The 55,435-nt window shown below is 67.8% G+C and carries 53 protein-coding genes (1 of these 53 cut by a window edge); 20 read left to right on the top strand and 33 right to left on the bottom strand.

Features of this window, described 5'->3' with window-relative positions:
- Positions 1 to 361, top strand: partial view of a drug/metabolite exporter YedA gene (gene yedA / locus AC5P7A_RS10650; protein WP_049441840.1) — the end only. The gene continues 545 nt to the left of window position 1, outside the view; 361 of the gene's 906 nt are visible here — the last part of the coding sequence; its start codon lies beyond the left edge, outside the window; it ends in the stop codon at positions 359 to 361.
- Positions 358 to 1,254 carry an EamA family transporter RarD gene (gene rarD / locus AC5P7A_RS10645; protein WP_049441842.1) on the top strand — a complete coding sequence of 299 codons (897 nt, stop codon included), beginning with the start codon at positions 358 to 360 and terminating at the stop codon, positions 1,252 to 1,254. The genes yedA and rarD overlap by 4 nt, the downstream gene beginning before the upstream one ends.
- 207 nt (positions 1,255 to 1,461) lie before the next feature.
- Here the strand turns inward: rarD and AC5P7A_RS10640 are convergent, their stop codons facing one another.
- A complete protein-coding gene (locus tag AC5P7A_RS10640; RefSeq protein ID WP_495220124.1) occupies positions 1,462 to 4,287 on the bottom strand; it encodes a TonB-dependent receptor in 2,826 nt (941 codons plus the stop codon).
- Between the two features lie 358 nt (positions 4,288 to 4,645).
- Here AC5P7A_RS10640 and AC5P7A_RS10635 point away from each other — a divergent pair, with 358 nt between their 5' ends.
- A complete protein-coding gene (locus AC5P7A_RS10635; RefSeq protein ID WP_019661820.1) occupies positions 4,646 to 4,924 on the top strand; it encodes a YrhB domain-containing protein in 279 nt (92 codons plus the stop codon).
- A gap of 96 nt (positions 4,925 to 5,020) precedes the next feature.
- On the opposite strand, the gene AC5P7A_RS10630 is transcribed toward AC5P7A_RS10635, so the two are convergent.
- The 4 genes from AC5P7A_RS10630 to AC5P7A_RS10615 form a co-directional block, all read right to left on the bottom strand.
- Complete coding sequence (locus tag AC5P7A_RS10630; RefSeq protein WP_032956233.1) at positions 5,021 to 6,343, bottom strand: ABC transporter permease; 1,323 nt, start codon at positions 6,341 to 6,343, stop codon at positions 5,021 to 5,023.
- Between the two features lie 13 nt (positions 6,344 to 6,356).
- Positions 6,357 to 7,514, bottom strand: coding sequence for an ABC transporter permease (locus AC5P7A_RS10625; RefSeq protein ID WP_014035671.1), 1,158 nt, complete (start codon positions 7,512 to 7,514; stop codon positions 6,357 to 6,359).
- Between the two features lie 14 nt (positions 7,515 to 7,528).
- Positions 7,529 to 8,218, bottom strand: coding sequence for an ABC transporter ATP-binding protein (locus AC5P7A_RS10620; protein ID WP_004137569.1), 690 nt, complete (start codon positions 8,216 to 8,218; stop codon positions 7,529 to 7,531).
- Positions 8,219 to 8,320: 102 nt separating this feature from the next.
- Positions 8,321 to 9,568, bottom strand: coding sequence for an efflux RND transporter periplasmic adaptor subunit (locus tag AC5P7A_RS10615; RefSeq protein WP_495220123.1), 1,248 nt, complete (start codon positions 9,566 to 9,568; stop codon positions 8,321 to 8,323).
- Positions 9,569 to 9,779: 211 nt separating this feature from the next.
- Between AC5P7A_RS10615 and AC5P7A_RS10610 the strand changes: the two genes are divergently transcribed.
- Genes AC5P7A_RS10610 through AC5P7A_RS10600 form a run of 3 tightly spaced genes read left to right on the top strand, consistent with a single transcriptional unit; the run spans position 9,780 to position 11,727 of the window.
- On the top strand, positions 9,780 to 9,908 hold the full coding sequence (locus AC5P7A_RS10610; protein WP_257473236.1) for a hypothetical protein: 129 nt from the start codon (positions 9,780 to 9,782) through the stop codon (positions 9,906 to 9,908).
- On the top strand, positions 9,905 to 11,128 hold the full coding sequence (locus AC5P7A_RS10605; protein ID WP_032956229.1) for a sensor histidine kinase: 1,224 nt from the start codon (positions 9,905 to 9,907) through the stop codon (positions 11,126 to 11,128). Before AC5P7A_RS10610 ends, AC5P7A_RS10605 begins: the two co-directional genes overlap by 4 nt.
- Positions 11,125 to 11,727 (top strand): response regulator transcription factor, encoded by a 603-nt coding sequence (locus AC5P7A_RS10600; protein ID WP_014645643.1) that lies wholly within the window; start codon positions 11,125 to 11,127, stop codon positions 11,725 to 11,727. The genes AC5P7A_RS10605 and AC5P7A_RS10600 overlap by 4 nt, the downstream gene beginning before the upstream one ends.
- Before the next feature lie 556 nt (positions 11,728 to 12,283).
- Here the strand turns inward: AC5P7A_RS10600 and AC5P7A_RS10595 are convergent.
- From AC5P7A_RS10595 to AC5P7A_RS10550, 10 genes are all read right to left on the bottom strand, one after another.
- A complete protein-coding gene (locus AC5P7A_RS10595; protein ID WP_049441850.1) occupies positions 12,284 to 12,820 on the bottom strand; it encodes a cytochrome b in 537 nt (178 codons plus the stop codon).
- On the bottom strand, positions 12,817 to 13,920 hold the full coding sequence (locus AC5P7A_RS10590) for a catalase family peroxidase (protein ID WP_032961465.1): 1,104 nt from the start codon (positions 13,918 to 13,920) through the stop codon (positions 12,817 to 12,819). The genes AC5P7A_RS10595 and AC5P7A_RS10590 overlap by 4 nt, the downstream gene beginning before the upstream one ends.
- 136 nt (positions 13,921 to 14,056) lie before the next feature.
- The gene (locus AC5P7A_RS10585; protein WP_049408696.1) at positions 14,057 to 15,424 is read right to left on the bottom strand and encodes a leucyl aminopeptidase family protein; all 1,368 of its coding nucleotides are present in this window, start codon (positions 15,422 to 15,424) and stop codon (positions 14,057 to 14,059) included.
- A gap of 3 nt (positions 15,425 to 15,427) precedes the next feature.
- Positions 15,428 to 16,147, bottom strand: coding sequence for an HAD family hydrolase (locus AC5P7A_RS10580; protein WP_049441851.1), 720 nt, complete (start codon positions 16,145 to 16,147; stop codon positions 15,428 to 15,430).
- Between the two features lie 74 nt (positions 16,148 to 16,221).
- On the bottom strand, positions 16,222 to 16,689 hold the full coding sequence (locus tag AC5P7A_RS10575; RefSeq protein ID WP_032961458.1) for a hypothetical protein: 468 nt from the start codon (positions 16,687 to 16,689) through the stop codon (positions 16,222 to 16,224).
- A gap of 91 nt (positions 16,690 to 16,780) precedes the next feature.
- Positions 16,781 to 17,890 carry an AI-2E family transporter gene (locus AC5P7A_RS10570; RefSeq protein WP_032961455.1) on the bottom strand — a complete coding sequence of 370 codons (1,110 nt, stop codon included), beginning with the start codon at positions 17,888 to 17,890 and terminating at the stop codon, positions 16,781 to 16,783.
- A 67-nt stretch (positions 17,891 to 17,957) separates the two neighbouring features.
- A complete protein-coding gene (locus tag AC5P7A_RS10565) occupies positions 17,958 to 18,413 on the bottom strand; it encodes a hypothetical protein (protein ID WP_014645650.1) in 456 nt (151 codons plus the stop codon).
- Complete coding sequence (locus AC5P7A_RS10560) at positions 18,410 to 18,880, bottom strand: phage holin family protein (RefSeq protein WP_014645651.1); 471 nt, start codon at positions 18,878 to 18,880, stop codon at positions 18,410 to 18,412. The genes AC5P7A_RS10565 and AC5P7A_RS10560 overlap by 4 nt, the downstream gene beginning before the upstream one ends.
- An 8-nt stretch (positions 18,881 to 18,888) precedes the next feature.
- A complete protein-coding gene (locus tag AC5P7A_RS10555) occupies positions 18,889 to 19,254 on the bottom strand; it encodes a hypothetical protein (RefSeq protein WP_004153835.1) in 366 nt (121 codons plus the stop codon).
- Positions 19,255 to 19,355: 101 nt separating this feature from the next.
- Positions 19,356 to 20,789: a Do family serine endopeptidase gene (locus tag AC5P7A_RS10550; protein ID WP_014645652.1), complete on the bottom strand. Its 1,434-nt coding sequence runs from the start codon at positions 20,787 to 20,789 to the stop codon at positions 19,356 to 19,358.
- 490 nt (positions 20,790 to 21,279) lie between these two features.
- On the opposite strand from AC5P7A_RS10550, the gene AC5P7A_RS10545 reads away from it, so the two are divergent.
- Both AC5P7A_RS10545 and AC5P7A_RS10540 read left to right on the top strand, forming a co-directional pair.
- Positions 21,280 to 22,161: a histone gene (locus tag AC5P7A_RS10545; RefSeq protein WP_495220122.1), complete on the top strand. Its 882-nt coding sequence runs from the start codon at positions 21,280 to 21,282 to the stop codon at positions 22,159 to 22,161.
- Between the two features lie 107 nt (positions 22,162 to 22,268).
- The gene (locus AC5P7A_RS10540; RefSeq protein WP_014645654.1) at positions 22,269 to 22,955 is read left to right on the top strand and encodes a hypothetical protein; all 687 of its coding nucleotides are present in this window, start codon (positions 22,269 to 22,271) and stop codon (positions 22,953 to 22,955) included.
- Positions 22,956 to 22,970: 15 nt separating this feature from the next.
- Here the strand turns inward: AC5P7A_RS10540 and AC5P7A_RS10535 are convergent, their stop codons facing one another.
- On the bottom strand, positions 22,971 to 23,330 hold the full coding sequence (locus AC5P7A_RS10535; RefSeq protein ID WP_014645655.1) for a DUF1428 domain-containing protein: 360 nt from the start codon (positions 23,328 to 23,330) through the stop codon (positions 22,971 to 22,973).
- A 276-nt stretch (positions 23,331 to 23,606) separates the two neighbouring features.
- On the opposite strand from AC5P7A_RS10535, the gene AC5P7A_RS10530 reads away from it, so the two are divergent.
- Both AC5P7A_RS10530 and AC5P7A_RS10525 read left to right on the top strand, forming a co-directional pair.
- Entirely contained in the window at positions 23,607 to 24,179 is a 573-nt protein-coding gene (locus AC5P7A_RS10530) for an OmpO family porin (RefSeq protein WP_014645657.1), read from the top strand.
- Positions 24,180 to 24,377: 198 nt separating this feature from the next.
- Complete coding sequence (locus tag AC5P7A_RS10525; protein ID WP_032961444.1) at positions 24,378 to 25,061, top strand: response regulator transcription factor; 684 nt, start codon at positions 24,378 to 24,380, stop codon at positions 25,059 to 25,061.
- 6 nt (positions 25,062 to 25,067) lie between these two features.
- Here the strand turns inward: AC5P7A_RS10525 and AC5P7A_RS10520 are convergent, their stop codons facing one another.
- Positions 25,068 to 25,457, bottom strand: coding sequence for a DUF6165 family protein (locus AC5P7A_RS10520; RefSeq protein WP_010486915.1), 390 nt, complete (start codon positions 25,455 to 25,457; stop codon positions 25,068 to 25,070).
- Between the two features lie 178 nt (positions 25,458 to 25,635).
- On the opposite strand from AC5P7A_RS10520, the gene AC5P7A_RS10515 reads away from it, so the two are divergent.
- Entirely contained in the window at positions 25,636 to 26,334 is a 699-nt protein-coding gene (locus AC5P7A_RS10515) for a TorF family putative porin (RefSeq protein ID WP_495220121.1), read from the top strand.
- On the opposite strand, the gene AC5P7A_RS10510 is transcribed toward AC5P7A_RS10515, so the two are convergent.
- Positions 26,331 to 27,479 (bottom strand): MFS transporter, encoded by a 1,149-nt coding sequence (locus tag AC5P7A_RS10510; RefSeq protein WP_329768298.1) that lies wholly within the window; start codon positions 27,477 to 27,479, stop codon positions 26,331 to 26,333. The genes AC5P7A_RS10515 and AC5P7A_RS10510 overlap by 4 nt on opposite strands.
- 143 nt (positions 27,480 to 27,622) lie before the next feature.
- Here AC5P7A_RS10510 and AC5P7A_RS10505 point away from each other — a divergent pair, with 143 nt between their 5' ends.
- Complete coding sequence (locus AC5P7A_RS10505; RefSeq protein WP_032961439.1) at positions 27,623 to 28,510, top strand: LysR family transcriptional regulator; 888 nt, start codon at positions 27,623 to 27,625, stop codon at positions 28,508 to 28,510.
- Here the strand turns inward: AC5P7A_RS10505 and AC5P7A_RS10500 are convergent.
- Positions 28,479 to 28,946, bottom strand: coding sequence for a YehS family protein (locus AC5P7A_RS10500; RefSeq protein ID WP_014645662.1), 468 nt, complete (start codon positions 28,944 to 28,946; stop codon positions 28,479 to 28,481). The two genes, AC5P7A_RS10505 and AC5P7A_RS10500, sit on opposite strands and share 32 nt — an antisense overlap.
- A gap of 123 nt (positions 28,947 to 29,069) precedes the next feature.
- Between AC5P7A_RS10500 and AC5P7A_RS10495 the strand changes: the two genes are divergently transcribed.
- Positions 29,070 to 29,822 (top strand): SDR family NAD(P)-dependent oxidoreductase, encoded by a 753-nt coding sequence (locus AC5P7A_RS10495; protein ID WP_014035694.1) that lies wholly within the window; start codon positions 29,070 to 29,072, stop codon positions 29,820 to 29,822.
- A 90-nt stretch (positions 29,823 to 29,912) separates the two neighbouring features.
- Here AC5P7A_RS10495 and AC5P7A_RS10490 read toward each other — a convergent pair whose 3' ends face one another.
- From AC5P7A_RS10490 to AC5P7A_RS10475, 4 genes are all read right to left on the bottom strand, one after another.
- Positions 29,913 to 30,809, bottom strand: coding sequence for an SPOR domain-containing protein (locus AC5P7A_RS10490; protein WP_495220120.1), 897 nt, complete (start codon positions 30,807 to 30,809; stop codon positions 29,913 to 29,915).
- Between the two features lie 21 nt (positions 30,810 to 30,830).
- Positions 30,831 to 32,519, bottom strand: coding sequence for an arginine--tRNA ligase (argS, locus tag AC5P7A_RS10485; protein ID WP_032961431.1), 1,689 nt, complete (start codon positions 32,517 to 32,519; stop codon positions 30,831 to 30,833).
- A gap of 112 nt (positions 32,520 to 32,631) precedes the next feature.
- Positions 32,632 to 33,336 carry a RadC family protein gene (gene radC, locus AC5P7A_RS10480; RefSeq protein WP_014035697.1) on the bottom strand — a complete coding sequence of 235 codons (705 nt, stop codon included), beginning with the start codon at positions 33,334 to 33,336 and terminating at the stop codon, positions 32,632 to 32,634.
- A 70-nt stretch (positions 33,337 to 33,406) separates the two neighbouring features.
- Positions 33,407 to 34,033: a response regulator gene (locus AC5P7A_RS10475; RefSeq protein WP_049408686.1), complete on the bottom strand. Its 627-nt coding sequence runs from the start codon at positions 34,031 to 34,033 to the stop codon at positions 33,407 to 33,409.
- A gap of 226 nt (positions 34,034 to 34,259) precedes the next feature.
- Between AC5P7A_RS10475 and coaBC the strand changes: the two genes are divergently transcribed.
- From coaBC to AC5P7A_RS10460, 3 genes are read left to right on the top strand one after another with little or no spacing between them, the layout of a single operon-like run.
- A complete protein-coding gene (coaBC, locus tag AC5P7A_RS10470) occupies positions 34,260 to 35,522 on the top strand; it encodes a bifunctional phosphopantothenoylcysteine decarboxylase/phosphopantothenate--cysteine ligase CoaBC (protein WP_495220119.1) in 1,263 nt (420 codons plus the stop codon).
- Positions 35,519 to 35,992 carry a dUTP diphosphatase gene (dut, locus tag AC5P7A_RS10465; protein WP_014035700.1) on the top strand — a complete coding sequence of 158 codons (474 nt, stop codon included), beginning with the start codon at positions 35,519 to 35,521 and terminating at the stop codon, positions 35,990 to 35,992. The genes coaBC and dut overlap by 4 nt, the downstream gene beginning before the upstream one ends.
- A gap of 12 nt (positions 35,993 to 36,004) precedes the next feature.
- Positions 36,005 to 38,353: a phosphomannomutase/phosphoglucomutase gene (locus AC5P7A_RS10460; RefSeq protein WP_075076361.1), complete on the top strand. Its 2,349-nt coding sequence runs from the start codon at positions 36,005 to 36,007 to the stop codon at positions 38,351 to 38,353.
- A 395-nt stretch (positions 38,354 to 38,748) separates the two neighbouring features.
- Here the strand turns inward: AC5P7A_RS10460 and AC5P7A_RS10455 are convergent, their stop codons facing one another.
- The 8 genes from AC5P7A_RS10455 to pyrE form a co-directional block, all read right to left on the bottom strand.
- Positions 38,749 to 39,462, bottom strand: a complete 714-nt coding sequence (locus AC5P7A_RS10455) for a response regulator transcription factor (RefSeq protein ID WP_032961423.1) — start codon at positions 39,460 to 39,462, stop codon at positions 38,749 to 38,751.
- Positions 39,443 to 42,103 carry an ATP-binding protein gene (locus AC5P7A_RS10450; RefSeq protein ID WP_495220118.1) on the bottom strand — a complete coding sequence of 887 codons (2,661 nt, stop codon included), beginning with the start codon at positions 42,101 to 42,103 and terminating at the stop codon, positions 39,443 to 39,445. The genes AC5P7A_RS10455 and AC5P7A_RS10450 overlap by 20 nt, the downstream gene beginning before the upstream one ends.
- Positions 42,104 to 42,154: 51 nt before the next feature.
- Entirely contained in the window at positions 42,155 to 42,805 is a 651-nt protein-coding gene (gene kdpC, locus AC5P7A_RS10445; RefSeq protein WP_053495930.1) for a potassium-transporting ATPase subunit KdpC, read from the bottom strand.
- Positions 42,802 to 44,859, bottom strand: a complete 2,058-nt coding sequence (kdpB, locus tag AC5P7A_RS10440; RefSeq protein WP_049441858.1) for a potassium-transporting ATPase subunit KdpB — start codon at positions 44,857 to 44,859, stop codon at positions 42,802 to 42,804. The genes kdpC and kdpB overlap by 4 nt, the downstream gene beginning before the upstream one ends.
- Before the next feature lie 10 nt (positions 44,860 to 44,869).
- Positions 44,870 to 46,579, bottom strand: coding sequence for a potassium-transporting ATPase subunit KdpA (gene kdpA, locus AC5P7A_RS10435; protein ID WP_495220117.1), 1,710 nt, complete (start codon positions 46,577 to 46,579; stop codon positions 44,870 to 44,872).
- Between the two features lie 11 nt (positions 46,580 to 46,590).
- The gene (locus AC5P7A_RS10430) at positions 46,591 to 46,683 is read right to left on the bottom strand and encodes a potassium-transporting ATPase subunit F (RefSeq protein ID WP_005407770.1); all 93 of its coding nucleotides are present in this window, start codon (positions 46,681 to 46,683) and stop codon (positions 46,591 to 46,593) included.
- Positions 46,684 to 46,904: 221 nt separating this feature from the next.
- Positions 46,905 to 47,567, bottom strand: a complete 663-nt coding sequence (locus AC5P7A_RS10425) for a hypothetical protein (RefSeq protein ID WP_014645674.1) — start codon at positions 47,565 to 47,567, stop codon at positions 46,905 to 46,907.
- An 18-nt stretch (positions 47,568 to 47,585) separates the two neighbouring features.
- Positions 47,586 to 48,245 carry an orotate phosphoribosyltransferase gene (gene pyrE / locus AC5P7A_RS10420; RefSeq protein WP_032961411.1) on the bottom strand — a complete coding sequence of 220 codons (660 nt, stop codon included), beginning with the start codon at positions 48,243 to 48,245 and terminating at the stop codon, positions 47,586 to 47,588.
- A 162-nt stretch (positions 48,246 to 48,407) separates the two neighbouring features.
- Between pyrE and AC5P7A_RS10415 the strand changes: the two genes are divergently transcribed.
- The 3 genes from AC5P7A_RS10415 (at position 48,408) to AC5P7A_RS10405 (ending at position 50,818) form a co-directional block, all read left to right on the top strand.
- The gene (locus AC5P7A_RS10415) at positions 48,408 to 49,208 is read left to right on the top strand and encodes an exodeoxyribonuclease III (protein WP_495220116.1); all 801 of its coding nucleotides are present in this window, start codon (positions 48,408 to 48,410) and stop codon (positions 49,206 to 49,208) included.
- Positions 49,205 to 50,509 (top strand): AmpG family muropeptide MFS transporter, encoded by a 1,305-nt coding sequence (locus AC5P7A_RS10410; protein ID WP_014645677.1) that lies wholly within the window; start codon positions 49,205 to 49,207, stop codon positions 50,507 to 50,509. The genes AC5P7A_RS10415 and AC5P7A_RS10410 overlap by 4 nt, the downstream gene beginning before the upstream one ends.
- 78 nt (positions 50,510 to 50,587) lie before the next feature.
- Positions 50,588 to 50,818, top strand: a complete 231-nt coding sequence (locus AC5P7A_RS10405) for a hypothetical protein (protein WP_014645678.1) — start codon at positions 50,588 to 50,590, stop codon at positions 50,816 to 50,818.
- A 106-nt stretch (positions 50,819 to 50,924) separates the two neighbouring features.
- On the opposite strand, the gene AC5P7A_RS10400 is transcribed toward AC5P7A_RS10405, so the two are convergent.
- Both AC5P7A_RS10400 and AC5P7A_RS10395 read right to left on the bottom strand, forming a co-directional pair.
- Entirely contained in the window at positions 50,925 to 52,052 is a 1,128-nt protein-coding gene (locus AC5P7A_RS10400) for an anhydro-N-acetylmuramic acid kinase (protein WP_080281908.1), read from the bottom strand.
- A 66-nt stretch (positions 52,053 to 52,118) separates the two neighbouring features.
- The gene (locus AC5P7A_RS10395) at positions 52,119 to 53,591 is read right to left on the bottom strand and encodes a M23 family metallopeptidase (RefSeq protein ID WP_032961400.1); all 1,473 of its coding nucleotides are present in this window, start codon (positions 53,589 to 53,591) and stop codon (positions 52,119 to 52,121) included.
- Between the two features lie 167 nt (positions 53,592 to 53,758).
- Here AC5P7A_RS10395 and tyrS point away from each other — a divergent pair, with 167 nt between their 5' ends.
- Positions 53,759 to 54,970: a tyrosine--tRNA ligase gene (gene tyrS, locus AC5P7A_RS10390; RefSeq protein WP_049441862.1), complete on the top strand. Its 1,212-nt coding sequence runs from the start codon at positions 53,759 to 53,761 to the stop codon at positions 54,968 to 54,970.
- The last annotated feature ends 465 nt before the right edge of the window (positions 54,971 to 55,435 follow it).

Raw genomic sequence — 55,435 nt, 5'->3', positions numbered from 1 at the left:
GGACCTGCCGGGCCCGTTCATGACCGCGGCCGGGCAGATGATCTGCGGTGGCGTGCTGCTGGTGCTGATCGGCCTGGCGGTCGGCGAGCGCCCGAGCACGCTGCCCGATACCGGTGGCCTGCTGGCGATGGCGTACCTGTGCGTGTTCGGCTCCATCGTCGCGTTCACTGCCTACGTGTGGCTGCTGCAGAACGTGCGCCCGGCGCTGGCCGGCAGCTATGCGTACGTCAATCCGGTGATCGCGGTGCTGCTCGGCGCGCTGCTCAACGGTGAGCGTTTCGGCTGGCGCGACCTGCTGGCGATGGCGGTGATTCTCCTGGGTGTGGTGGTACTGACGATGGCAAGGACGCGAAAGAGATGAGCATGGACGAGAAAGAACAACGCCGGGGCCTGCTGGTCACCGCGTCCACCTTCGTGATCTGGGGCCTGGTGCCGGTGTACTGGCACCTGCTCAACGAGGTGCCTTCGTTCCAGATCATCGCCCACCGCATCATCTGGAGCACCGCGCTGGTGCTGGGCTGGCTGCTGATCAGCTCGCGCCTGGGCTGGTGGCAGAAGATCGCCGCGCAGCCGCGCGCGCTGCCGATCCTGCTGGTGTCGAGCCTGACCATCGCCTTCAACTGGGGCCTGTACATCTGGGCGGTCAACGCCGGTCATGTCATCGAGACCAGCCTGGGCTACTTCATCAACCCGCTGGTGAACGTGCTGCTGGGCGTGCTGGTGCTGAAGGAACGCCTGCGCCGCCTGCAATGGGTGGCGGTGGCGATGGCGGCGGTGGGCGTGGCCTGGCTGACCATCGACGCCGGCACACCGCCGTGGATCGCGCTCGGCCTGGCTTGTTCGTTCGGCCTGTATGGGCTGTTGCGCAAGCTGGTCTCGGTCGACCCGGTGGCCGGCCTGGGCGTGGAAAGCATGTACCTGTTCCTGCCGGCGCTGGCCTTCGCGATCTGGGCGGAAAACGGCCATGGCGGTGCGTTCTTCCATGGCTGGGGCTGGCGCAACGACCTGCTGCTGATCTTCGGTGGCGCAGTCACCGCCGTACCGCTGATCGGCTTTGCCTACGGCGTGAAGCGCATTCCGCTGTCGCTGGTCGGCATCCTGCAGTACATCGCACCGAGCCTGCAGCTGCTGCTGGGCGTGTTCTTCTTCCACGAAGCGTTCGATACCGCCAAGGCGATCGGTTTTGCCGCGATCTGGGCCGGCCTGATCCTGTTCGTCGGCGACAACATCCGCACGATGCGCGCCAAGCGCTAGCGCCGGCGGGGCTGCGGGGTCGGATCCCTCCGCAACGCGGAGGGCTCTGACCCTGTTCTATCCGTCGCGTGGGGTCAGAGCCCTTCGCAGGGCGAAGGGATCCGACCCGCTTCCACCCAAAAAAGAACGGCGCCCCGAGGGGCGCCGTTCTGCTTCCGTCCACGGCCAGGAGAGAGGGATGGCCGTGGCGGGAACGCGGTTGCAGGCTTAGAAGCGCTGCTGGTACTTCATGTACATGAAGCGGCCGATGTCGAAGCCACCGTAGTAGGTGAAGCTGCTGTTCGGCTGGCTGTACATGATCGGACCCTGGTGGTTGAACACGTTGTTCACGCCCAGCGACACGGTGCCATCCCACGGCAGGCTGTAACGCACCTGCAGGTCGTGGAAGGTGTTGGAGCCCACCTTGTTGGTCGGCGACGCGCTGGTGTACGACGAGTTGAAGCCCGGCAGGTTGCACTCATCCATGTACGAGCACTTCTCCTTCATGCTGGAGTAGTAGCGCGCGGTCCAGCCGATGCCGAGGTCGCCATACTGCCAATCCAGGTTGAAGGTGGAGCGCACGCGGAAGTCGCCGGCCCAACCGGTACGCTGTTCCACCGGGGTGGTCGCGGCGCTGTCGTTGCGCTGCTCCAGGTAGTCGGTGTACGTGGTGTTCCAGTTGACGGCGAACTTGCCGAACGCGGTTTCCGGCAGGCGGTAGCGCACGTTGATGTCATAGCCGGCGGTTTCGCGGTAGCCCGCGTTGACCAGCGAGCGGTCCAGCGAGTTGACCTGGCCGTTGCTGCCACGGGTGAAGCGGCCGCAGGCGGCATCCGAACCCTGCACGTAGCACTGTTCCAGGATGTTGGTGGCCGACTCACCGACGATGGCGTTGTCGATGCGGATCTTCCACCAGTCCAGGCTGACGTCCAGGCCCTGCACGAAGTCCGGGCTGTAGACCAGGCCGACGGTCCAGGTCTTGGCGGTTTCCGGCTTCAGGCCCGGGTTGGAACCCGAGCTGAAATCGGTGGTGGCCTGCTGGCCGGGCTTGGTGGCCACGCTGCCATCGCTGTTGAGCTGGCGGAAGTTGGCCGGCACCTTCAGCGCCTGGCAGCGGGCAGCGACGGTCGGGCTGGTGGCGGCGGTACCGAAGGAGGTATCGCACGGATCGGTGAACGAGTCGCGGCTGCTGACGGTGCCGCCGTACAGGTCATCCACGGTCGGCGCACGGAAGCCGGTGCCGTAGGTGGCGCGCACCAGCAGGCTGTCGATCGGCTTCCACTTCAGGCCGAACTTGCTGTTGGTGGTCGAACCGAAGTTGTTGTAGTCCGAGTAGCGGCCGGCCATGTCCAGCGACAGTTCGCGGGCGAACGGCAGGTCGGCCAGCAGCGGCACCTGCAGCTCCAGGTAGACCTCGTTGAGCGAGTAGTTGCCGCGGGTCGGCTGGCCGCTGGTGCCGGCGATCTCGCCCTTCTGCACCATCGTGTCCGGAGTGTAGCTGGCTTCTTCGCTGCGGTGCTCGAAGCCCATCGCGGCCAGGATGTCGCCGGCCGGCAGGGTGAACAGCGAGCCGGAGATGTTGCCGCTGGCGACCTTGGTGGTGCTCTGCATCTTGTCGACGAAGCGGGTGAACAGGTAGTCCTGCACGTCCTGGTTGCTCAGCGAGCCGGGTCCGGTGTAACCCATCGGGGCGGCCGGGTTCCACGGCACGCAGCCGGCGATCACCGCGCCCGGCGCACCGCAGCGGGCCACGTTGCCGTCCATGAAGGACGGGCCGACGGCCAGGTTGACGTGCGGCTGGTACATGCTGCCGGTACCGATGCGCTCGCCTTCGTTGCGGTTGTACATGTAGTTGACGTTCCAGTCCCAGTACCGCGAACCGGTTTCGAAGCTGCCTTCCAGACCAATGCTGGCGCGCTTGGTTTCCAGGTTGTTCTCGGTGCCGCGCGGCAGTTCCTCGGTACGGTGCGCGAACAGCGCATCCTGGCCCCACAGGTTGAACGCGCTGTCCTTGGACAGGGCGGCACGGCTGCCATTGCGGGCCTGTGCGGCGCTGACCGAGTACGGGTAACCGGCCAGGTGCTTGGTCGACTCGCGCTTGCTGTACAACGCGTCGGCGACGATGCGCAGGTTGTCGGTGATCGAGAAGCCACCGTTGGCGAACACCGAGGTGCGTTCCAGGCCTGTCAGCAGGCTCATGTTCGACTTGGTGTTGGCACCATCAGCCGGGTCCGGCGCATGGAAGTTGCCGGCCTTGCCCGGGTCGCCGCCCGGGCCTACCGTCAGGTTCTTGCCACCGACGGTGACGTAGCCCCACGGGGTGTTGCCATTGAGGCCATCGTTGGGGTGGCGCGGGCCGTTGGTGTAACGGCTGAACTCGCGGTCCTTGCCCAGCACCTCATCTTCCTTGGTGCGCTCGGCGCCCACGCTGAACCAGCCGCGCTCGAAGGTCTTGCCGAAGGTCGCGCTGTAGGCGCGCTTCTGGCCGTCACCCTGGCCGTACTGGCCGACATAGACGCTGGCTTCGCCACCATCGAAATTCTTGCGGGTGATGATGTTGACCACGCCGGCGATGGCATCGGAGCCGTACAGCGCGGAGGCGCCGTCGGTCAGCACTTCCACGCGCTCGACGATGGACGACGGGATCGAGGCCAGGTCGGAGTAACCGCCGGCGCTGACGCCCATGCGGCGGCCGTCGATCAGCACCAGGCTGCGTTCCGGGCCCAGGTTGCGCAGGCTGACGTACATGCCGCCGAAGTCGCGCGAGGAGGTCAGCGACGAGGCGCGGCTCATGCTCGGCGCACCGGCGGCAGGAATGTCCTGCAGGATGTCAGCGACGTTGACGTAGCCCTTCTTCTCGATCTCGGCGCGGTTGAGCGCGACCACCGGCTGTGCGGTTTCGACACTGGCCTGGCGGATGCGCGAGCCGGTGATTTCGATGCGGTCGAGGTTGGTCGGGGTATCGCCGGCGCTCTGTGCGAAGGCGGGGGTGGCGCAGCTGGCGGCCAGCGCGATGACGATCGCGTTGCGCAGCGGATTGGTTTTCAGGGACATCCGTGAAATCTCGTGTTTCAGTAAAAACAAGCGCCCGTTCTATGGGCGCGTGGGGTGCTGCAAACCAACGTGGGGGGCGCGATTCTAGAATGTTTCCATTCGTAACTGTTTGTCTCGGCGCCGCTGGAAGTGCGCGAAAATGAATCGCAACCAACAATCCACAGATGCGCTGTGCGCAGCGTCACGCGCGCTGCGTTTGCGATGGGCAGAGGCATCGATAGCGGCACGAAGCTGGCACGCTTGAGTGGTTGCGACAACGCGTCGCAGTACGCGCTTGTATGCAGGCGCGCAGGCGTTGTGATGCACCTGCCCGCATGAAATGCTCTTCGCCTTGTCATCGAAGGCAGGAGACGAAGGAATGATCCAGCTTGAAGAAGCACGCCGTCGCGTGGAGGCTGCACTTGCCAGCGACGATGAGCCGGTTGCCATCACGCATGAGCACGAAGTGGTCGAAGGCTGGCTGTTCTGCTTCCAGTCGCTGCGCTACCTGCAATCCGGCGAAATCTCGGATGCATTGGCCGGCAATGGGCCGATCTTCGTCGACCGGCACACAGGCGAGCAGCACGCGCTGGGCACGGCGTATCCGCCCGAGGAGGTCCTTCGCCAGCATCTGGCCGCGCGCGGCCCCGCCGTCTGATGCTGCGGCGGCGGATTTCTGAGTTGGGCAACGTGAAAGGGACGGAGCCTTCGCTCCGTCCCCTTGCGTGATGCGCAGTCCACCGCTGCGCGATGCTCAGGTTTCGCGCAGCGCCGTGGTGATCGGCAAACGTGCCGCGCGCAGTGCCGGGAACAGGCCGCCGACCAGGCCGATGCCCAGTGCCCATTTCAGGCCGGTCCACAGCAGTTCCGGCGACACATGGAACTTGAACACCACTGCGCTGAAGTTGCTGCCGATGGTGGACACGCTGTAGCCGTTGAACAGCAGCCACGCCACCGCACAGCCGAGCAGGCCACCGAGCAGCGCCAGCAGCATCGTCTCCAGCATCACTGCCGTCACCACCGGCAGGCCGCGGAAGCCGATCGCACGCATGGTGGCGATTTCGCGGGCGCGCGTGGCGACGGCCGCATACATGGTGTTGAGCGCGCCAAACACCGCACCGACCGCCATGATCGTGCCGATCACCTTGCCAAGGATGTCGATCAACTTGGTCAGCCCGCCGCCCTGCTTGCTGTAGTACACGCGGGTGGTTTCCACGTCCAGTTTCAGGCGCGGGTCGGCGGCGACGGCGGCCTTGAACTGATCGAAGCCTGCCTTGCCCTCGGTGCGCACGCTGATCGACTGCCAGGCGCTGCGCTGGTAGGTGGTGGCCAGCGTATCGGCGTCGGTCCACAGTTCCGAATCATGCGCATCGCCGGTGGCGAACACACCCACTACGGTCCAGGTCTGGTTGCCCAGGGTCAGTGTCCTGCCCACCTCCATGTCGCGGAACTGGCCCTTGGCGCCCTGGCCGACCACGATCTCGCGCAGGCCAGTGGCGAACTTGCGCCCCTCGACGATCCTGACCTTGTCATGCACCGCCCATGCCTGCGGGCCCACGCCGCGGAACTGCGCGTTGACGTCGGTGCCATCGGACTTCGACACCAGGTTGACCACCTGCGACAGCTCCGGCGACAGCAGCGGCCGGCCCTGCGCATCGCGGCTGATGCCGGGCAGGGTGGACAGCATCGGTACCTGCTCGCGGGTGATCACTGAGTTGGTCTCGGCCTGCGAGCCACCGCGCAGCACGATGGCAGTGGTGTCATCGCCGGTGTTGTTGAGCGTGGCCTGGAAGCCTTCGCCCATCGCCAGCATTGCCACCAGCACGCCGACCACGCCGGCGATGCCGACCACGATCACCGAGGACGCGCCCCAGCGCTGCGGCAGGCTGGCCACGCCGATACGGGTGGCGGCCAGCGCCAGTCGCCCCCCGCGGGTCAGCAGAAGCCACAGGGCCACCAGCACGGTCACGGCCAGCACGCCGGTCCACGGCAGGCTGATCCACAGCACCAGGCCGACCGCCAGCAGCAGCACCGTCACGCCGTTGCCCAGCCACTTCTTGAGTTTGCTCTTGAACATGTCTGTGTTCTCCTCAGCGACCGGCCAGTGCGTCGACGATCTTCAGGCGCTTGGCACGCAGCGCCGGCAACAGGCCGACGATGATGCCGATCACCACGATCAGGCCCAGCCCCATCAGCCAGGTTGGCGTCGGCACGTGCGGCGGCAGCATGCCCATGCTCTTCGGGCCGATGGCCGGCAGGATCAGCGCGGCCAGGCCCATGCCGATCAGGCCGCCCAGGCCGATCAGCAGCACCGATTCCACCATCACCAGGGTCAGCACGGTGCTGTCCTTGAAGCCCAGCGTCTTCAGCGTGGCCAGCTCCGGCACGCGCTCGCGCACGGCCTGCGCCATGGTGTTGCCGGTCAACAGCAGCAGGGTGAAGAACACCGCGCCCATGATCGAGGTGACGATCATGCCGATATCCGCGAACTGCTTGACGAAGGCCTGCTGGAACGCCGATTCGGTCTGGGTCTTGGTCTCGTGGTCGGAGTTGGCCGAGATCGCGTCGATCGCCTGCGCCACCCGCGAAGAGTGGTCCGGGTTGTCCAGCGTTACCGTGTACCAGCTCACCTGGTTCTTGATGTAGTCGTTGGATTCATCGAAGTACTTCCAGTTCATCATCAACTGGCGTTCTTCGTTGGCGGCCAGCGCACGGTCCTTGGAACGGTAGATGCCCTTGAGCACCAGCGGCCAGTCGTTGCTGCCGCCACGCGGGAAGATCGTGGCCTGCAGCGGGATGGTGTCGCCGATCTTCCAGCCGAACTGCTTGGCCAGGGTTTCGCCGACGATGGCGCCGGTACGGGTCTGCTTCCAGTCTTCCAGCTGTGCCGGGTCGATCTGCAGCTCGCGGTAGACATCGAAGTAGTTGGGGGACACCGAGAAGTTCGGGAAGAAGTTCTTCGGGTCCTGGTAGATGCCGCCGAACCACATGCCATAGGCCACGTCGCGCACGCCGGCCACCTGCCGCACCTGGGCCTCCAGGCGGATCGGCAGCGACTGGGTGATCGACAGCCGCGATGCGACCACCAGGCGGTTGGCGCCTTCCACGCTGCCGCCGGAGGTGAATGCCACGCGCACCGAATCGAGCATGCCGAACAGCAGGAACGCGGCCACCACGGAGAGCAGGGTCAGCAACGTGCGGGTACGGCTGCGGAACAGCTGCGCCCACACCAACGAGAAGTATTTCATCGCCGTGGCCTCCGTCAGTGGGCCAGCGGCGCGTCGGCCAGCTCGCCCTTGTCCAGGTGCACCGTGTGCGTGGCGTACTCGGCGGCCTTCGGGTCATGGGTGACCATGATGATGGTCTTGCCATGCTCCCGGTTGAGCTGCTGCAGCAGGCCGAGGATCTCCTCGGCGGACTGGCGGTCGAGGTCGCCGGTCGGTTCGTCGCAGATCAGGAAGGTCGGGTCGGAGACGATCGCCCGGGCGATTGCCACGCGCTGCTGCTGGCCGCCGGACAGTTCATTCGGGCGGTGGCTGCGGCGGTCGGCCAGGCCGACCAGGGTCAGCGCGATCTCGGCGTTGCGGCGGCGCTGCGCCGCATTGAGGTGGGTCAGCAGCAGCGGCAGTTCCACGTTCTTCTGCGCGGTCAGCATCGGCATCAGGTTGTAGAACTGGAACACGAAGCCGACGTGGTGGCTGCGCCAGGTCGACAGCTGGCCGCCGCTCATCTGGTCGATGCGCTCGCCCTCGATGCTGATCTCGCCGCCGCTGGGGTTGTCCAGGCCGCCGATCAGGTTGAGCAGGGTGGTCTTGCCCGAGCCGGACGGGCCCATCAGCGCGACGAAGTCGCCGCTGGCGATGTCCAGGTCGATGCCGTGCAGCACCTGCACTTTCTCGGGGCCACGCTGGTAGGTCTTGGTGATGTTGCGCAGTGAAACCAGGGTCGACATGGGTGGTTCTCCACGGAAGGCGGGAAACGGGGAAGCGCCACGGCAGGGGCCGCAGGCGTGCGTCGAGCGGTGCTGCCGGCGGCGCCCGTGGGCGCCAGGCCGCTACTGCGCTTGTTTCTGTTGCACCTTGGCGCCATCGCGCAGGCTGTCCGGCGGGTTCAGCACCACCGATTCACCTGCGCTCACGCCCTTGAGGATCTGGCGGTCCTTGCCCATCGCCTGGCCGGCCTCGACCGTGCGCTGCTGCACGCGGCTTTCGTCACCCAGCACGAAGGCAACCGAGGCGCCCTCGCGCTGGACCACGGCGCCCGCCGGCACGCGCACGCCCTGCGGTTTGGCGGCCGCCTGCGGCTGCGCCTGTTCCAGGAAGCTGACGCGCACGCCCATCTCCGGCACGATGCGCGGGTCCTTCACCTTCAGCGCCACGCGCACCTTCACCGTGGCCTTGCCGCGGTCGGCGGTGGGGATGATGGCGATCACCTCGCCCGGAATCTTCCACTCCGGATAGGCGTTGAGCGTGGCTTCGACCGGCATCTTCGGCTGCACGCGGCCGATGAAGGCCTCGCCGACCTCGACTTCGATCTCCAGCGAGTCCATGTCGACGATGGTGCCGATGCCGGTACGGGTGAACCCACCGCCCGCCGACAGCGGCGAGACGATCTCGCCGGGCTGCGCGGCCTTGGCAGTGACCACGCCGGAGAACGGCGCGCGCACGATGTTGTTGTCCACGCCCAGATCGGCGATGGCCAGCTGGTCGTTGGCCACCTTGACGTTGCGCTGTGCGGTGTCCAGCTGTGCACGCAGGCTGTCACGCTGGGCCACCGCCTGGTCGTACTGCGAGCGCGACACCAGCTGCTGGCCGACCAGTGCCTGCAGGCGGCTGGCTTCAGCGGCCGCCTGCCTCTGCTGCGCTTCCAGCCCGGCCACCTGGCTGCGTGCGGCCTGCAGCTGCGAGGCATACAGGCTGCGCTGCGCGTCGGCATCGATCGGGTCCAGGGTGGCCATGATCTGGCCCTGTTCCACGCGCATGCCTTCCTCGATCATCACCTCGCGCACCTTGCCGGTGATCTTGGCCGATACCGTGGCCATGCGCCGGGCGACCACGTAGCCACTGGCATCGAGCACCGAACTGCTGGCGCTGCCCTGCTGGATGGCCACGGCGGGGGCGGTTTCCACGTCCACTGCCGGCGTACGCCCGAACAGGGCGAAGCCGACAGCGGCCAGCAACAACACGACCAAGATGATCGCGATCCACAGCCAGCGGCGGCCACCGCCACTGCCGCCGGAGGCGGGCGGCGGCGATTTGCGGTCGATACGGAGTTCCTTCAACAGCTCGGCAGAAGCGTTCATTCGTTCCATCACAGGCGTTTGGGCGGGTGTGGCCGGAAGGGCGGACGGCGGCGGTTCCGGCGGTTCCGGCGGTGGAGCGTGCGGCACAGCATGCAGGCAGGCACAGCGATGACGGCAGTGACAGCTGTCACCCGATGACACTGACGGCGGCAACTGCGAAACGTGACCACGGCGGCACAGGATGGCAACGTCCCCGCTACCGGTACCGCCCATGGATCCGATCACCCCGTCGCTGGCCCGCCACAGCCGCGCCGCCAAGCGTACCGTGATCCGCGCTCGGTTGCGCCGGTGCCGCCCGGCCGGTGGTGGCGCCTGCGCGCAGGCGGCTGAACTGGCATGATCGGCGGCGATCGTCCCCGCCTGGAACCGCCCGTGCCGTCGACATGGCTTGCCTCGCTGCTGCGCCCCGCGCCGGACTCGGCGGTGGCCGATACGCTGCGCCGGGGAAAATCGCCCTGGAGCGAGGCAGTCCACCTGCTGTGGTCGGTGTGGATCTTCCTGACGCCCTTGCTTGGCCACGGCTTCACCCTGCGCTGGCTGCTGCTGACGCTGGCCAGCTATCCGGTGTTCCTGCTGCTGTACGCCAAGGTGATGGTGGCGCCGCGCCATCACGCTCCGCGCTATGCGCTGGGCCTGATCGCGATGTCGCTGGTGCTGCTGCCCTGGTATCCGTCCGGGCTGACCTACTTCGTGTTCGGCTGCGTGCTGCTGCGGGTGAGCGGACGCGGTGGCTGGTGGCAGTATCTGCTGCAGCTCACTGGCCTGAACCTTCTGTTCTGCAGCCTCGCGCTGCTGTTCCAGTACCCGTGGCAGAGCCTGGTCTGGATCCCGGCCGTGTCCTACATCGTGGGGCTGGTCGTGAACGTGGAAGCGCTCAACCAGCAGAAGGATGCGGCACTGCAGCTGTCGCAGGACGAGGTGCGGCGGCTGGCGGCCACTGCCGAGCGCGAACGCATCGGCCGCGACCTGCATGACCTGCTCGGCCACACCCTGTCGCTGATCACATTGAAGCTGGAGCTGGCGCGCAAGCTGCACGACCGCGGCGACGCGCGCGCGCGGCTGGAGATCGGCGAGGCCGAGGCCATCGCCCGCGAAGCGCTGGCACAGGTGCGCAGCGCGGTTACCGGCATCCGCGCCAGCGACCTGGCCGGTGAGCTGGCATCGGCGCGGCTGCTGCTGGAATGCCAGCAGGTCCACCTTCAATACGCACCACCACCGGCGATGCCGGTGGATGTCGAACGCGGGCTGGCGCTGGTGCTGCGCGAGGCCGCAACCAATATCGTGCGCCATGCACAGGCGACACAGGCACGGGTGGAGTTCATGCTGGAGGGACGCATGCTGGCGATGCAGATCCGCGACGATGGCCGTGGCGGCGTGCAGGCCGAGGGCAACGGGCTGAGCGGCATGCGCGAACGCGTGGCCGCCCTGGGGGGCAGCCTGCAGGTACAGTCCGCAAAGGGCGAGGGCACGCGACTGACCGTGCGCGTGCCACTGGCTGCCGCGACCACACCGTTGCCGCCGGGAGCGCCGCCGTCGCTGGCACAGGACGGTGCCGCATGATCCGCATCCTGCTGGCCGAGGATCAGGCGATGGTGCGCGGTGCACTGTCGGCGTTGCTGGGCCTGGAGCCGGATATCGAGGTGCTGGGCAGCGCCGCCGATGGCGAAACCGCGTGGCGGATGCTGCAGCAGCTGCAACCGGACATCCTGGTCACCGACATCGAGATGCCCGGCCTGTCCGGGCTCGAGCTTGCCCAGCGCATCGCGCGCCACGAGCTGCCGATCAAGGTGGTGATCGTGACCACCTTCGCCCGCGCCGGTTTCCTGCGCCGCGCGCTGGAAGCCGGCGTGCTGGGCTACCTGCTGAAGGATGCACCGGCCGAGAACCTGGCCGATGCCCTGCGCAAGGTGAAACAGGGCATCCGTGCGATCGACCCGCAGCTGGCACTGGATGCGTGGTCGCAGGCCGATCCGCTGACCGACCGCGAGCGCCGCGTACTGCGGCTGGCGGGCGAGGGCCGCACCGCCAGCGAGATCGCCGAACAGCTGGGGTTGTCGCACGGTACGGTGCGCAATTACCTGTCCGAGTGCATCGGCAAGCTGGGCGTGGCCAACCGGATCGAGGCGTACCGGCTGGCGCGGCAGAAGGGGTGGTTGTAGGGGCGTCCTGCTGTTCCCGGTGATTTCGTTTCCGCGACCACGGAGGGATGTCACTTTCTTTGCGCGCAAAGAAAGTAACCAAAGAAACGCTCCGCCGGCCGCGAGCCGGCGTGCTTCGCACGCCGGTGCCCTGCGCTCCTCGGTCCGTCGAGGGACGGCGCGGGAACTCGCTGCGCTCAGACACCCGCACCTCTTCGCCCTCGCCGGACCTGCGGTGCTCGGCTCGCTCAAGGCGGACTGGAAGGTCAAGATCAACGGCAACAGCATCCACGCATGGCGTGGATCTACTGGGTGCAGCTGTCGCTCTTGATGTTGGGTCCGCCTTGAGCGAGCCGAGCATCGCAGGGGAATCAGGGGCGAAGAGGCGCCGGTGTTTGAGCGTAGCGAGTTCGGCGCCGTCCCCTGATTCACCGAGAAGCACAGGGCACCGGTGCGCAGCACCGGCTCGCGCTCTGGCGGCGCGTTTCTTTTGGTTACTTTTCTTTTCGCGCGAAAAGAAAAGTGACACCCCCCGCGGTCGCGGAAACAATCCGCCGGGAACGCCCGGCGAATCCTTTCAATTCTTCCCGCGCGCCATCGCCTGGAACACCCCGTCACGCCGCACCCACAGGTGGAACAGCGCCGCACCCACATGCATCAGCACCGTGGCAAACAACACATAGGCCAGCAGGCTGTGCGCATTGCGCAACGCGGCATACAGCGCCGGGGTATGCGGCACGATCGGCGGCAGGTGCAGGCCACCCCACAGCACGATCGGGTAACCGCCGGCCGACAGCATCGCCCAGCCGATCAGCGGCATCGCCAGCATCAGTGCGTACAGCATCCAGTGCGAGGCCTTGGCCGCCATCACCTGCCACACAGGAAGATCCGCCGGCAGCGGCGGTGGGCGATGACGCAGCCGGTTGTACAGGCGCAGCAACACCAGTACGCCGATAGTGATGCCCAATGGGCGGTGCAGGTCGATCAGCATCGGTCGCAGGTGCAGCGAGGCGACCATGGTCACGCCAATGAACAGCATGGCGACGATCATCAGCGCCATGGACCAGTGCAGCACCCGCGCCAGCAGGTTGAAGTGGCCGTTGCCGGTGCTCATCGTGCGGCCTCCTTCCGTTGCTCGACGTTGCCGGTGGCGCGCTCGCGTTCGCGGCGGTTGAAGGACTGCGAATACACGGCCGAGCGGGCCGCCAGGATCGGATCGTCACTGCCGCGCACGCCGCTGGGCAGGATCAGCGGATCGAAATTGATCTGCCCGCAGGCGCCCTGTTCCTGCGACTGCATGCGGTCCAGGCTGAGTACGCCGGCCACTACCTGATCACGCGATTCGGGCCACGGTACCGACGGATCATCGATGGCATCGCCCGGCTCGGCGGTGGTCACGACCAGGTTCCAGCGCACCGGGCCGCTGGCCAGGCGCTGCTGCAGTTCCTGGCTGAGGAAATCGACGCTGGCCTGCTTGCGGGTTTCCGCATCCATCTCCACCACCGGCGCCTGCGGCTGCCAGCGCCAGCGCACCGCGCGCTTCTGGCCCTGCGCATTGGTGAACCAGAAGCTGTTGACGCTGTTGAAGGTGGTGTCGGCCCAGCTGCTGGTCCACGGCGCGGTCTTGGCCCACTGCTGGAAAGCCTGCGCACTGGGGTATTTGGCCAGCACCGCGGCCATCTTCTGCGGATCGGGCTTGCCGGTGGCCGGGTCGGGAATGGAGGCGCGGGTCTGCTCGTAGAACGCCTCTGCGCTGGGCACGGCGAAGAACGGGAAGCTGTTCATCGCCATGCGCCATTCCTGGCCATCATCGCTGACCATCTGCACCGCGAGGCTGCGCACGCGTGCGGTGTTGTCGGCGCCGTAGGGGTCGCCGCCGCCGATCGACAGGCGGCCCATCACTGGCACGCGGCGTTGCGAGAACACCCGTGCGCTGGACAGGGTGGGGGCCTGCGCGCTGGGTTCGAACCAGCCGCTCACGCAGATGCCCTTGCTGTGCGCGCGGCGGAAGCCCGGGTGGGCCGGGCCGGTGGCCTCGATGGTGTCGGTGAAGCGCTGCGCGGTCAGGCGGTTTCCAATCCAGCCGGCCAGCCAGGCGAAGGCCAGCGCGACCGCACCCAGAATGAGTGCGATCAGTGCGATCCAGAGCAGGGGTGAATGCTTGCGTGGCGCGCCCGGCGTCTGGCCAGCGCGGGTGTAGCGGAAGAGCGACATGGTCGGAGTCCTGCCTTCACGGAGCGTGTGGGTGGTCGACCCACACATCCTCGCAGAACCCGGCCGGGGCCGAAATTCAATTTTTCGTCAGATTTTCCGGGGACGGGGTGCCGACCAACGGTCGGCACCCACCCGATCAGCTGTAGCGCTGCTTCAGCATCGCCCACGCCGAGCGCAGCGCCAGCGCTTCGCCACCGGCCGGACGGCCCGGGCGCTCGCCGTCGTTCCAGGCATACACATCCAGGTGCGCCCAGCGCTGGCCGTCTTCCAGGAAGCGTTCCAGGTACAGCGCGGCGGTCACCGAGCCGGCCATGCGCGAACCGGCGTTGGCCAGGTCGGCGATGCCGCTGCTCAGGTAGCGCAGGTAGGGGCGCCACAGCGGCATGCGCCAGACCGGGTCGCGGGTCGCGTCACCGGCCTGCAGCCACTGCTGGGCCACCGTGTCGTCGTTGCTGAACAGTGCCGGCAGGTCCGGGCCCAGTGCGATGCGCGCGGCACCGGTGAGGGTGGCGAAGTCCAGCACCAGGTCCGGCTTCTGCTCACCGGCGAAGGTCAGCGCATCGCACAGGATCACGCGGCCTTCGGCATCGGTGTTGTCGATCTCCACGCTCAGGCCCTTGCGGGTGGCGATCACTTCGCCCGGGCGGAAGGCATCGGGACCGATCGCGTTTTCCACCGCCGGCACCAGCAGGGTCAGCCGCACCGGCAGCCCACGTGCCATCACCAGGCCGGCAAGGGCCAGTGCATGCGCGGCGCCACCCATGTCCTTCTTCATGTTGCGCATGCCGTCGGCCGGCTTGATGTCCAGCCCGCCGGTATCGAAGCACACGCCCTTGCCCACCAGCACCAGCGCCGGGTCGGTTTCCCTGCCCCAGCGCAGCACGACCAGACGCGGCGCACGATGCGAAGCGCGGCCCACGGCGTGGATGGCCGGGAAATTCTGCTTCAGCAGTTCGTCGCCGGTAATCGCCTCGACCTGCGCACCATGTGCATCGGCCAGCGTGCGTGCGGCGTCTTCCAGCTGCTGCGGGCCCATGTCTTCGGTCGGGGTGTTGACCCAGTCGCGCACGCGCAGGCTGGCGGCGATCAGGTCGGCCACTTCGCCGGTCGGCGAGGCCACCAGCTGCGCCGGTGCGCGGTTGCGCTTGCGATAGCGGTCAAAGCGGTAGCTGCCCAGGCCCCAGCCCAGCTGCAGCAGCGCCAGTTCGGCGGCCGGCAGTTCATTGGCCAGCTGCCAGACGCTGCCTTCCGGCAGCGCGTGCGGCGCATGCGCATAGCTGTAGGCATCGGCACGATCACCCACGCCCATCACGGCACCGGCCAGGCCATCGGCGCCCGGCAGCAGTGCCACGCTGTGGGCGCCGGCGTTGAAGCCCTGCGATGCCAGCCACGCCTGCGTGGCAGCCGGCTGGCTGTCCTTCCAGGCGGCGAACTGCTCGCGGTCCAGCACGTACAACGGCAGCGCCGCAGCGGTGTCGGCGGTGAAACCAGTGATCTCGCTCATGCGTCAGGTACTCCGGGGTGCGGCGGCGTCGAGGTTGGCATCCAACCAGTCGGCCAGGCCGGTAAGGGTGTCGAACTGCAGGTCCGGCTGCAGCTGCGGATGGGTCCAGGTGGCTGCGTCGCGGTTGATCCAGCAGCCGCGCAGGCCGGCGGCAATCGCCCCGGCCACGTCCATGTCGGCATGGTCGCCGACGTGCAGCACCTGCGCCGGTGCCACACCCAGGCGGGTGCACGCGGCATGGAAGATGCTGGCTTCGGGCTTGGCCGCGCCGTGTTCGCGCGAACCCAGCTGGAAGGCGAAATGATGGGCCAGGCCGATCCGCTCCAGGTCGGCGTTGCCGTTGCTCAGCGCCGCCACCGGTACCCGTGCGGCAATGCGCGCCAGCGCGTCGATCGCATCGGGATAGCACTCCACCTGGTTGCGCGCGGCGTAGAACACTTCATACGCAGGCTCCAGCAGATCGAGGCTGGCACCGCTGGTGTGCAGTGCTTCGTGCAGGGTCAGCCGGCGCAGCGCACTCAGGTCGTGGTGGAGGTGCGGATGGGCGTGGTACAGCCGCTCGCGCAGTTCGCGCATCGCCTCCACCGGATACATCGCGGCGGTAGCGGGGCTGTGTTCGCACATCCAGGCGTGCAGGACCTGTTCGATGCGGGCGCCGATCGGAGCGAACGGCCACAGCGTGTCGTCAAGGTCGAGGGTGATGGCTTGGACGGGGAAATTCACCTCGCCATTCTACCCCTGCCCGCGCGGGCTTTCATGCGGCGCGGCGGGCGGGTGGGCACTGTGGCTGGGCCGGGTCAGCGCAGGTTGTACGAGCAGGCGATGGTGGTCTGGCCGTCGAACTGCTGCACGTCCAGGTTGTGCCGCCCAACTTCCTTCGTGTAGGTGCCTGCCACCGGGTCGGACATCTTCGCCAGTGCCGCGACCTGTTCCACACTGGCCGAGCTGAAGTACGCGGTGAAACTGTCGATGCCATCCTCGCCGCTGTCGCCGTCATAGGACTGCAGCCGGTTCACGGGCTGGCCCAGCACCATCAAGGGCGTGGTCAGCCGGAACTCGCCGCTGGATTCGCCGTCCTGCGCCCTTGCCGGGGCCGGTGCCAGCATCCGGGCCATGGCGTCGAACTGCATGGGCGTGAGGTGCCGCTTGCAGGTAACCGCCTCAGCAAGCTGGGTGCGCGCCTGATCGGCAGTCGGCGGTGTCGCGGCGAACGCGGGAGCGGCAATGCAGGCCAAGGCAAGGCAACGCGTGGCGAGAGAGTTCATACGAGCGGATCCATCCGGGTAGGGCGCCATAGTCTGCCACTTCGTCCCTGTTTCTGGTTCCGCCACCTGCGTCCATCCGTTGTTGATGCCGTCACTCCAGCAGGCGTGCCCAGCCCTGCATGCCATCCAGGCGTGCCAGCACCAGCTTGATGCACACCAGCAGCGGCACTGCCAGCAGCAGCCCGATCATGCCCCAGGCCCAGCCGAACACCATCAGCGCCAGGATCAGCACCAGCGGCGACAGCTTCATCCGACGGCCCAGCACGATCGGGGTCACCATCTGCCCTTCCAGGGTGTGCAGGCCCAGGTAGGCGGCGGCCGGCAGCAGGGCCTGCAGCGGGTCGCGGAACTCGACGAAGCCCATCAACAGCATCAGCGCCACGCCGATCAGCGGACCCACGTACGGGGCGAAGTTCAGTAGTGCAGCCACCGTGCCCCACAGCAGTGCTTCCTGCAGGCCGATGCCGAGCAGCATCAGCACGCCGGCGAACACCAGCCCGACCAGGGTGTTGATGACGCTGATGGTCAGCACGTAACGCGAGACCTCCCGTTCGATCGAACGCAGGATGTCGGTGGTGAACCGCTGCTGCTGGCGGTTCGGGAACAGGGCGATCGCTGCGCGCTGCAGGCTCTGCCCGTAGATCATGAAGAACAGGGTCAGCAGCACCACCGCCAGCACCGACGCGGCCAGGCGCGGTGCACGGGTCAGCATGCGGTATGGATCGTCCAGCTGGGTGCGGATCACCTGCACCTTGTGGTTGCTGTCACCGCCGGCCACGCGGGCGAAGTTTTCCGCCGCCTGGTTGGCCTGCTGCACCGGCTTGGTCAGGTCCTGCACCTGCCGGGCCACCTTGCGCAGCTGCTGCGGTGCTTCCTGCGCCCATTCCATCGCCGGACCGATCAACTGCACCGCCAGCGAACCGGTCACGCCCAGCCCGGCGCCGAGGATCAGCAGTGCGCCCAGCGCGCGCGGAATCCACAGCTTCTGCAGCAGGCGCAGGATCGGGTTGCCGACCAGTGCGAAGAACATCGCCAGCAGCACCGGCAGGATGATGTCCTGCGCGGCCCACAGCGTGTAGCCCACCGCCAGGGTGGCCAGGACCACCAGCGACATCGGCCCGCGTGGACGCGACGGGGGCGGCAGCGGCGCCTCCGCACCCTGCGGATCGGCTGGTGACGGGGACAGGAGGGACTCGCTCATCGACGCACCAACCGGGAAGGGGAGCGCATTATCCGCCGGCCGCGATCGGCGCGGCGGAGTGCGTGGATCAACGTTCGGACAGCTCGGTGGCGGCTTCGGCCGGGCGCGGTTCGCGCGGTTCCGGTTCGGGTTCCGGGCGGGGGGCAGGTGCCGGCCGTGCGTTGGCGGCGGAGGCCGCCGCCTGTGCCTGTTCGCTGGCATCGTCGGCTTCTTCGGCCGCGTCGTCGGCGGTCGCTGCAGCCTGTGCCGCCATCGCCGTGGCGAACGCCGCCTGGGCACTGGCGAACAGGTTCGAGACCGAACCGACCATCTGCAGCCAGCGCGCACCGTTGACCTTGCCGGGCACTTCCAGCTTGCCGGCGATGAAGCCACCGGCCAGGCCGACCACCACGATGCGCAACGGCGACCAGCCCTTTCGCCAGACGTCGCTGAGCGTGGACCAGTGGTCCTGGGTCTCGCCCAGGCGCACGGTCACCACCTGTTCGCAGCGTTTCACCCGCCGCTGCAGCGCGCCGAACTTCATGGCTTGCCCTCGGGCAGCTGCACGCCGGCATCGGGGTCGTCTTCGCTGGGCTCGTCGAACAGGCCCAGGCGTGACAGCTGGCGCCGGGTGGCATGCATGCCGGTGTGATGGAAGAAGTAGGACACCCGCCAGATCGCGTAGCCGGTGACGGCCAGGCTCAGCAGCGAGGTGATCAGCAGCGCCTGCAGCCAGCTAAGGCCCCAGCTCTGCAGCAGGGCGATGAGGGTGGCCGCCATCAACAGCCAGGCCGAGGCACCAAATACGATCGCCACGCCGGCCCAGGCCAGCGCACGGCCGAAGGCGCTGCGGGCCAGGGCGAAGTCGGCCGAGGCCAGTCGGCGCAGCGAGCGCACGGTGTGCTTGGCCGAATCGGCGGCGGCACGACCGGCCGCGCCGACCTGGCGGATGCTCTCATCCAGCGGCGGGGTGGCCGCCGGATCAGGGGCTTGCGCGTTGTCTTCGCTCACGCCGCGGCTTACTTGTCGCTGCTGCCGCGGGCCAGCTTGGCGATGATCCAGCCGGCAGCGAAGGCGACGCCGAACGAAGCCAGCGGACGCTCACGGATCAACTCGGCGGCGCTGTCGATCAGGTCCTTGCCCTTGTCCATCAACGCGTCAACCTGTTCCTTGGCAGCGGCACCACCGAATTCGGCGGCGGCCAGGCCAGACAGTGCGCTGTCGGACAGTTCGGCCTTGACGTTGGCCTTGCCGATGCGCAGCTCGTCGGTCGCGGCACCGGTTGCGCCCTTGATCGCACCGCCGGCGGCCGTGGCGGCCTGCTTCAGGTGGGAACCGGCTTCACCCAGGTGTTCCTTCAGGTTCTCGGTATTGGTGGGGCTCATCGAATCACTCCTGTTGCGATGGGGGAACGGGTGTCGGCGGTGCCGACCTGGACTGACAGCAATAGCATTGCCGGGGTATAGGGGGTGTTACGGCAGGGCGATCAGCGCATCACGAGCTGGCCCTGCTGCTGGCCATTGTTGCGCAGCACGCGCACCACCAGGGTCGGCGGGCGCTGCTGGAAGTTGGCGCGCCAGCTGGCCAGGTCGGCGAATTCACCCACGGTGGCGTCGGTGATGATGTCGCCCTGCTGCAGGCCGTTGCTGGCCGCGCGGCTGCCACGCTTGACCTCGCTGACCAGCACGCCGCCGACACCCGACTGTCGCAGCGACTCGGGCAGGTCGACGAAGGTGGCACCGGTCAACCGCGGGTCCAGGCTCTCGCCGGTGACCGCACGCGCCTGTTCCTTCAGCGTGGCCTTGATCTGCACGGGCTTGCCTTCGCGGCGTACGTCCAGCGTCATCGGGCTGCCGACCGCAGCCAGGCCTTCCACGTTGTGCAGGGCTTCGGCGCTGTCCACGCGTTGCCCGTTGGCCGAGACCACCACGTCGCCCGGCTTCAACCCGGCCGCGGCGGCCGCCGAACCGGCCAGCACGCGGGTGATCAGCGCACCGCGCGTTTCGCCCAGGCCCAGCCCCTGCGCGATCTGCGCGGTCAGGTTCTGGCTCTCCACGCCCAGCGTGCCGCGTACCACCACGCCGTGCTTGACCAGCTGGTCGACCACGCTGCGCGCCAGGTTGGACGGAATCGCCAGGCCCAGGCCGATGTTGCCGGCCATGCTGCCCTGCGGGTTGAAGCTGGCGGTATTGATGCCGACCAGCTGGCCCTGCAGGTCGACCAGGGCGCCACCGGAATTGCCGGGGTTGATCGACGCATCGGTCTGGATGAAGTTCTGGTAGCCCAGGCCACGGATGCCGCTGCGGCCCACCGCCGAGACGATGCCCGAGGTGACCGTCTGGCTGAAGCCGAACGGGTTGCCGATGGCCACCACGAAGTCACCGACCCGCAGCTGGTCGCTGTTGCCGAGCTTGATGTCGGTCAGGTTCTGCGCCGGGATGCGGATCAGCGCGATGTCGGTATCGCGGTCCGAACCGAGGAACTCGGCCTTCACCGTGCGCCCGTCGGCCAGTGTCACCTGCACGTCATCGGCGTTGTCGATGACATGGTGGTTGGTCAGCACCAGGCCTTCCTTGGCGTCGATGATCACGCCCGAGCCCAGCGATTCGTTGATGCGCTCCTGCGGGATATCCGGGAACAGGCGGCGGAAGAACGGGTCGTTGAAGAACGGGTTGCGCACGCGCACCACCTGCTTGGTGTTGACGCTGACCACGGCCGGCATCGCCTTTTCCAGCATCGGCGCCAGCGAAGGCACCGCCTGTCCGGCCACCGCGGCCGGCAACGCGGCGGTGGTCGGCAGCACCGCTGGCAGCGGTGCTGCATCGGCACGGTTGTCCAGGTGGGCATTGATGCCGGTGGCAACGAAGCCACCGAAGGCGGCGGCGATTGCGAGCGTAAGCAGGGTGGGAAGCGGTCGCATGGTTGTCGGTTCGCTGGCGTGGGTGGGGGCGGTTCGGCCCTACGGTAAAACAAGCTGAATGAGTGTGTCGCGATCTGGATAAATGCGCCATGAAAACCGCAGGCCGCGAAAGGCGAGTGAGGAGGCTGACAGCATGGCTGTGGCGACACCGCACAGGCGACGCCTGCACCACCGAAGACGATCGCCGGGGGCGCCGACACAGACCGATACCTGCGCAGTTCCGCGCAACCGGGTGCCGCAATGCGCCACAGCACGCATCGGATGCCGCGTCCGTGCAACGGCACGCAACGGCCATCTTCGACCACGCGCTTGCTGTGGCGTAGTCCTTAAAAAAAGGGGTTTCCTGTGAACCCGCCGCTTCTGCGGCAGTGGTGGGCTACACCATGGCCGTCGCATCAGATGCGATTGCGGGCGCGTGCCCCGTTCCACGATCGTCAATGTCGGTATAGCATCGCCCCGTTTTGATACTTAAGGCCCCCAGGAGGGCAACATGAGCAACGGTAATGGTGTGTCGGTCGTGACCGACGCCGTCGAGAACGTCAAAGAAGCCGCCACCAACGTTGGCGAGACCATCGCCCACGCCGCCGAAGACGCCGTGAAGTCGGTCAAGAAGACCGTCAAGCGCGCCACCAAGGCGGCCGGTACCCGCGTTGCCAAGGCCAAGAAGGCCGTGGCCAAGGTCGAGAAGACCGTTGCCAAGAAGGCCGACAAGGCCGCCAAGTCGGTCGGCAAGACCGTTGCCAATGCCAAGAAGAAGCTGGAAGCGGCCAAGAAGAACGCCAAGGCCGAAGCCGCTGCCCTGAAGAAGGAAGTGGCCAAGAAGAAGGCCGCTGCAGGCAAGGCTGTGACCAAGAAGGCCGCTGCCGCCAAGAAGACCACCAAGGCTGCCGGCAAGAAGGTCGCCACCGTGAAGAAGGCCGCCACCAAGAAGGCCGCCGTCGCGAAGAAGACCGTTGCCAAGAAGACCGCGGCCGCCAAGAAGGTGGTCGGCAAGAAGGTCGCCACCGCCAAGAAGGCTGTGGCCAAGAAGACCGTCGCCGCCAAGAAGGTCGCCGGCAAGAAGGCCGTGGCTGCGAAGAAGGTTGTCGGCAAGAAGGTTGCCGTCACCAAGAAGGTCGCCACCAAGAAGACCGCGGCCGCCAAGAAGGTTGTCGGCAAGAAGGCTGCCGTCGCCAAGAAGGCCGTCGGCAAGAAGGCCGCCGTCGCCAAGAAGGCTGTCGGCAAGAAGACCGCCGTCGCCAAGAAGGCGGTGGGCAAGAAGGTTGCCGCCACCCGCAAGACGGTCGCCAGGAAGGCTGCGCCGCTGAAGAAGGTCGCCGCCAAGAAGGCTCCGGCCAAGAAGGCCGTGCGCAAGGTCGCCAAGCGCAAGTAATCGCGCCGTGACCGAAGGCCCTGCCACCCACCGGGTGGTAGGGCCTTTCGCGTTTCTGGGGCGCTACCTGGGGCAAGATGCAGGTTCTTCCCGCCGGAGCCCCGACCATGCGCGGTATCGACTTCAGTTCCTGGCAGGGCGTGCTGTCCACGTTGGCCGGCCTGGTCCTGATCACCCTGCTCGGCGTCGGCATCCGCCTGCTGGTGATGCAGACCCTGCAGCAGCGCCGCGAGCGCGAGAACCGGCAGATCAACGAACGGCTGCGCACGCTGATGGCCGCCTACAAGACCCTGGGCGGTTCGTTCACCGGCGAGCTGGGCGTGGATCCCAGCCATCGTCGCGACCTGCGCCAGCGCGAAGATGCCGACGGCATCGCCGAGCCGCGCTCGGACCGTGCGCGGCGCATCCGCGATGCGGTCGAGGCCGCGCTGTCGGACATCCTGCTGCTGGGCACCGACGAACAGGTGCGGCTGGCCACGCGTGCCGCCAACGAACTGGCACAGGGGCGGCCGGTGCATACCCACGAACTGGTGGTCTCGCTGCGCGACTTCGTGCGCGAAGCGCTGGATCTGGCCCCGATTCCGGCCGATCTGCAGATTCCACCGCAGGGGCCGACCCGGCCCGTTGCCAGTGGTGGCGGCAAGGGCCGTAACGACGGCGATGCCAAGGGCGGCCGTGCAGGCGGTGGCGGTGGTGGTGGAATGGGCGCCGGCATGGGCGGCATGGGCCTCGGTGCCGGCGCCGCACTGGGCGCCGGCCATGCTGCTGCCAGCGATGAAACGGACGCGCGCTGAGCACGTCCGCCGGGTTCAGCGCGTCAGCTCGTAGAGCGGCACGAAGCCGCCGTAGATCATCCGCGCGCCGTCGAACGGCATCGGATTCTTCGTTGGATCAAACCGCGGGTCCTCCATCATCTTCTTCATGCCGGCGTCGCGGGTCGGCTTGTCCGGCCATTCGATCCAGGAAAACACCACCGTCTCATCCGGCGTGGCTTTCACCGCGCCGAAGAAGTCGGTGGTCTTGCCGTGCGGCACGTCATCGCCCCAGCACTCGACCACGCGCAGCGCGCCGTACTCGATGAAAACGGGATCCCCTGTGCGTGCATGGGCGAGGAACTTCTCCTTGTTGGCGGTGGGCACCGCCAGGACGAAACCGTCGATGTAGCTCATTGCCTGCCTCCGGATGGACCGTGCCACATGCACGGCCTTCAGGTACACGACGAACCAGGGGATCGGGGATCGACAACGGTGGACGGTGAAGAAACCTGAAAATGCACGCGCGCCGCGCGCGTATGCCAGACGCAGCCTGAATCAAGCCAAAAAATTCAGCAATGCGAAGACCGCTGTTTTCAGGGAGCGTTGTGGCGAATAACGGAGAATTTACATTCCCGATGCGATGGCGCCCTGGCGCTGCTGCACACCATAAGAAAGTAAAGGTGTACCCCCATGAAGAATTCGCTGATTGCTCTGGCCCTGGCCGCTGCCCTGCCGTTCACCGCTTCGGCTGCTGAGAACCTGTCCTACAACTACGCCGAAGCCGACTACGCCAAGACCGACGTTGAAGGCATCAAGGCCGACGGCTGGGGCGTGAAGGGTTCCTACGGCTTCCTGCCGAACTTCCACGCCTTCGGCGAATACAGCCGCCAGGAAATCGACCACACCAACCTGAAGGTTGACCAGTGGAAGGTCGGTGCCGGCTACAACGTTGAAATCGCTCCGAGCACCGACTTCGTTGCCCGCGTTGCCTACCAGAAGTTCGACCGCAAGCACGGTCTGGACTTCAACGGCTACAGCGCTGAAGCCGGTATCCGCACTGCCTTCGGCGCCCACGCCGAGGTCTACGGCATGGTCGGTTACGAAGACTACGCCAAGAAGCACGGCGTCAATCCGGATGGCCAGTGGTACGGCCGCCTGGGTGGTCAGGTCAAGCTGAACCAGAACTGGGGCCTGAACGGCGAGCTGAAGATGAACCGCCACGGCGACAAGGAATACACCGTCGGCCCGCGCTTCAGCTGGTAATTGCTGCCTCGGCGCGATTGCGCGCTGGAGACGCCCCAACAGGCCCGGCATTTGCCGGGCCTGTTGCGTTTGCGCCGTGGCAAACCGGAATGCTGTCTGACTGGCGGAATGCGCGGGCCAGCCATTGCAAGGAATTGGATTCCGCCGCTGCGGGCACCGACCTACGTTGGATGTCCCATGTTGCCTGGACATGCCGCAATGCCGCTGACCCTCCCGCCTCTGCTGCCTGATCGGCCACGACGCCTGGCGCTGCTGGACCCGCACCCGGTACTGCGGTTGGGCGTGGAAGTGCTGCTGCGCCAGCACGCGGGTGTGCAGGTACGGGTGAGCCTGTCCAGCGAGGCGCACCTGCTGCACCTGCTGGAGCGCAGCCCGACGTGTGTCGACCTGCTGCTGATCGATGCGTTGCCCATGGGCGACCTGGGCGATGGGTTGGCCCTGTTGCACGTGCTGTCGCAGCGCTGGCCGGCACTGCCGGTGCTGGTGCTCTCGGCACACTGCAATGCCAGCACGGTGGCCACCGCGATGCGTGCCGGTGCGCGCGGCTTCCTGTCCAAGTCGACGCCACCGGACGTGTTGCTGCGTGCCATTGATGTGGTCGCCCGGGGAGGGCGCTTCGTGCCACCGGAGCTGCGCGCGGAACTGAACCTGCCGGGCACGCGTGCACGCAGAATGCCGGCCCCGGCACTGGTGCCGTTGAGCCAGCGCGAACGGGAAGTGCTCGGGCTGGTGCTGAAAGGGGTCAGCACCAGCGAAATGGCCCTGCGATCGGGGCGTTCAGCCAGCACGATCAGCTCGCAGAAAACCTCGGCCTACCGCAAGCTCGGCATCCGCGGGGACGGTGACCTGTTCCGCTTCCGCCACCTGCTGGAATGCGGATGAGCGGCGTTACTCGCCCTGGTACTGCTTCTCTTCCACCAGTGCAGAACCGGCCACGCGGTTGATCTCGTTCTTCACCTGCACGCGCTCGCCATTGGTGCCATAGACACCGCGTGCCAGCTGGATGAATGCATCATCGAACACCTGGGCCGCTTCCTTGTCGCGCAGCTGGTCCTGGATGTCCCACATACGCTCGTTGATCGCCTTCAACTGCTGCTGCAGCGCGGCCAGGGCCGGCTGTGCCTGCAGCTGCTGCTGCAACAGGGGCAGCAGGCCGTCCAGCTCGGTGCGCACGTTGGCCAGCTTGGCGGCATCGTCGATGCGCTCGGCCTTGATCTGGAGAATGGTGATCTTGTCGATCAGCTCGCCGATCGATACCGGGGTCAGGATGGCGTCCACGCGGTTGGTTCCTGGAAACAGGGCGCCATGATACCGCGCCGCTGGCGCATGGCCCCGATCCACGGGATTTACGCCGAATTTGCGCCGCGGGCCGGGCCGCACCCTCGATCCGTTACGGCCACGCGCTGGACACTGCCGTCCCGGCGGCGTGACCGCCTTCGACGAGGAACACAGTGCAGTGAACAGCAAGGGGACGATGGCGGCGGTGGTGGCCGCCCTGGCAGGGCTGCTTGGCATGGGCAGCGCGCAGGCACAGGTGCAGGTCAGTGGCAGTGCGGCCTTGACCAGTGACTACGTGTGGCGCGGCAGCTCGCAGAGCGATGGTGACCCGGCGGTGCAGGCCGGCGCGAAGATCTCGATCCCATCGGGCTGGTACGCCAGCGTGTGGGGGTCCAACGTCTCGTTCAAGCCGGACAATGGCGCGCGCAGCGAGTTCGACCTGGTGGCGGGCTGGTCCGGCGCGCTGGCACCGGACTGGACGCTGGATGCGAACCTGACCCGCTATGTGTATCCGGGTACCGGTCGTGCGCTGGACTGGACCGAACTCAACACCACCGTGACCTGGAAGCAGCGCGCCTGGCTGCAGGTCGCGCATTCCAACGATGCGTTGGCCGGTGGCCATCGCGGAACCTATGCCCAGCTGGGCGTGCGTGTGCCGTTGCACGAACGCGTCCGCCTGGAAGCAGCGGTGGCCCAGTACTGGCTGGCCACCGCGCAGGGCCCGGATTACCTGCATGGCCAGCTCAGTGCCATTGCCACGCTGACTCCGGCATGGGAGCTGCGCGCCACCGTGCATGACACCGACAGCGCGGCCAAGCGACTGTTCCCGGGCAATGCCGGTGGACGCTGGGAGCTGGCGCTGCAGGGCAGCTTCTAGTTCGACGATGCCGCCTGGCGCGCGCGCAGCGCGCCGGGCAGCCACAGCAGCAGGGCCAGCACGGCCACGGCGGCACCGGCCACGCAGACGCCGGTCCAACCGTAGCGCTGGTAGACCTGCGCCGACAGCAGCGAACCCAGCGAGCCGCCGATGAAGTAGCCGGTCATGTAGCCGGCATTGAGGCGGTTGCGCGCCGCGGGCTGCAGCGCATAGATCAGGTTCTGGTTGCTGACGTGCAGCAGCTGTGCGGCCAGGTCCAGCACCACCACGCCGATCAGCAGCGCCAGCAGCGAGTGGGCCGACAGCCCCAGTGGCAGCCACGACAGCAGCAACAGCACCAGCGCGATGGCAGTGGCGCGTCCGGTCTGGCCGCGGTCGGACATGCGCCCGGCCAGGCCGGCCGCCAGCGTGCCGGCTGCACCGACCAGCCCGAACAGGCCGATGGTGGCATCGCTGTAGGCGTACGGTGGCTGCGCCAGCAGGAACGCGAGCGGGGTCCAGAAAATCGCGAACATGGCAAAGCTGCAGGCACCCAGCAGGGTGCGCTGGCGCAGCACCGGCTCCTGCACGAACAGCACGCCGATCGAGCGCAGCAAGGCGAAATAGCCCAGGCCGGCGCTGTGGTGGAATCGCGGCAGGCCGCGCTGCAATGCCAGTGCGGTCAGCACCAGGGTGCCGGCAGCGATGGCATACACCAGGCGCCAGTCACCCAGGCTGGAAAGCAGGCCGGCCACGGTACGCGCCAGCAGGATGCCCAGCAGCAGGCCACTCATCAGCGTGCCGACCACGCGGCCACGATGTTCCGGCGCGGCCAGCGTGGCCGCGAACGGCACCAGCACCTGTGCCACCACCGAAAACAGTCCGGTGATTGCGGTCCCGACCAGCAGCCAGGCCAGCGACGGCGCGCAGGCACTGATCACCAGGCCACCGGCCGACAGCAGGCTCATCACCACGATCAAGCGGCGGCGCTCGAACAGGTCACCCAGTGGCACCAGCAGGATCAGTCCGGCGGCATAGCTCAGCTGTGCTGCGGTAACCACCATGCCGACCTGGCCGAACGGCACGCCGAAGGCATCTGCGATGGTGTGCAGCAGCGGTTGCGCATAGTAGTTGCTGGCCACGGCCACGCCGGTGGCGACCGACATCAGCAGCACCTGCCAGCGGTGCAGAGGGGGAAGGGAGGGGCTCACGCGGTGTTCCAGGAAGCGGGGTGCACAGTGTCCGCCTGCTGCGGTCATGATGGAAATGAATCATCATCATCCTTGTCATCTGAAAACAAGATAGCTGGATGAACCTCAAGCAGCTCGAGTTTGCCGTCGCCCTGGCCGAGGAGGGCAATTTCACCCGTGCCGCCGAGCGCTGCCACGTGGTGCAGTCCGCGCTCAGCCACCAGATCGCCCACCTGGAACAGGAACTGGGTGCCACGCTGTTCGAGCGCCTGCCACGCCAGGTGCGGGCTACCGCCGCCGGCGAGGCGTTGCTGGTGCACGCACGCCAGGTGCTGGCCAGCCTGCGCCACCTGCGCGCCGACGTGGCTGCCGTCAGTGGCGAAGTGCGTGGCCTGCTGGCCATCGGGCAGATTTCTTCGCTGACCGACATCGACGTCGTGGCGATGCTGGCGGCCTTCCAGCGGGTGCACCCACAGGTGGAGTTCCAGCTGCGCGTGGACAAGAGCGAAGACCTGATCGCACAGGTGCAGTCGCGCGCGCTGGATGTGGCACTGGTCGGCCTGGCGCCGTCGGCAGCGCTGGAGGGCGTCTGCCACCAGGTGCTGCAGGAGGAGGATCTGGTAGCGGTACTGGCGCCGTCGCACCGGCTCGCCGGGCGCACGCGGTTGCCATTGACCGCACTGCAGGATGAAGCGCTGGTCGACTTCCCGCGCGGTACCGGTGCGCGCCGGCAGACCGACGATGCCTTCGCCGCCGCTGGCCTGCCGCACACGGTGCGTTTCGAGGTCAACCTGATGGAACTGGTCGAGCGCTTCGTCCGCCACGGATTGGCGGTCGGCATCGTGCCGGCGTTGATCGCCGAAGGTTTCCAGGGCGTGGTTCAGATTCCACTGCAGCCGACCCCGACCCGGCGCGTACACCTGGTCTGGCAGCGGCTGCCGACGCCGGCCGCGCGCGCCTTCGTCGAGGCCGTGCTCAGCCGCGCAGGCGCAGGCTCAGGCCCTTGAGGAAGTTGCGCAGCATCTGGTCCAGGCAGCGCCGGTAGTTGGTGTGCCCGGGCTGGCGGAACAACGCACCGACTTCCGACTTGGACACGTTGAAGCCGGCGCTGGCGAAGATCTCCATCAGGTCCACGTCGCGCAGCTGGAAGGCCACGCGCAGCTTCTTCAGCACCAGGTTGTTGTCGATGCGCGTTTCCACCGCACGCTGCGGCTGGCTCTCGTCGCGACCGCGCAGGTGCACGATCAGGCCATCGAGGAAGTGCGCCAGTGCGCTGTCGTTCATCGCCTCGAAACCGGCTTCGTCCTCGCGGCGCAGCCAGGCCTTCACCTGCTCGGTATCCACGGCGAAGGCCGGGTCGGCCATCTGGCACAGGGTGACCACGTGCTGGTCACCCAGGTCCAGGGAGTAGCGCACGCTGCGCAGGACATCATTGTTGATCATGGCGCAATTGTACCGGTCACCCCGGCACGTGGGGTCGCCGCCCCGGATCTGGCCGATCCGGCAACACGGGTGCTGCCGGACGGTGCCAGAATGGGGATCTGGTTTTCCCCCTGGAGTTGCCTGATGACCCGCACTGTCCTGATTACCGGCGCCACGTCCGGCTTCGGCGCCGCCGCCGTCCACCGCTTCGCCCAGGCCGGCTGGAAAGTGATCGCCACCGGCCGCCGCGGCGAACGCCTGCAACCGCTGGTCGAGCGCTATGGCAAGGACGTGGTGCACGCCGCCGCCTTCGACATCCGCGATCCGGTGGCGATGGAGGCGGCCCTGCTGGCGCTGCCGCCGGCCTTCGGCGAGATCGACCTGCTGGTCAACAACGCCGGTCTGGCGCAGGGCACCGCACCGGCACAGAGCGCCAGGCTGTCGGACTGGACCACGATGATCGACACCAACATCACCGCGCTGGTGACCCTGACCCACCGCCTGCTGCCGCAGCTGGTGGAGCGCAAGGGCGCGATCATCAACATCTCGTCGGTGGCCGGCGTCTACCCGTACCCGGGTGGCAACGCCTACGGTGGCACCAAGGCCTTCGTCAGCCAGTTCTCGCTGGGCCTGCGTTCGGACCTGCACGGCACCGGCGTGCGCGTGACCACGATCGAGCCGGGCATGGCCGAGACCGAGTTCACCGTGGTCCGCACCCATGGCGACCAGAATGCGTCGGACAAGCTGTACAGCGGTGCCAATCCGATGACCGCCGAAGACATCGCCGAACAGATCTTCTGGGTGGCCACACTGCCACCGCACCTGAACATCAATCGCCTGGAGCTGATGCCGGTCAGCCAGTCCTTCGCCGGGTTCCAGGTCGCCCGCGAGGGCTGACGCCGTGTGTGGAGTCGAGCCATGCTCGACTCGGCAGAAACAAAAAAAGCCGGGCAATGCCCGGCTTTCTTCATGCAGTCCCGCAGAACGTCACTGCGCCTTGATGGCCATCGCCTGCAGGCCGGTGCCATCCAGCTTCTGCTTCGCTTCAGACAGTTCGCCGGCGCTGCCGTACGGCCCCATGCGCACGCGATACACGGTCTTGCCGTTGATCTGCGCCGACTCCACGCGTGCCGCCAGGCCCATCATGGCCAGCTTGGCCTTGGTGGCTTCGGCGTCGCCGGACGCACCGAAGGCACCTGCCTGCAGGATGTAGCGGGCGTTGTCGGCGGGCGCCGGTGCGGCAGTGGTCGCCGGCGCGGTGGGCGCGGCTTCCGCGCGCGGCGCGGGGGTGGCGGCCGTGCTGGTCGACGCCGGTGCGGTGCTGGCCGGCGGGGTTGCCGCGGCCGGGCGCTCGCTCAGCGGTGCCGGCAGCGGACGGTTGCTCGCGGTCACCGGTGCGGTGCTGGCGACGCTGGCCGTTGCGGTCGGTGCCGGCGTGGCCGTGCTCGCCGGCGGCACCGGCTTGCCCTCCAGCGCGGCCTGCGCGCGCGACGCTTCGGCCTTGGCCCGGCGCTGGTCCTCGGCACGCGCGCTGGCGGCCAGTTCGGCGTCGGACATTTCCACTTCCTTGCCCGGCAGCAGGGTGTAGAAGTCGTACTGCGTCGCCGCGGGCTTCTCCGGTTCGGCCGGCTTCGGCGTGGCCGGCTGCGCGGCTGGCTGGCTGCCGACATCGCTGTCTGCATCACCAACCGGGGCCGGCTGCGCGTTCGGGTTCGGCTGCGGACCGGCGCGCAGGAAGCCGTCGCCTTCGCCCTTGAACAGGTTCGGCGCCGCCAGGAACACCACGGCGGCGATCGCCACACCGGCCACCAGCCACACCCATCCGGGTGTGCCCTGGCTGCTGCTGTTGCGTCGTGCCTGGGTTTTGCCGCGTCGTGCTGCCATGTGTACTGCGTCTCCTGATGCTTACATTTTTTCCGGGGCGCTCACGCCCAGGAGTTCAAGGCCGTTGGCCAGCACCTGGCGCGCCGCGCAGGCCAGGGTCAGCTTGGCGTTGCGATCGGCGGCGTCTTCCACCAGCACCGGCGTCCCGTGATACCACGTGTGGAAGGCATGCGCCAATTCACGCAGGTACTGCGCCACCAGGTGCGGCTCCAGCGCCACGCCGGCCGCTTCCACCACTTCCGGATAGCGCGAGATCTCGTTCATCAACAGCAGCGAGGCATCGTCGGCCAGGTGGCCAAGGTTGGCCAGGCCATTGCCCTGCTCGTACACCAGGCCCTTTTCCTGCGCCTGGCGCAGCAGGCTGCAGACACGGGCGTGCGCGTACTGCACGTAGAACACCGGATTGTCGTTGCTCTGCTGGCGCGCCAGGTCGATGTCGAAGGTCAGCTGCGAATCGGGCTTGCGCGCGATCAGGAACCAGCGGGTCGCATCGCGGCCGGCTTCTTCGATCAGGTCGCGCAGGGTGAAGTAGCTGCCGGCACGCTTGGACAGCTTCACTTCCTCGCCGCCGCGCATGACCGTGACCATCTGGTGCAGCACGTATTCCGGCCAGCCCTGCGGGATGCCCACTTCCATCGCCTGCAGGCCGGCGCGCACGCGCGCCAGCGAGCCGTGATGGTCGGCGCCCAGTTCGGTGATCGCGCGCTCGTAGCCGCGCTGCCACTTGGACAGGTGGTAGGCCACGTCCGGCACGAAGTAGGTGAAGGTGCCGTCGGACTTGCGCATCACGCGGTCCTTGTCGTCACCGAAGTCGGTGCTGCGCAGCCACAGCGCGCCGCCTTCCTCATAGGTGTGGCCGGACGCCTGCAGCTTGGCCACCGCTTCGGCAACCTTGCCGTCGGCGTACAGCGAGCTTTCCAGGAAGTAGATGTCGAAGTCGACACCGAACGCGGCCAGGTCCAGGTTCTGCTCGTTGCGCAGGTAGGCCACGGCGAAGCGGCGGATTGCCTGCATGTCGTCCGGGTCCTTGGCGCCGACCACGGTGCTGCCTTCCAGGTCGACGCTGGCACCGGCCATGTAGGCGCGGGCGACATCGGCGATGTACTCACCGCGGTAGCCGCCTTCCGGCCAGCCGTCCTGATCGGGTGCGATGCCCTTGATCCGCGCCTGGGTGGACAGCGCCAGGTTCTCGATCTGCACGCCAGCGTCGTTGTAGTAGAACTCGCGCTTGGCGTTCCAGCCGTTGGCATCGAGCACGCGGGCCACGCAGTCGCCGATCGCCGCTGCGCGGCCATGGCCGACATGCAGCGGGCCGGTCGGGTTGGCCGACACATACTCCACGCCCACCGTGCGGCCATTGCCGGACAGGTTGCGGCCGTAGTCGTGGGCTTCCTTGATGACCGAGGCGGTTTCGCGCTGGTACGCGGCCGGGGCCAGATGGAAGTTGATGAAGCCGGGGCCGGCGATCTCGACCTTGCTGACGTCCTCGCTGCGCGGCAGCGCCTCGACCAGCGCCTGTGCCAGTGCGCGCGGATTGCTGCGCGCGGCCTTGGCCAGCAGCATCGCGGCGTTGGTGGCGAAGTCGCCGTGGTCACGGGTCTTCGGGCGCTCGACCACGAAGTCCGGCGGCAGGGAGTCGGCGGGCAGGGTGCCATTGGCGCGCAAGGCTTCGATGCCTTGGCTGATCAGGGCGCGGAGGAGATTTTTCACGAGGCCTGCTGTGAGAATGAGCGGCGGAATCGCCCATTTTAGCGCAGATGCCCGCGCCCACGCTGACCAGGACATGCCTGCGGGGCGCCCGCCCGGCCCTGACCAGGGCCGTTCAGCCGAACAGGCGCGGCTGGGGCGGGGACAGCAGGCCCCGTTCAGCAAATGAAACGGGGCGGCCCTCGCCGACGACGAAGTGGTCGAGCAGGCGCACGTCCACCAGTGCCAGCGCCTGCTGCAGTTCATCGGTGATGCGGGTGTCGGCGCCGGAGGGCTCGGGGTCGCCGGAAGGATGATTGTGGCTGAGGATCACCGCTGCCGCATTGTGCAGCAGGGCTCGACGCACCACCTCGCGGGGATAGACCGGGGCGGCATTGATGGTGCCCTGGAACAGTTCTTCGCAGGCGATCAGGCGGTGGCGGTTGTCCAGGAACAGCGCCATGAAGATCTCGCGGGCCTGGCCGCGCAGGCGGTGCTGCAGATAGCGGCCGACCGCAGCCGGGTTGTTGCCGACGGCCTCGCCCTGCTGAAGTTCGGCCGCCAGATAGCGGTGGGCCAGTTCCAGCCCGGCGGCCAGTGCACAGCTTCGAGCAGGGCCCAGCCCCGGCAACCGGGCCAGCTCGCGGGCCGGGCGGTCCAGCAGCACACGCAGGGGACCGTGCGCCTGCAGCAGGTCGCGCGCGGTCTGCACCGCATCGCGTCCACCGAAGCCGGAGCCGAGGAACAGTGCCAGCAGTTCTGCGTCGGACAGCGTGGCGGGGCCGCGTGCGATCAGCTTCTCGCGGGGACGTTCCTGTTCGGGCCAGTCGTGGATGGGCATGCCTGCATCATCGCCAGTGGGGGCGATGCGGCCCATCAGGGCAGGACGCATGCCCGGGTCGGCCGTTGCCTCAGTCGCGTCGCGACTGCAGGTAGGCGAACAGCTCCTGGTTGTTCTGCAGCCCCAGCTTGCGCTTGGCCTCGGCCTTCTGCCGGCTGATCGTCTTGGGGCTGCGGCCGCAGTGGACGGCGATGGCGTTCACTTTCAGCCCGGCGGCCAACAGGTCCAGCACTTCCTGTTCGCGGGCGGACAGCGCCGCCGGTTCGCGCGCGAACATCAGGTCGCGCGCCTGCAGGTGGTGGCGCAGCTGCTGCGAGACGAACACCTGCCCTGCCATGGCCGCGTTCAAGGCCTGCGGCAACTCGCCGAAATCGGCGCACTTGTCGACCAAGCCGCTGACACCCTCACGCAGCAGGCCATCGAGCAGGCCGGGGTGGCGGGCGCCGGTAAGCACCACCACGGGCATGTGCGGGTGGCGTGCGCGCAGTTCAGCGATCAGTTCCGGGCCATCCGGGCCGGTGCCCGGCATGGAGAGGTCGGTCAGCACCGCGTCGCAGCCGTGGTGCTCGACCAGCTGCAGCAGCTCGGCGCCGTCACGCGCGCTGCCGACGACCTCCATCAGGTGGGTCTGCAGCACGATGCGGATGCCGTGCAGGACGACGGGATGGTCGTCGGCGATGATGATGCGCGGGTGCACGCGGAATCCTCGAAAAGCGAAGCGGCACACCTGCGGCGGCCACTGACGATTCTGCAAACGTGGCCGGCCTACAGGTATAGGAAAGTTCCGAATCGCAGTGTCTTGAACCCCGGAAGCGCTGTGGTGCAAGTCCCATCTGCTGATAGCTGCCCGCTATGTGCGCTGTGCACCGGGACATTACCGACCATCGGGTAAGCTAATACCCTCGTTTGCACAGGAATTCCAGGTGGCTGACTCCCCCAACGCTTCCCCCGCGCCCGGCCGCGCGCTGGAAGGCCAGAAACTGCTGTTGTGCGTCGGAGGCGGGATCGCGGCCTACAAGGCCCTGGAACTGGTGCGACGCCTGCGTGATGCGGGCGCCCAGGTGCAGGTGGCGATGACCGCCGGCGCCCAGCAGTTCGTCACCCCCCTCAGTTTCCAGGCCCTGTCCGGGCAGCCGACCCGCACCACGCTGTGGGACAGCGCCGCCGAACAGGCCATGGGCCACATCGAGCTGGCCCGCTGGGCGGACCGCATCGTGGTCGCGCCGGGAACCGCCGATCTGCTGGCCCGGCTGGCCCAGGGCCATGCCGATGACCTGGTCAGCACCCTGTGCCTGGCCAGCACCGCACCGCTGACGATCTGCCCGGCGATGAACCATCGCATGTGGCTGCATCCGGCCACCCAAGCCAACATCGCCCTGCTGCGCCAGCGTGGTGCGCAGGTGATCGGCCCGGTCGATGGCCCGCTGGCCGAAGGTGAATCCGGTCCCGGCCGGCTGGCCGAACCCGGCGACATCGTGGCCGCGCTGGCCGCCAATGGCGGCGCCGCTGCGACGGTTGCCGCGCCGGAAACCCGTGCCCTGCAGGGGCTGCGCCTGCTGATCAGTGCCGGCCCGACCTACGAAGACATCGATCCGGTGCGTTACGTCGGCAACCGCAGCAGCGGCAAGATGGGCTTTGCCCTGGCCGCCGCTGGTGCCGCGCTGGGCGCGCAGGTGGTGCTGGTCAGCGGTCCGGTACAGCTGCCGACGCCGCCGGGCGTGCAGCGCATCGACGTGCGCTCGGCCGCGCAGATGCGCGATGCCGTACTGAAGTCGCTGCCCGCCGACATCTATATCGGTGCCGCCGCGGTGTCCGACTACACGCCGCGGCAGGTCGCCGCGCAGAAGCTGAAGAAGACCGCCGACAGCCAGTCGCTGGTGATCGAACTGGTGCGCACGCCGGACATCCTCGCCGAAGTCGCTGCACAGACGCAGTCGCTGAAGCTGGTGGTCGGCTTCGCCGCCGAGACCCACGACGTGGAGAAATACGCGCGCGGCAAACTGGTCGACAAGCGCCTGGACCTGGTGATCGCCAACCAGGTCGGCATCAGTGGCGGCGGTTTCGAGAGCGACAACAATGCCGCCACGGCCTTCTGGCAGGACGGCGAACAGGTATTCCCGGCCACTTCCAAGCGCGAGCTGGCCGAACAACTGCTGGCGCTGATCGCGCGGAGACTCCAGGCATGACCCAGGCATCCACTTCCCACCCGCTGCAGGTCAAGCTGCTCGATCCGCGCTTCGGCGACAGCTGGCCGCTGCCGGCCTATGCCACCGAGGCCAGTGCCGGCATGGACCTGCGCGCGGCGCTGGATACCGCGCTGACCCTGCAGCCGGGCGACACCGCGCTGGTGCCCAGCGGCCTGGCCATCCATATTGCCGACCCGAACCTGTGCGCGGTGATCCTGCCGCGTTCCGGGCTGGGCCATCGGCATGGCATCGTGCTGGGCAACGGCACCGGCCTGATCGATGCCGACTACCAGGGGCCGCTGCTGATCAGCGTCTGGAACCGTGGCCGCGAGGCCTTCACCATCGAGCCGGGCGATCGCATCGCGCAGCTGGTGGTGGTTCCGATCGCCCGCGTCAGCCTGCAGGTAGTGGATACTTTCACCGACAGCGTGCGGGGCGCGGGTGGATTCGGCCATACCGGGGTGCGTTGACAGGGGACATCGATGAGCGGCATCGGGGAAGGACAGCGGGGACGGTCGTTGGGTCGCAGTGCACCTCTACTGGGGGTGCTGTTGATCCTGTTGGCCGGCTGGTTCGGATGGAGCGCGGTGCAGCAATGGCGGCAGGAGGCCAACGGGCAGGCGCTGGAAGAGGCGCGTGACCAGGCCGTGCAGGGCCTGCAGCAGGCTGCTGCGGGCCAGTTGCAGCAGCTGCAGCAGCAGTTGAAGAACGATCGCGTGCAGCAGGCGCTGCAGGCCGGCGACGCCGCTGCGGCGGCGCTGGCCGTTCGCGAGAGCTGGACCGGAGTCGAGCAGGTCGAGGTGCTGGCGGCCGATCTGGCCAACGCCTATGCCGATCCGGCCACCTTCGGGTATTCCCGCCTGGCGCTGCTGGAAGCGGCGCTGGCCGAGGCCAGGCCAAGCCTGCGCGTGGTCCGCGACGGCGGCGGCAACCGCCTGGGCCTGGCCGCGCCGGTGCAGCTGGGCAGCCTGGGGCCGGCCGTCATCTATGTCCGCCAACCGCTGCTGCGGCTGACGTCGCCGCTCGACCAGGTCAGCGCGCCGTCCGCCGGCTTCCTCGGCCTGCGCCAGGGAGCATTCGATCTGGTCACCCAGGGCGACCCGAGCCTGGCCGAAAGTGCGGAAGCGCTGGCGCGCCCGGTTGCAGGCACGCCGTTGCGGCTGGTCGCGTCGGTGCCGAATGTCGAGGCCGGTCCGCTCGGCCTGGGCGCGCTGGCCAGCGCCATTGTGGCGTTGCTGCTGGCGTTCATTGCCGTGTTGCTGGTGGTGGGGCGCGACCGGCTGCCGAAGTCGCTGCCGTTGCCGCGCCGCGCCGCCGCGTCCGAGGCCGACCATGGCCCGACCCTGAGCGAGAGCCTGCAGCAGGCGCCGCCACCGGTGGCCGCCGTGACCGGCAGTGGCGATGCCACGCCACCGCCGCCACCGCCGGTGCCTGCCGAAGAGCTGGCCGCCGGCATCTTCCGCGCCTATGACATCCGCGGCATGGTGGGCAGCGAACTGACACCGAAGACCGCGGCGCTGATCGGCCAGGCCATCGGCACCGTGGCACTGGAGCAGGGCCTGCGCGAGGTGGTGATCGGGCGCGATGGCCGCCTGTCCGGACCCGAGCTGACGGCCGGGCTGGCCGAGGGCCTGCGCCGTGCCGGCTGCGCGGTGATCGACATCGGCCTGGCGCCGACCCCGCTCGTGTACTACGCCGCCTTCCATCTGCGTACCGGCACCTGCGTGGCGGTCACCGGCAGCCACAACCCGCCCGAGTACAACGGCTTCAAGGTGGTGATCGGCGGCGAGACGCTGTCCGGCGATGCGATCACCGACCTCTACCAGCGCATCGTCGAGGGCCGCCTGGTGCAGTCCGCCGAGCCGGGTGACTACCAGCAGCGCGATGTCAGTGCCGACTACATCCAGCGCATCGCCGATGACGTGCAGCTGGACCGTCCGCTGAAGGTCGTGGCCGATGCCGGCAATGGCGTGGCCGGCGCACTGGCTCCGCAGCTGCTGGAAGCAATCGGCGCCGACGTCATTCCGCTGTACTGCGATGTCGATGGCACCTTCCCCAACCATCATCCCGACCCGAGCGAGCCGGCCAACCTGGAAGACCTGGTGCAGACGGTCAAGCGCTTCGGCGCCGACCTCGGCGTAGCCTTCGATGGCGACGGCGACCGGTTGGGCGTGGTCACCGGCGAAGGCAGGATCATCTATGCCGACCGCCTGCTGATGCTGTTCGCTGCCGACGTGCTGATGCGCAATCCGGGCGCGATGGTGATCTACGACGTCAAGTGCACCGGCAAGCTGTCCGACCATGTGCTGCGCAACGGTGGCAGCCCGCTGATGTGGAAGACCGGGCATTCGCTGATGAAGGCGAAGATGCGCGAGACCGATGCCGAGCTGGCCGGTGAGATGAGCGGCCACTTCTTCTTCAAGGAACGCTGGTTCGGTTTCGACGACGGCCTGTACGCCGCTGCGCGCCTGCTGGAGATCCTGGCCCAGCGCGAGGAGACCCCGGACGAAGTGCTGGGCGAACTGCCGGAAATGGTCGCCACGCCGGAGCTGAAGGTAGCGGTGGCCGACGGGACGCCGCATGCGCTGGTGGCGATGCTGGTGGCGGCGGCGCAGTCGCCGGACAACCCGTATGTGGGGGGCCGCCTGTCGACCATCGATGGCCTGCGCGTGGACTTCGCCGATGGCTGGGGCCTGGTGCGCGCCTCCAACACCACGCCGGTGCTGGTGCTGCGCTTCGAAGGCAACGACGATGCCGCACTGGAGCGCATCAAGGCCTTGTTCCGCAGCCAGCTGCAGCCGGTGCTGGGCGACACGCCGCTGGGGTTCTGAGGTGGGGCCGGGCGGCGCCCGGCACCCGCCGAATCAACGTCAACGTCAAAGGCCGGCTATCCGTGGGATGCGGGGTGGGTCCGGTTACGGGGGACGCTGCAAGTCCCCCTCCGGGGCCCGGCCCAGCCGCTGGCGGCTGGGCGTTCGGGCGCTTGCGAAGCAGTGCTTCGCAAGCAAAGCGCCCTCACCCATGTAAGCTCGGTCGCCGCATCCATGCGGCTCACGCCCCCGCAACCGGACCCACCCCGCCTTCGACAGATTTCCGCGATCTGTCCGAACCGCATGAACTGCTCCTGGTAGGTGTCGACCTTGGTCGACACAGCAGAGATCCACGCCATGCGTGGATGCTCTTCCGAATTTGCTTTGGTGGGTGCCGACCGTTGTTCGGCACACCCTCACCCCTTGAATCGCAAGCCCACGCCCGGTTCGGTGAACAGGTAGCGTGAATCCAGCGCCGAATCGCCCAGCTTGTGCCGCAGCTTGCCGACCAGGATGCGCAGGTAATGGGTATCGTGCTGGTGGGTCGGCCCCCAGATCTCCTGCAGGATCTGCGGCTGTGTCACCACCCGCCCGGCATTGCGCAGCAGCAGCGACAGCAACGCGTACTCCTTGCGGGTCAACGCCACCGGTTCACCCTGCAGGGCGACTTCGCGGCGCACCAGGTCCACGCGCAGGTGGCCGTCGTCGAACACCGGTGGCGTGCCATCACTGGGTACGCTGCGCGTGCGCAGCAGCGCCCGCACCCGTGCCATCAGTTCCTGCGTGCCGAACGGCTTGGTCACGTAGTCGTTGGCGCCGGTATCCAGTGCGCGCACCTTCTCGGCTTCGCCGGCGCGCACGGTCAGCATGATCACCGGCACCTGGCTCCACTGCCGCAGCTGTTCAAGTACCTCGTGGCCTTCCATGTCCGGCAGGCCGATATCCAGGATCACCAGGTCCATGTCCTCGCTGGCCGCCAGCTGCAGGCCTTCCTGGCCGGTGGCGGCCTGCCGCACCTGGTAGCCCTGCGCGCGCAGGCTGATGTCCAGGAACCGGCGGATCTGGGTTTCATCATCGATCACCAGCACGCGCGCGGCCGGCACGCTGGCATCAATCGGGGTCGGGCTCATCGTGGGAGGCTGGCTTGAGCAGGGGCAGGGTGATGCGGATCAGGGTACCGCGACCGTCGCGTCCGGGCAGCGCCTGCACGCTGCCGCCATGTGCGCCGATCATGCCCTGGCAGATGGTCAGGCCCAGGCCGGTGCCGTGGCGGCCGCGGTCGCCGCGCTCGACGCTGTAGAACATGTCGAAGATGCGCGCGCGCTCGTCGTCGGGAATGCCGGGGCCGGCATCGATCACGTCGATGCGCAGCTGGCCGTCCAGTTCGCGCGCCTGCACCTGCACGGCGGCGTCGGGCGGCGAGAACTTGGCCGCGTTCTCCATCACGTTGAACACGGCCTGTTCGACCAGCGCCGGGTGTACCCAGATCGGCGCCAGCGTGGACGGAATGTCCAGCTCCAGCCGCACCTTGGGCTGGTAGCGCTGCAGGCGCCGTGCGGCCGAGCCGATCAGTTCGTCCATGCCGATCCAGTCACGGTTGATCTTCAGACCTTCGTGGCCAAGGCGGGTCATGTCCAGCAGGTTCTGGATGTAGCGGTCCAGCCGCTCGCCTTCGACCAGGATGGTGTCCAGCAGGGCACGGCGATCGGCCGTGTCCATCGCCGCGCCGTAACTGGCCAGGCTGTCGGCCGAACCGATCATCGCCGCCAGTGGAGAGCGCAGGTCGTGCGACACCGAAGAGAGCAGGGCCGAGCGCAACCGCTCGGTCTCGTTGCTGACATGCGCCTGTTCCAGTTCGGCCACCAGCCGGGTACGCAGTGCGGCCTGCGCGATGTCATCGACCATCGCTTCGGCAAGCTGCCGCTGTTCGGGCAGCAGGCGTGCCTGTGCGCCGGGCAGGTACAGGCCGGCCACGCCGATCGCGCGATCTTCGCCATCCAGCAATGGCAGGAACCACCACTGCGCACCGGCCAGGGTGTCGGTGAAGCGGCCGCTGGGCTGGCCGTGGCGCAGCGCCCAGTCGGCGGCAGCCAGGTCGGTATCGCCGGGTTGGCTGCGGCCACCGGCGGCAGTGTCCGCGCCGATCCGCAGCCACGCCGGCACATCCATCGCCTGCTCCAAGGCATGCCGACCTGCCTGTGCCACCTCGCCGTTGCCGGCGGCGCTGGCCAGCTGACGGCCCAGCTGCTGGCGTGCACGTGCATGGCGGTTGGCCGCACGCAGCGCAATGACCTGCATGCGCAGGCGCGAGGCCAGCCGTCCGGCCACCAAGGCGGCGGCCAGGAACAGGAACACGGTGATCACGCCCTGGCGCGCACCGATGGCGAAGGTGAAGCGGGGCGCGATGAACAGGAAGTTGTAGGCCAGGAAGCACAGGATCGCCGCCATCACCGCCACGCTGGCACGCGTGCGCGCCGCCACCAGCACCACTGCCACGATGAACACCATCGACAGGTCAGCCATGCCGACCCAGCGTTCGGCCAGCCAAGCCACCGCACAGGCCAGCGCGGTGGCGATCAGTGCCTGTACCGGCTCGTAGCTGATGCCGCGCATCGGTGGCAGCAGACCCTCGCGGCGCGAGCGCGCCCGGGCCTGCGGCGTGCTGATGATGGTGATCTCGTAGTGCGCCCCGCGCTGGATCAGCTGCTGGGTCAGGGTTCGGTTGAACATCCGCGCCAGCGGGCGCTCACGGGTCCGCCCCAGCACCAGGGTCGATACACCGTTGTGCGCTGCATGGTCCAGCAGGGCATCGGCGATGCTCGATCCGTGCAGCAGTTCGGCGTCGCCACCCAGGCGCCGTGCCAGGGCGAAGGCCGCATCGATCTCGCGCCGCGTGGCCTCGTCCTGGCGCCGGCCCTGCACGGTCACCACCGTCCACGGTGCGTCGCGGCGCTCGGCGATGCGGCGCGCCACCCGCACCAGGTACTCGCTCTGGCCGCCGCCATCGATGGCCACCAGCACGCCGCGCCGCAGCGGCAGGTTGCCTTCGCCCCGTGCGGCGCGGGTTTCACGCAGGCTGCTGTCGACGCGGTCGGCGGCTTCCTGCATCGCCAGCTCACGCAGGGCGGTCAGGTTGGCCGGCGAGAAGAACGCCTGCAGCGCCTGCGCGGCCTGTTCGGGCACATAGACCTTGCCCTGCTGCAGGCGCGCGATCAGTTCGCGCGGCGGCAGATCGACCAGCACGATGTCGTGCAGGCGATCGAGCACGCCATCGGGCACGGTCTCGCTGACCCGCACGCCGGTGATGCGCATCACCACGTCGTTGAGGCTTTCCAGATGCTGGATGTTGACCGTGGTCCAGACGTCGATGCCGGCGTCGAGCAGCTCCATCACATCCTGCCAGCGCCGCTCATGGCGGCTGCCGGGCGCATTGCGATGGGCCAGTTCGTCTACCAGCACCAGCGCTGGATGCCGTGCCAGCACGGCATCCAGGTCCATCTCCTGCAGGGCGTGGCCGTGATAGGCCACGTCCTTCAACGGCAGCTGCGGCAGGCCTTCCAGCAGGGCCTGGGTTTCGGCGCGGCCATGGGTTTCCACCAGCCCGACCACCAGGTCCACGCCGCGGCGCAGCTGCTCTTGGGCACGGGTCAGCATGGTGTATGTCTTGCCCACACCCGGCGCAGCGCCGAGGAACACGGTCAGCTTGCCACCGGCTTCGCGTTGCAGGCCTTCGACCAGGGCGTCGGCCTGGCGGGTTCGTGCATCAGTCATGGGGGCCGCTGTCATGGCCGCCATTGTGCGCGCAGCCGATGCAGGCCGGCATCACGGCGCCTTGGCCGCATGGTCCAGCGCGAAGTTCAGCGTCACCACGTTCACCCGCGGCTGGCCGAACACGCCCCACTGGCGCCCTTCAGTATGTGCCTGCACCAAGGCCTGCACGCGCTCCACCGGCAGGCCGCGGGCACGTGCCACGCGTGCCACCTGCAGCTGCGCCGCCGCCGGCGACAGCTGCGGATCCAGCCCGCCGCCGGACTGGGTGACCAGGTCGGCCGGCACCTGCGCCGGGGCGACACCTTCGCGCGCGGCCACCGCCGCCGTGCTGGCGGCAACACGCTCGGCCAGCGCCGGGTTGCTGCGCGCCAGGTTGGAACCGGCCGCGGCCATCGGGTCGTAGTTGGCCGCCGACGGCCGTGCCTGGAAGTAGCCATCACCGGTGAACGGCTGCGACAGCCAGGCCGAGCCGCGCACCTGGCCGCTGCCATCGCGCAGCAGGCTGCCCTCGGCCTGGGTGGGGTAGGCCAGGCCGGCGAAACCGGTGGCGATGCCGGCGTAGACCGCGCCGGCCAGCAGCAGGGTGGCCAGGCCCAGGCCGATCGCCGGGCGCCAGCCGGCGCCGTCCTGCAGGCTGGCCACGCGGGCTTCGGCCTTCGGTTCGCGGGGAAGGGTGGTGGAGGTGGAAGCAGAACGGTTCATGCGCCGAATACCAGGACAAGGAAGAGGTCGATCAGCTTGATCGCCGCGAACGGCAACAGCACGCCGCCGAGGCCGTACACCAGCATGTTCCGCCGCAGCAGCGCGGTGGCCGTGGCCGGGCGGAAGCGCACGCCACGCAGGGCGAGCGGGATCAGCGCGGGAATCACCAGCGCGTTGAAGATCAGCGCCGCCAGCACCGCGTTGCGTGGGCTCGACAGCTGCATCACGTTCAGTGCGGCCATGGCCGGAACCGCAGCGGCAAACAGCGCCGGCAGGATCGCGAAGTACTTGGACACGTCGTTGGCCAGCGAGAAGGTGGTCAGCGCACCGCGGGTGATCAGCTGCTGCTTGCCCACTTCCACGACCGCCAGCAGCTTGGCCGGGTCTGAATCGAGGTCGACCATGTTGCCGGCCTCCTTCGCCGCCTGCGTGCCGGAGTTCATCGCCAGGCCGATGTCGGCCTGGGCCAGCGCGGGAGCATCGTTGGTGCCATCGCCCACCATCGCCACCAGGCGGCCACCGGCCTGTTCCTGGCGGATGCGTGCCAGCTTGTCTTCCGGACGGGCCTCGGCGATGTAGTCATCGACACCGGCTTCGGCGGCGATGGCGGCAGCGGTCAGCGGGTTGTCGCCGGTGATCATCACCGTGCGGATGCCCATCGCCCGCAGCTGTGCGAACTTCTCGCGCATGCCGTGCTTGACCACGTCCGACAGCTCGATCACGCCCAGCACGTGGCGGCCCTCGGCCACCACCAGCGGGGTGGCGCCATTGCGCGCGACCTGCTCGACGCGGCCGGCCAGTTCAGCCGGCACGTTGCCGCCCAGCGCCTGCACGTGGGCGCGGATCGCATCGGCAGCGCCCTTGCGGATCTGCCGCCCGTGTTCCAGATCGACGCCGGACATCCGGGTCTGGGCACTGAACGCCAGGTAGTCGGCACGGTCCGGCTCGGCGGTGGCGCAGCCCTGTTCGCGCGCCAGGCGCACGATCGACTTGCCTTCCGGGGTCGGGTCGGCCAGCGAGGACAGCAGTGCGGCCTCGCGCAGCTGGCTGGCGTCGATGCCGGCCAGCGGATGGAAGTGGCTGGCCTGGCGGTCGCCGTAGGTGATGGTGCCGGTCTTGTCCAGCAGCAGCACGTCGACGTCGCCGGCCACTTCCACCGCCTTGCCCGACTTGGCCAGCACGTTGGCAGCCAGCGCACGGTTCATGCCGGCGATGCCGATGGCCGGCAGCAGGCCGCCGATGGTGGTCGGGATCAGGCACACCAGCAGTGCGATCAGCAGCAGTGGATCGACCTGCACGCCCACGGCCGCGCCGATCGCCGGCAACGTGGCCACCACCACCAGGAAGGTCAGCGTCATCGCCGCCAGCAACAGGGTCAGCGCGATCTCGTTGGGGGTCTTCTGGCGATTGGCACCTTCCACCAGCGCGATCATGCGGTCCAGGAAGCTGTGGCCCGGCTCGGCGGTCACCCGCACGATGATCTGGTCGGACAGCACCTTGGTGCCACCGATCACACCGGAACGGTCGGTACCGGCCTCGCGCAGCACCGGTGCCGATTCGCCGGTCACTGCCGCTTCGTTGATGGTGGCCAGGCCCTGCACGATCTCGCCATCGGCCGGCACCAGCTCACCGGCACTGACGATCACATGGTCGCCCGGGCGCAGCTCGGCGGCAGGCACCTGGGCTTCGGCTGCGCCCGGCTGCGGCGCCGCCAGCCGGCGCGCCACCAGGTCCTGGCGGGCACGGCGCAGCGAGGCGGCCTGGCCACGGCCACGCGCTTCGGCCACTGCCTCGGCGAAATTGCCGAACAGCACGGTCACCAGCAGGATGGCGGTCACTGCCAGGCCGAAGCCCAGCGGTGCATTGCCGGTCAGGGTGACGATCGCGGCGACGATCGTGCCGGCCATCACCACCGCCATCACCGGGCTGCGCACCAGATGCATCGGCGCCAGTTTGCGCACCGCTTCGACCAGCGCACGGCGCAGGCCAGCGCCATCAAGCAGGGCAGGGCGCGGTGCATGGGTACTACGGGTTGAACTTGCTTGGGTACTCATCAGGGTGTCCTCAGCGCAGCCCCAGGCTCAGGTGATCGGCGATCGGGCCGAGTACCAGCGCCGGCATGAACTGCAGCACGGTCAGGATGACGATCACCGAGACCAGGGTCAGGGCGAAGGTCGGGGTTTCGATCTGCAGGCTGCCGGCAGACTCCGGCGCCTGGCGCTTGGCGGCCAGCTGTGCGGCCACCACCAGCGGAATGATCAGCAGCGGGAAGCGGCCCAGCACCAGTACCAGCGAGCAGCTCAGGTTCCACCACAGCGTGGCGTCACCCAGTCCTTCGAAGCCCGAACCGTTGTTGGCGTAGGCCGAGACATACTCGTAGAACACCTGGCTGATGCCATGGAAGCCGGGGTTGGAGGTGCCGGCCAGGCCGGGCACGGCCAGGGTGATCGCAGTGAACACCAGCAGGGTGATCGGCTGCAGCAGCACCAGCAGGGCCAGCAGGCGCACCTGGGGCGTCTCCAGCTTGCGGCCGAACAGTTCCGGCGTGCGCCCGGTCATCAACCCGGCCAGGAATACACCCAGCAACATATAGACGATGAACTGCTGCAGGCCACAGCCGATGCCGCCCCAGATCGCGCTGACCAGCATGTTGACCATCGCGATGCCACCGCTCAGCGGCGCCAGCGAATCGTGCATGCCGTTCACCGAGCCATTGGAGACCTGGGTAGTCACCGCCGCCCACAGCGCCGTGCCGTCGGCGCCGAAGCGCACCTCCTTGCCTTCCATCAGCAGCGGGGTGGCGGCGCTGGCGCTATGCCCTTCGCTCCACATCATCGCGCCGGTGGAAAGCAGCGACATGCCCAGCATGCAGCTGAACACCAGGGCGCCGAAGCGACGCCGGCCGGTGAACGCGCCGATCATGAAGATCACCGCCATCGGCACCAGCAGGATGCCGACGATTTCCAGCGCGTTCGACAGCGGGGTCGGGTTCTCCAGCGGGAAGCTGCTGTTCGGGCCGTACCAGCCGCCACCGTTGGCGCCAAGCTGCTTGGCCGCGACCATCGCCGCCACCGGGCCCAGCGGCAGCTTCTGTCCGGTCATGCCGGCGCTGGCATCGATCGGCGTGGCCTGCGGGCCACCGGCCATCGTCGACGGCACACCCTGGCTGGTCAGCAGCAGGGTCCACACCAGGCACAGCGGCAACAGGAAACGCACGCACAGGCGCACCACGTCCACGTAGTAGTTGCCTACCGCCACCTGGCGGTCATCGCCGGCACCGGTGGCCGCCGCAGCCTGCGGCGCACGCGAGAACAATGCGCGCAGCGTCGCCACCGCCAGCGCCAGGCCCATCATCGGCGTCACCACCTGCAGGCCGGTGATGCCGGTCATCTGCGAGAGGTAGGACAGCTGCGCCTGGCCCGAATAGTGCTGCTGGTTGGTGTTGGTCAGGAACGAGATCATCGTGTGCAGCGCGGTGTCCCAGCGCATGTTCGGGATCTGGTCCGGGTTCAGTGGCAACCCGGCCTGGGTCATGAACACCGCCTGGGTCAACACAGCGACCACCACGTTGCTCAGCACGAAGGCCAGCACGTAGCCGCGCCAGGACATCGCGCGCGAGGGATCGACGCCGAACACCTTGTACAACGGCTTTTCGATCCAGTTGAACAGCACGTCGACCTTCATCGGCGTGCCGCGCATCACGCGGGCCAGGTACAGGCCCAGCGGCCACGCCAGCAGCAGGCTGGCGGCAAGAATGACAAGCATCTCAGTCATGGCCGGCTCCGTTAGAACGATTCGGGCCGCAGCACGACATAGAGAAGATAGGCGGCGGCGACCAGCACCAGCACGCCACACAACAAAGACAGCCAGGGGGACATTTCAATAGCGACCTGGTGGAACCCCTCCACCTCAGGCCGTCATCGTCGTCCTGCCGCCCATAAACGCACTACGCGCCGGACCGGGCCGACGCGTAAAGAGTGCATAAATTCCGTGGGCCAACCCGTAACCAGGCGCCGCCTGCTGTAGAGCCGAGCCCATGCTCGGCTGCCCTTTCCCAAGGTCACGCGGCGCCGAGCGTGGGCCCGGCGCTACAGGCGAATCACGGCGCCTGGCTCGCCTGCGCCACGCCCTTCAGCTCGCGATAGCGCTGCAGCGTGCTGTCGATCTCGGCCTTCAGCGCCTGCTGCTGCTGCAGGAACCCGGCCTGCAGGCGTTGCTGCGACTGCAGTTGTATATGCCGCTGGCGGATCGCCTCGGCCTGCTTGTCGGCCACCTTGCCACCGGCCAGTTCGCGGTCACCGGCGGCCGACAGCAGCGCCACCAGCGATTCGCGCAGGCTGGTGACGTTGTACTCGGCGGTCTTCAGGTTGTTGTCCAGCACTTCCTGGCGTTCGGCGAACACCCGGCGCAGGTCGTCCTCGCTGCCATAGGTGGACAGCATCGCCTGCTCGGTGCGCTGGCGGGTCTGCTCGGCCATCAGGTCCAGCTGCTGCTGCTGTGCCACGGTGCTGGCTGCGGCGCGCTCCTCGTCGGTCAACGCGCGCTGGACCTGCGCATTGCGCAGGCCGCTCTTCGCGTTGAACTCCTCGCGGGCGTGATTGACCGCATCGGCCGGCAGCGAATCACTGCAGATCCGCTCCTTGCCCTCGTTCCAGCAGTACAGCTTCTTTTCCACCTTGCCGCCGTCGCGCGACTGCGCCGGCACGGTGAACGGCACGGCCAGCAGCAGGCCGGCAAAGAGAACAGCAGGAACTCGGGACATGACCTTTCCCCTGGTCGGTCAGCGGATCGAACGGACGCCGTACTGGGCCCGGTAGGCTTCCAGCGGCTGCCGGTAACCGACAAGTTCCGGGTTGCCGGAGGCGAAATCAAGCAGATCGGCCAGCGATGCCACGGCGATCACCGGAATGCCGGCTTCTTCGGCCACCGACTGTGCCGCCGAGCGACGGTCGGCTTCCGAGGCGATCTCCTGGCGGTCCAGCGCCACCACGATGCCGGCCGGGGTGCCGCCGGCAGCGCGGATGATGCCTAGCGCTTCGCGGATCGCGGTACCGGCGGTGATCACGTCATCGACGATCAGCACGCGCTTGCCATTCAGGTCGGCGCCGATCAGCTGGCCGCCTTCACCATGGTCCTTGGCTTCCTTGCGGTTGAACGACAGCGGCAGGTCGCGGCCACGCTGAGCCAGCTCGCAGGCCATCGCGGTGGCCAGCGGAATGCCCTTGTAGGCCGGGCCGAACACCACGTCGTACTTGATCCCGGTGGCATCGATGGCATCGGCGTAGCAGGCGCCGAGCTGCGACAGCAGCGAACCGGAGTCGAAACGACCGGCGTTGAAGAAATAGGGGCTCAGCCGGCCGGACTTGAGGGTGAACTGGCCGAAGCGCAAGGCGTCGGCAGTCAGGGCCAGCTGCAGGAAACGGTGGCGGTGGTCGCTCATCAAAACTCGATTCATCTTCATTTGGAGCACAAATCCTAATCCAGCTGGGCGTTTTGCGCTCGTCCAGCGCCATGTGAAAGCCGTCCAGGCCCGGCCTGGCGGACTGCGCAGCCCTGCAGGCAACCGGTATGCTTGCCCGGTTTCCCGCCGCAGGTCCCCCGCATGCGCATCATCAGTTTCAACGCCAATGGCATCCGTTCCGCCGCGACCAAGGGCTTCCTCGACTGGTTCCGTGCCCAGGACGCCGACGTCCTGTGCATCCAGGAAACCAAGGCCCAGGAAGACCAGCTGACCGACCCGATGTTCCGTCCGGACGGCCACCACTGCTTCTATCGCGATGCCATCACCAAGAAGGGCTACAGCGGCGTGGCGATCTACAGCAAGCGCGAACCGGACCAGGTCATCACCTCGCTGGGCTGGGCGCCGTTCGACGACGAAGGCCGCTACATCGAGGCGCGCTACGGCAATCTCAGCGTGGTTTCCTTCTATATCCCATCGGGCAGCTCGGGCGACCTGCGCCAGGGCTTCAAGTTCGAAGTGATGGAATGGCTGCGGCCGATCCTCGAAGCGTGGGCGCGCAGCGGCCGCGACTACGTGCTGTGCGGTGACTGGAACATCGTGCGTTCGGCGCTGGACATCAAGAACTGGAAGTCCAACCAGAAGAACTCCGGCTGCCTGCCGAAGGAGCGCGACTGGCTCAACGCGCTGTGCGCCGACCACGGCCAGGCCACCGATGTCGCCGGCGGCCGTGGGTGGGCCGATGCCTACCGCCTGCTCAACCCCACCGGCGAGGACTACACCTGGTGGAGCAACCGCGGCGCCGCCCGTGCCAACAATGTCGGTTGGCGCATCGACTACCAGTTCATCACCCCGGGCCTGCGTGACCGACTGCGCAGCTGCTCGATCTACCGCGACGAGCGCTTCTCCGACCACGCCCCGTTCACCGTGGACTACGACCTGTGACCGAGGCCGCCACGCCGGTCAGCTACAAGGGCTGGGCCGGCATCAAGCGCGCCTTCGGTACCCCGTCGGCGCTGACCATGGCCATGCTCGGCTTCGGCAGTGGCCTGCCGTTCCTGCTGATCGCCTCGCAGACCCTGTCCACGCGCCTGCGCGACGTCGGGCTGGACCTGGGCAGCATCGGCCTGATCAGCCTGGCCAGCTTCTTCTACCTGCTCAAGTTCCTGTGGGCACCGCTGCTGGACCGCTACGCCTTCCCGCTGCTGGGGCGGCTCGGCCGCCGCCGCTCCTGGCTGCTGGTGTCGCAGGTGCTGGTGCTGGTCGGGCTGGTCGCGCTGGCCTTCGTGCGGCCCGAACAGGGCGTGTGGCCGTTGGTGATGTGGGTGCTGGTGGCGTCGTTCGCCGGCGCCACCCAGGATTCGGCCGTCGATGCCTACCGCATCGAGATCGCGCCGCAGACCGCCCAGGCGGCGCTGGCCGCCACCTATACGCTGGGCTACCGGATCGGCCTGATCCTGGCCGGTGCCGGCGCGCTGTACCTGGCCCAGTTCGAAGGCTGGATCGTCGCCTACCTGGCGATGGCCGCGCTGATGCTGCTGCCGATCGTCACCACCCTGCTGTGCGCCGAACCGCAGCGCCCGGCCACCGCCGTGCAGCGCCGCATCGATATTGCCGAAGCGTTCGTCCAGCCCATCTCCAGCTTCTTCAGCCGCAATGGCGTGGCACTGGCGCTGGTGCTGCTGGCCTTCGTCGGCCTGTTCAAGTTCCCCGACCAGGTGATCGGAGTGATGGCCGGGCCGTTCTATCTCGACTCGGGGTTCGACAAGGCTGACATCGCCACCGTCTCCAAGCTGTTCGGTGTGTGGATGGGCATCGGCGGCGCGTTCCTTGGCGGCATCGCGGTGGCTGCGTTCGGCTTCCGCCGCATGCTGCTGGTGGCCGCGCTGGGCGTGGCGCTGTCCAACCTGGCCTTCCTGCTGATGGCGCACAATCCGGGCAAGCTGTGGGCGTTCTACGCCGCGCTCAGTGCCGACAACCTGTTCCAGGGCTTTGCCGGCACCGTGCTGGTGGCCTTCATGTCGTCGCTGACCGACCGCAACTTCACCGCCACCCAGTACGCATTGCTGGTCTCGCTGGCCAACCTGCCGGGCAAGTTCGTCGGTGGCGTCTCCGGCTACATCGTCGAAGCCACGTCCTACAGCACGTTCTTCATCCTCAGCTCGATCACCGTGGTGCCAACCCTGCTGCTGCTGGCGTGGCTGTGGCCGCGGATCGCCGATCGCGGGCCGCCGCCGGTCGCCTGATTGCCTGCCCGCCCGGACTGCGGGATCATCGCCCCCGACGCGCCGAGGGGGCGGTGCCTTGCGAACGGGGAAGTGAGCATGGCCGACGTTGTGCTGCGGGACCTGGACCCGCTGCTGCTGGAACGCATCCGACGGGTCGCGGTCGCCCGCGGCTGGACCCACGAACAGACCTGCGCCGCCTTGCTGGAGCAGGGGCTGTTCAGCAGTGAACTGGAGGTCCGCTCCGGCTTCGGCGATCCCGAAGTGGACGCCCTCTCCGCCGCGATTGCCGCCCTGCAGGCCCTGCCGGCAGGGCAGGGCTTCGATTAGCGCCTTTGTAGAGCCGAGCCATGCTCGGCTGCTCTTGGCCCGGCCCGCGCTAAGCCGAGCAGGGCTCGGCTCTACAACGGCGCCTCACCTGCGCGGACGGCCCACCTCACGCCAGGTGGATCGCCCCCAGGATCCGCGGGCCCGTTGCCCCCGTCACGCTCGGCAGGTTGCCCGCCAGCCCGTCCATCGTCCGCTGCGCCAGCCAGGCGAAACCCATCGCCTCCACGTACTCCGGGTCCAGCCCATGCACCGCGCTGGACTCAACCTGCACCTCCGGCAGCCGCGCCGCCAGCCGCTTCATCAGCTGCCGGTTGCGCACACCGCCGCCACAGACCAGCAGGCGCCGGGTCTGCGGCTGCTGCGCCAGCAACGCATCGGCCACGGTCGCCACGGTCAGCTCCAGCAGGGTGGCCTGCACATCGGCAGCGGCGTACTCGCCTTCCCCCATGTGGGCTTCGGCCCAGGACAGGTGAAACTGTTCGCGCCCGGTGCTCTTCGGCGGCGGCAGCGCGAACCACGGGTCCGAGCGCCAGCCGGCCAGCAGGCCCTCGTCCAACGTGCCACTGGCAGCGTAAGCGCCATCGGCATCGAAGGTGCGGCCGGTATGGCGCTGGCACCAGGCGTCCATCAGCGCATTGGCCGGGCCGGTATCGAAGCCACGCACCGCGCCTTCGCGCGGGATCAGGGTCAGGTTGGCGATGCCGCCCAGGTTGAGCACCGCGCGGTCTTCGTCGGCGGTGCCCAGCATGCCCAGGTGGAAGGCCGGCATCAGCGGCGCACCGTGGCCCCCGGCCGCCACGTCGCGGCGGCGGAAGTCGGATACCGTCGTGATCCCGGTCAGTTCGGCAATGCGGTTGCCGTCGCCCAGCTGCACGGTGAACGCCGGGTCGGCCAGCGGGCGGTGGCGCACGGTCTGGCCGTGCGAGCCGATCGCGCGCACCTGGCTGCGGTCCACGCCGGCCTCGGCCAGCAGTTGATTGGCGGCCCCGGCGAAGTTGATCGCGATCCGCGCGTCCAGTTCGCCCAGTTCCTCCAGCGACTCCAGCGGGCCACCTTCGCCCAGCGCCACCAGCCGCGCGCGCAGCACCGGCTCCCAGCGGGCGGTCAGGCCGTGCACGAAGCGGCAGCCACCGCCGGCGGGGAACTGCACCAGCGCGGCATCGATGCCATCGGCGCTGGTGCCCGACATCAGGCCAAGGTACAGGGGGGCGTCAGCGTCGGCAGTCGTGTTCATGGCAGGCATAAAAAAAGGACGCGGCAAGCTTGGGCTGCCGCGTCCTTCTTCGTCAACGCAAGACGCTCAGCCGCGCTTGCGGCCGGTCGCCTGCTTGTCCTTGGCGCTGGCCACCTCGGGCGCAGCCTCGTCGCGGCTGGTCGGTGCCGGGCTGGCGTCGGCGTAGATCAGCTTCTCCATGCCCTGGATGCGCGCCATCGCCGGCGCGGTCTGCGCGCGGAAGGCGACCAGCTCGGCGCCCTTCAGCGGTTCCGGCGGCGGCATGGTCACGGTCAGCGGGTTGCGGTGCTCGCCATTGACGCGGAATTCGTAGTGCAGGTGCGGGCCGGTCGCCAGGCCGGTCGAGCCGACATAGCCGATCACCGTGCCCTGGGCCACGCGCTGGCCGGTCCTGATGTTCGCAAAGCGCGACATGTGGCCGTACAGGGTGGTGTGGCCGCGGCCATGGTCGAGGATCACCACGTTGCCGTAGCCGCGCTGCACGCCGGCGAACTGCACGCGGGCATCGCCCGCGGCCATGATCGGAGTGCCGGTGCGCGCGGCGTAGTCCACGCCCTTGTGCATGCGCATCTTGCCCAGCACCGGGTGCTTGCGTGCGCCGAAGGTCGAACTCAGCCGCGCGAACGGGATCGGCATGCGGATGAAGCTCTTCTTCAGCGAACGGCCGTTGATGTCGTAGTACTCGGACTTGCCGTTGCGGTCGAAGCGGAAGCCGGAATAGGTCTTGCCACCGGTGGTGAAGGTCGCCGCCAGGATCTTGCTGGTGTCCACCTTCTCGCCTTCGCGCCAGGTTTCATCCATCACCACGCTGAAGCGGTCGCCCGGCTGCAGGTCCTTGGAGAAGTCGATGTCGTACTTGAAGATGTCGTCGGTCATCGTCGCGATCGCCGACGGCGACAGCCCGGCCCGTCGGGCCGCGGCATACAGCGAACTGGTGATCTCGCCGCTGGTGACCACGGTGCGCGTGGAGGACTCGCGCTTGGTCACTTTCTCCTTGATGTCATCGCCGGCCAGGCTCAGTTCCACGCGGTTGTCGGCATCGCGGTCGAAACGGATGCTGCGCAGGTCGCCGGACAGCGGCATGTCGAAGGCGATCTCGGCACCCGGGCGCAGCTTGGTCAACGCCTCACGCGCGCCGGGGTGGTCCAGCACCCGGTGCAGGGTGGTGGCCGGAATGCCAGCCTTGTCGAACAGGTCGCTCAGGGTCTGGCCACGCTGCACGCGCAGCACCTGCCAGCTGTCACCCGGCACCTGCTGCTGGCGGGCCATGGTCAGCGGCGGCAACGGCAGCGCCAGGCTGGTGTGGCTGTCGGCGTAAGGCGCATCGATGGTGTGCGAGAAACCGGGGACGATCGTCGCCACCAGGGCGCCGATGGTCGCAAACAGGCTGGCATGCATCCAATGGCGGCGGGTCCAGCGCTCATTGAAGGCGGCGGGAAGATGTTGCCTGAGCTTCCGATGCAGGGTGTTGTCGTGCAGGACGTGGAGGCGTTCCTGGAAGCGCTGCTTGCGTGCGCGCCCTTGTTCGGAATTGTGCATCGGCAGTTTTTTCCTGGCGGCCTGGGAGTGCGGGCCTGATCGCCGGTTACCATAGACACCTCAGAAAACCGCGTCAAACCCTTGTGCCCATTGGCTTTTGTGAAGCCAATCGGGTTAACTTCGCTTTAACACCCCACACAAGAATCGGCGTTGCCGGGAGTAGTCACGTGTCCTCGATTGAAGAAGCCCTTGCCCTGATCGGCCGTGGTGCCGACGAGATCCTCAAGCTCGAGGATCTGCGTGCGCGCCTGCAGGAAGGCCGTCCGCTGCGGATCAAGGCCGGCTTCGACCCCACCGCGCCCGACCTGCACCTGGGCCATACGGTGCTGCTGAACAAGATGCGCCAGTTCCAGGACCTCGGCCACCAGGTCATTTTCCTGATCGGCGACTTCACCGGCATGATCGGCGACCCGTCCGGCAAGAGCCTGACCCGCAAGCCGCTCAGCCGCGATGACGTGCTGGCCAACGCCCGTACCTACGAGGAACAGGTGTTCAAGGTGCTCGACCGCAGCCGTACCGAAGTCCGCTTCAACTCGGAGTGGTTCGGCAAGATGGGCGCGGCCGACATGATCCGCCTGGCCGGCCAGCACACCGTGGCGCGCATGCTCGAGCGCGACGACTTCGCCAAGCGCTATGCCGCCCAGCAGTCCATCGCCATCCACGAATTCCTGTACCCGCTGGTGCAGGGCTACGATTCGGTGGCCCTGGAGGCCGACGTCGAACTGGGCGGTACCGACCAGAAGTTCAACCTGCTGATGGGCCGTGGCCTGCAGGAACACCACGGCCAGAAGCCGCAGGTGGTGCTGACCATGCCGCTGCTGGAAGGCCTGGACGGCGTCAACAAGATGTCCAAGTCGCTGGGCAACTACATTGGCATCAGCGAGCCGGCCATCGACATCGTCACCAAGACCATGAAGGTGGACGACACCCTGATGTGGCGCTGGATCGAACTGCTGTCCTTCGACATCAGCCAGGCCGAAGCCGTGCAGCTGCGCGAGCAGGTGGCCAAAGGCGGCTTGAACCCGCGTGTGGTCAAGCTGCGCCTGGCGCGTGAACTGGCGACCCGTTTCCACGACGCCGCGGCGGCCGAGCAGGCCATTGCAGGCTGGGAAGCAGCGGTGACCGGGCAGGGTGACATTACCCAGCTGCCGCTGCAGGACGTGGCGATTCCGGCCGAAGGACTGCGTATCGCTGCGCTGCTGACGGCGGCCGGCCTGACCCCGAGCAACTCTGAAGCCAATCGCAAGCTCAAGGAGCGCGCGGTCAAGGTCGACGGTGAAGTGGTCGAAGATGGCCAGCAGGTGCTGCAGCCGGGCTTCGAAGGCCTGCTGCAGGTCGGCAAGCGTACTTTCGCCCGCGTGCGCCTGGTCACTGCCTGACAGCAGGGAAGGGCCGGCGCCAGCCGGCCCTTCCTTATGCTCTTGTAGAGCCTAGCCTACGCTTGGCTGCGCTTCGCGGGTTCCTACCGCAGCGCGACGGATGAACAGATGCAACATCCGGTGAAAAAAATCGCCACACCCCCTTCACAAATGATGTGGATGGGGCCATACTTCTCCTCCCCCGTCGCAGGGGTCGCCACCAAGGGGCTTCAGCGACATCAGGGTGCCCACCACCGCCGAACGAGATGATCGAACGAAGGTGTTGACGGACTGAAAAAGTCTGGCATAATGGGCGGCTCGTTACGAAGGAAACTTCGCAGCACGCGGGAACGGCGCTGAGGCCACTTCCCCGGATCTTTGAAAGTATGCGCAGGTATCTTGTGAAGGCGCCTGCAGGAAGGATGATTGTCCATCTTGCAGACGTTTGATCAAGCAACTATTAATTGTTTTAAAGCAAGCGATACG

The organism is Stenotrophomonas sp. YJH_SMC_65 (assembly GCF_059369475.1).
The sequence above is the reverse complement of the archived record's forward strand: the minus strand, read 5'-3'. Positions and strand labels throughout refer to the sequence as shown.

Coding starts and splice junctions, on each gene's coding strand:
- rarD (WP_049441842.1), top strand. CDS start 358: ATGAGCATGGACGAGAAAGAACAACGCCGGGGCCTGCTGGTCACCGCG.
- AC5P7A_RS10640 (WP_495220124.1), bottom strand. CDS start 4,287: ATGTCCCTGAAAACCAATCCGCTGCGCAACGCGATCGTCATCGCGCTG.
- AC5P7A_RS10635 (WP_019661820.1), top strand. CDS start 4,646: ATGATCCAGCTTGAAGAAGCACGCCGTCGCGTGGAGGCTGCACTTGCC.
- AC5P7A_RS10630 (WP_032956233.1), bottom strand. CDS start 6,343: ATGTTCAAGAGCAAACTCAAGAAGTGGCTGGGCAACGGCGTGACGGTG.
- AC5P7A_RS10625 (WP_014035671.1), bottom strand. CDS start 7,514: ATGAAATACTTCTCGTTGGTGTGGGCGCAGCTGTTCCGCAGCCGTACC.
- AC5P7A_RS10620 (WP_004137569.1), bottom strand. CDS start 8,218: ATGTCGACCCTGGTTTCACTGCGCAACATCACCAAGACCTACCAGCGT.
- AC5P7A_RS10615 (WP_495220123.1), bottom strand. CDS start 9,568: ATGAACGCTTCTGCCGAGCTGTTGAAGGAACTCCGTATCGACCGCAAA.
- AC5P7A_RS10610 (WP_257473236.1), top strand. CDS start 9,780: ATGGATCCGATCACCCCGTCGCTGGCCCGCCACAGCCGCGCCGCCAAG.
- AC5P7A_RS10605 (WP_032956229.1), top strand. CDS start 9,905: ATGATCGGCGGCGATCGTCCCCGCCTGGAACCGCCCGTGCCGTCGACA.
- AC5P7A_RS10600 (WP_014645643.1), top strand. CDS start 11,125: ATGATCCGCATCCTGCTGGCCGAGGATCAGGCGATGGTGCGCGGTGCA.
- AC5P7A_RS10595 (WP_049441850.1), bottom strand. CDS start 12,820: ATGAGCACCGGCAACGGCCACTTCAACCTGCTGGCGCGGGTGCTGCAC.
- AC5P7A_RS10590 (WP_032961465.1), bottom strand. CDS start 13,920: ATGTCGCTCTTCCGCTACACCCGCGCTGGCCAGACGCCGGGCGCGCCA.
- AC5P7A_RS10585 (WP_049408696.1), bottom strand. CDS start 15,424: ATGAGCGAGATCACTGGTTTCACCGCCGACACCGCTGCGGCGCTGCCG.
- AC5P7A_RS10575 (WP_032961458.1), bottom strand. CDS start 16,689: ATGAACTCTCTCGCCACGCGTTGCCTTGCCTTGGCCTGCATTGCCGCT.
- AC5P7A_RS10570 (WP_032961455.1), bottom strand. CDS start 17,890: ATGAGCGAGTCCCTCCTGTCCCCGTCACCAGCCGATCCGCAGGGTGCG.
- AC5P7A_RS10565 (WP_014645650.1), bottom strand. CDS start 18,413: ATGAAGTTCGGCGCGCTGCAGCGGCGGGTGAAACGCTGCGAACAGGTG.
- AC5P7A_RS10555 (WP_004153835.1), bottom strand. CDS start 19,254: ATGAGCCCCACCAATACCGAGAACCTGAAGGAACACCTGGGTGAAGCC.
- AC5P7A_RS10550 (WP_014645652.1), bottom strand. CDS start 20,789: ATGCGACCGCTTCCCACCCTGCTTACGCTCGCAATCGCCGCCGCCTTC.
- AC5P7A_RS10545 (WP_495220122.1), top strand. CDS start 21,280: ATGAGCAACGGTAATGGTGTGTCGGTCGTGACCGACGCCGTCGAGAAC.
- AC5P7A_RS10540 (WP_014645654.1), top strand. CDS start 22,269: ATGCGCGGTATCGACTTCAGTTCCTGGCAGGGCGTGCTGTCCACGTTG.
- AC5P7A_RS10535 (WP_014645655.1), bottom strand. CDS start 23,330: ATGAGCTACATCGACGGTTTCGTCCTGGCGGTGCCCACCGCCAACAAG.
- AC5P7A_RS10530 (WP_014645657.1), top strand. CDS start 23,607: ATGAAGAATTCGCTGATTGCTCTGGCCCTGGCCGCTGCCCTGCCGTTC.
- AC5P7A_RS10525 (WP_032961444.1), top strand. CDS start 24,378: ATGCCGCTGACCCTCCCGCCTCTGCTGCCTGATCGGCCACGACGCCTG.
- AC5P7A_RS10510 (WP_329768298.1), bottom strand. CDS start 27,479: ATGTCGGTCGCCACCGGCGTGGCCGTGGCCAGCAACTACTATGCGCAA.
- AC5P7A_RS10505 (WP_032961439.1), top strand. CDS start 27,623: ATGAACCTCAAGCAGCTCGAGTTTGCCGTCGCCCTGGCCGAGGAGGGC.
- AC5P7A_RS10500 (WP_014645662.1), bottom strand. CDS start 28,946: ATGATCAACAATGATGTCCTGCGCAGCGTGCGCTACTCCCTGGACCTG.
- AC5P7A_RS10495 (WP_014035694.1), top strand. CDS start 29,070: ATGACCCGCACTGTCCTGATTACCGGCGCCACGTCCGGCTTCGGCGCC.
- AC5P7A_RS10490 (WP_495220120.1), bottom strand. CDS start 30,809: ATGGCAGCACGACGCGGCAAAACCCAGGCACGACGCAACAGCAGCAGC.
- radC (WP_014035697.1), bottom strand. CDS start 33,336: ATGCCCATCCACGACTGGCCCGAACAGGAACGTCCCCGCGAGAAGCTG.
- dut (WP_014035700.1), top strand. CDS start 35,519: ATGACCCAGGCATCCACTTCCCACCCGCTGCAGGTCAAGCTGCTCGAT.
- AC5P7A_RS10460 (WP_075076361.1), top strand. CDS start 36,005: ATGAGCGGCATCGGGGAAGGACAGCGGGGACGGTCGTTGGGTCGCAGT.
- AC5P7A_RS10455 (WP_032961423.1), bottom strand. CDS start 39,462: ATGAGCCCGACCCCGATTGATGCCAGCGTGCCGGCCGCGCGCGTGCTG.
- AC5P7A_RS10450 (WP_495220118.1), bottom strand. CDS start 42,103: ATGACTGATGCACGAACCCGCCAGGCCGACGCCCTGGTCGAAGGCCTG.
- kdpC (WP_053495930.1), bottom strand. CDS start 42,805: ATGAACCGTTCTGCTTCCACCTCCACCACCCTTCCCCGCGAACCGAAG.
- kdpB (WP_049441858.1), bottom strand. CDS start 44,859: ATGAGTACCCAAGCAAGTTCAACCCGTAGTACCCATGCACCGCGCCCT.
- kdpA (WP_495220117.1), bottom strand. CDS start 46,579: ATGACTGAGATGCTTGTCATTCTTGCCGCCAGCCTGCTGCTGGCGTGG.
- AC5P7A_RS10430 (WP_005407770.1), bottom strand. CDS start 46,683: ATGTCCCCCTGGCTGTCTTTGTTGTGTGGCGTGCTGGTGCTGGTCGCC.
- AC5P7A_RS10425 (WP_014645674.1), bottom strand. CDS start 47,567: ATGTCCCGAGTTCCTGCTGTTCTCTTTGCCGGCCTGCTGCTGGCCGTG.
- pyrE (WP_032961411.1), bottom strand. CDS start 48,245: ATGAGCGACCACCGCCACCGTTTCCTGCAGCTGGCCCTGACTGCCGAC.
- AC5P7A_RS10415 (WP_495220116.1), top strand. CDS start 48,408: ATGCGCATCATCAGTTTCAACGCCAATGGCATCCGTTCCGCCGCGACC.
- AC5P7A_RS10405 (WP_014645678.1), top strand. CDS start 50,588: ATGGCCGACGTTGTGCTGCGGGACCTGGACCCGCTGCTGCTGGAACGC.
- AC5P7A_RS10400 (WP_080281908.1), bottom strand. CDS start 52,052: ATGAACACGACTGCCGACGCTGACGCCCCCCTGTACCTTGGCCTGATG.
- AC5P7A_RS10395 (WP_032961400.1), bottom strand. CDS start 53,591: ATGCACAATTCCGAACAAGGGCGCGCACGCAAGCAGCGCTTCCAGGAA.